Source organism: Streptomyces sp. NPDC037054, assembly GCF_055606745.1.
Genome location: NZ_JBVJSJ010000017.1, coordinates 1 through 56,959, shown reverse-complemented (window position 1 = coordinate 56,959; position 56,959 = coordinate 1). Strand labels below are relative to the sequence as shown.

The following is a 56,959-nucleotide window of genomic DNA, read 5'->3' as shown; positions in this document are numbered from 1 at the left end:
CGGGGACGTCTTCTCGAAGGCCGGCAGCGCGTCGCGCACCTCGTCTGGACCGCTGAAGGCCGCCGGGAGGTCGAGGCAGTTCACGGCTGCGTTGGCGAACATCAGGTTGCTGTAGCCGCCGTCGGCGTCGCGCTCGTAGTAGCTGTCGGACAGGACGAGCAGGCCCGCGCCGTCGTTCTCCTTCATCGCCGCCGTCAGCGACTCGCGCAGTTGCTCCCAGGCACTCTCGTCGTACATCGCGGCGATCACGCCGGTCGTCGCGAGGGACTCGGTGAGGCGGCGGCCGTCGGCGTCGCCGGCCGGGACGGGGCGCTTGTCGAGCCGTTCGAAGAACGCCTTCAGGTTCTTGCCGAGCTGGGCCGGTGTGGTGTTCCGGTCGCCCAGGGGGCAGTCGGGCCGGCGTACGCAGTCCTTCGCGAACGACTGGAACGCCGTCTCGAAGCCCGCCGTCTGTTCGAGGTTCAGCCGCCGCGCGGGCAGCGACGGGTCCATCGCCCCGTCCAGCACCAGCCGCCCCGAGCGGTCGGGGAACAGCCCGGCGTACGTCGCCCCGAGGAACGTCCCGTACGACGCCCCAACGAAGTTCAGCTTCCGGTCGCCCAGCACGGCCCGCAGGATGTCCATGTCCCGCGCCGCCTCGACCGTGGACACGTGCCGCAGCAGCCCCGGCGCGTCGGCGCCGCAGCCCTCCGCGAACGTCCGGTACGCGCCGACGAGGGCGTCGGTCTCCTTCTCGTCGTCCGGCGTCACGTCCGTCTGCGTGTACGTGTCCATCTCCCGCCCGTCGAGACACTCAACGGGCTCGCTGCGGGCCACGCCCCGCGGGTCGACCGCCACCATGTCGTACCGGGCGCGGACGTCGGGCGGGTAGCCGACACCGGCGTACGCCTGGAGGTAGTCGACGGCGGAGCCGCCCGGCCCGCCCGGGTTCACCAGCAGCGAGCCGAGCCGCTCGCCCGGTCCGGTGGCCTTCTTGCGGGCGACGGCGAGCCGGACGTCACCGGCCGACGGCTTCGCGTAGTCGAGCGGCGCCCGGAGCGTGGCGCACTGGAAGCCGGGGGCGCCGCAGCCCCGCCACTTCAGCTTCTGCCCGTAGTACGGCGAGAGGGCCGCCGGGGTGGCCCTCGGCAGAGCGGCCAGCGCCGCCGCCCCTTGGGCCGCCGAACTGGCCGTTCCCGACGCGCCGGGCGAACAGGCCGGGACCAGCAGGCCTACGGCGGCGAGGAGGCCGATGCCGATCCTGGCGGTGCGGGATCTGCGGTGAGTGCGCCTTGTGTGCATCCAGCGAGCGTAACTCTGCGCTACGACCCGTACGCGTTGTGTGCGGGACGTGCCTCTTACGAGTTATCCCGTCAACCCTGACGGACACCCCCGTGCGTGCCGGCCCGTCTCGTCAGCCCGCTCTGAGGGCCATCGTCATCGCCTCCACCGCGAGCAGCGGTGCCACATTGCGGTCGAGGGCGTCGCGGCAGGCGGCGATCGCCTCAATGCGGCGCAGCGTGGCCTCGGGGGTGCTGCCGCGGGCGATCCGGTCCAGGGCGTCCTCGGCGTCGACGTTGGCGATCGCGATGCGGGAGCCGAGCTGGAGGGCGAGGACGTCGCGGTAGAACGCGGTGAGGTCGCTCAGGGCGAGGTCGAGGCTGTCGCGCTGCGTGCGCGTCCTGCGGCGCTTCTGGTTGTCCTCCAGGTCCTTGATCACGCCCGCCGTGCCGCGCGGCAGCCGGCCGCCCTGTGCCGCGCCGAGCGCCGCCTTCATCTCCTCGGTCTCCTTGGCGTCCGTCTCGTCGGCGAGCACCTTGGCGTCCGCCGACGCGGCGTCCACGAGTTCCTGGGCGGCCCGGAGACAGCCGCCGATGTCCTCGACGCGCAACGGCAGCTTGAGCACGGCGGCTCTGCGCTCGCGGGCGGCCGGGTCGGTGGCCAGCCGGCGCGCCCGCTCCACGTGCCCCTGGGTGGCGCGGGCGGCGGCCATCGCGACGTCCGGCTCAACGCCCTCGCGCCGTACGAGCATGTCGGCGACGGCGTCCACCGAGGGCGTGCTGAGGGTCAGGAGCCGGCAGCGGGAGCGGATCGTCGGCAGCACGTCCTCCACCGATGGCGCGCACAGCAGCCAGACCGTGCGGGACGCGGGCTCCTCGACGGCCTTGAGGACGGCGTTGGCCGACTTCTCGTTCAGACGCTCGGCGTCCTCCACGAGGATGACCTGCCAGCGGCCGTTCGCCGGCGCGGTGAACGACTTGCGGACCGTGTCCCTCATTTCCTCGGCCCGGATCTGCGCGCCGACCGCCGTGACCGTGCTGACGTCGGCGTGCGTGCCGATCAGGGCCGTGTGGCAGCCGTCGCAGAAGCCGCAGCCGGGGGCTCCGCCGAGGGCGCGGTCGGGGCTCACGCACTGCAGGGCGGCGGCGAAGGCCCGCGCCGCCTGGACGTACCCGGCGCCGGGCGGGCCCGTGAACAGCCAGGCGTGCGTCATCTTCGACGCCTCGGGCGGGGGCGCGTCGGTCGCCGCCGCGGTCACGAGGGCGTCGGCGTCACGCGCTGCGGCGGCGAGCTGGTCGCTCACCCGCTCCTGCCCCACGAGGTCGTCCCACACGGTCATGGGTCACGCCGCCCTTCCACCACGTCAGCCTTGCGGGATCCATTGTGCGGGCGGGCACTGACAATCCCGTTCCACACCGGACACTCCGGCCGCCCCGACCCCGGACGCCCCGACCCCGGATGTCCGACCTCGAACGGCCCGGCTCCGGACGCCCGACCTCGAACGGCCCGGCCGCGGCCACCCCCGCCCGGCGCGGGACACTCCGGCCCCGTCCGTGCGCGCCGGGATGCTCCGGCTCCGGCTCCGGCCGCCCCTCCGGGCGGCCGGGCCCCGACGCGCGACCCGCAGGTCAGCGCCGACGTCCCCGGCCCCGGCCGCCGTCCTCGTCGTACTCGTCGTCGCGCGGGCCCAGCAGTTCGTCCGCCAGCGTCGGCAGGTCGTCCAGCGGGGTCTCCTCGGCCCAGTCGGAGCGCTGCCGGCGGCGGGGCACCTCGTCGGCGTCCACCTGCGGCAGCTCGCGCGTGCGGTCCTCGGTGCCGTCCGGGCGGGGGGCGGCAGGCTGTTCGTCGCGGAAGTAGCCCGGCGGCACCCGGTCGGCGGGTTCGTCCCCGCGCGCGTCCCCGCGCACCGGCGGCAGTACGGCCGTGTCGTCACCGGCGCCCGGGACCTGCGGAAGGACCGCCGTCTCGTCGGCGGTGCCCGGCGCCGGCTTCGGCAGCTCCGCGGTCACCTCGGCCTCGGAGACCCGCCCCGAACCGCGCCCCTGCTCACGCTCGTCGAACCGCTGCTCACGCTCGTCGCGGACCGGCCGCAGCACCGCGGTGTCCTCACCCGGGCGGACGACCGGCGTCGGCACGGTCGCCGCGTCCTGCCCGGCCGCCGGCCGGGGCGTCCGCGCCGCCTCGGGGGCGGTGGGCCTCGGTCCCGCCGCTGCCGCAGCCGCCGCCTGTTCCGCCTGGCGGCGGGCCTCCTCGGCGCGCAGCAGTGCCTCCTCGGCCTTCCGCTGCTTCTCCAGTCGCTGCGCCTCGGCCTCGGCGCGCAGCCGCGCCTCCTCCTCGGCCTGCTTGCGGCGCCGCTCCTCCTCGGCCCTGCGGCGGGCCTCCTCCTCGGCGCGCGCCTTCTCCTCGGCGAGGAGCCGGGCCCGCTCCTCCTCCGCCTTGCGGCGCGCCTCCTCGGCCCGTAGCCGGGCCTCCTCCGCCTGCCGCTCGGCCTCGCGGCGCTGCGCCTCCTCCAGCTCGCGCCGCTTGCGCTCCTCCTCCTCGGCGCGCAGCCGGGCGAGCTGCTCCTGGCGCTCGCGCTCCAGGCGCTCCTCCTCGGCCTTGCGGCGGGCTTCTTCCTCCGCCTTGCGCCTGGCCTCCTCCTCCGCCTTCCGGCGCGCCTCCTCGCGAGCCTGGATCTCGGCCTCGGACAGCGGCAGCACCTGGTCGAGCCGGTGCCGGACGACGGCGGTGACGGCCTCGGGCTCCTGCCCGGCGTCCACCACCAGGTAGCGCCCGGGGTCGGCCGCGGCCAGCGTGAGGAAACCGGACCGCACGCGCGCGTGGAACTCGGCGGGCTCGGACTCCAGCCGGTCCGGCGCCTCGGTGAACCGCTCGCGCGCGGTCTCCGGGGCGACGTCCAGCAGCACCGTCAGGTTCGGGACGAGCCCGTTGGTCGCCCAGCGGTTGATGCGGGCGATCTCGGTCGGCGACAGGTCGCGGCCGGCGCCCTGGTAGGCGACCGAGGAGTCGATGTAGCGGTCGGAGATCACCACCGCGCCGCGCTCCAGGGCGGGCCGTACGACGGTGTCCACGTGCTCCGCGCGGTCGGCCGCGTACAGCAGGGCCTCCGCGCGGTGCGAGAGTCCGGCGCTGGAGACGTCGAGCAGGATGGACCGCAGCCGCTTGCCGACCGGCGTCGCGCCCGGCTCGCGGGTGAGCACGACCTCGTGGCCCTTGGACCTGATCCACTCGGCGAGCGCCTCGGCCTGCGTGGACTTCCCGGCGCCGTCGCCGCCCTCCAGGGCGATGAAGAAGCCGGACGCGGCCGCCGCGGGCTCCGGGTCGTCGCCGCCGAGGACCGCGTCCCGCAGGTCGTGCCGCAGCGGCACGCCGGAGCGGTCGTCGACCTTGGCCAGCACCAGCGCCGCCACCGGCAGCAGCAGCGCGCCGACCAGCATCAGCGTGAACGCGGCGCCGCCGTGCGCGAACACGAACTTGCCGCTCTCCAGCCGGTGCGGGCCGATGCCCGCGGCCACGACCGGGGCGACCACCGCGCCGAGCGCCACGAAGACCCGCACGACCGCGTGCAGGTGCCCGGTGATCCGCGCGCGCCGCAGCGCCTCGGTCTCCTGGTCGAGCAGGGTGTGCCCGGTGTTGGCGGCCACGCCCGCGCCGACGCCGGCCAGGGCGAGGATCACCAGGACGCTGGTGACGTCCGGGACGAGGCCCGCCACCAGCAGGTCGACGCCCGTGAAGGCGATGGCGAGCGCGAGGAGCCGCCGCCGGGACAGCGTGGGCAGCACGCCGGGCGCCGTACGGATGCCGACGACGACGCCGCCGGTCAGGGCGAGCACCAGCAGGCCGAACAGAACGGGCCCGCCGCCGAGGTCCTTGGCGTGCAGCACGGTGACGCCGACAGCGGCGGCCACCGCGCCCGCGACGGCCGCGCAGGCCAGGACCAGCAGCGGTATCGCACCCGTGCGGCCCTTCTCGACGCCGCCGCGGCCCTTGTCGCCACCGCCGGCCGACTTCGGGCGGCGCAGCCCTTCCAGCGGCGACCGCGCGCGCGGCGTGCGCGTGCCGGGCAGTTCGAGGAACGTCAGCACGGACAGGGACGCGGCGAACAGTCCCGCCGCGACGTACGAGGCGAGGGCCGCCTGGTGCTGGGCGAACCAGGCGATGCCGGCACCCAGCACGTTGTTCACCAGACCGGCGACGACCAGCGCGGCGCCCGCGAGCGGTATCGCGACGAAGCCCGTGCGCAGCGACAGGCGGCGCAGCGCGTCCATGTGGTCCGGCAGCGGCCGTACCGTCGCGCCCTCCGGGGGCGGGGCCGGCAGCAGGGCGGGCGCCGCGCTCTCGCGGCAGACCCCCCAGAACCGCTCGGCGACGGCCGCCACGAAGGCGGTGACGAGGAGGGCGGCGAGGGCGTCGTCCGGCATCCAGTCGATCCACAGCGGCGCGACGATCAGCAGCGCGGCGCGCACGCCGTCGGCGCCGACCATCGTCCAGCGGCGGTCGAGCGGACCGTCGGGCGAGGTCAGTGACGTGAGCGGGCCGAGGAGGACCGCTCCGAAGAGCAGCGTCGCGAGGATCCGCACACCGAAAACGGTCGCCACTGCGAACGCCACGCCGCGATAGCCGCCCCCGAAGGAGCCCTCGGCGATCGCCGTCTGGAGGACGAGGACGACCAGGACGAGGAGGGCGAGGATGTCGCCGACACCACCCACGAGCTGTGCGCTCCACAACCGCTTCAACTGCGGTCGGCGCAGCAGTGCGCGGACGGCGCGCTCGCGGGAGTCCGCGACCAGTGCGTCGTCGGGGGCCGGGTGAGGGGCCGTTGACTGCTCGGCTGGCTGCTCGGCTCGCGTCATGCGTTCAGCCTATCGGGCCGCACCGACAGCCCGGGGCGCCTGTCCGAACGTACGGCCGCCCCGGCACCGATGAGGCGCCGGGGCGTTCGTTTCGCGAACTCCGCGTGGTTTCTGAGAGCCGCTCAGTCCTCGGTCGACTTGGCCGCGGTGGTCTTCTTCGCGGCCGTCTTCTTCGCCGTGGTCTTCTTGGCGGCCGTCGTCTTCTTCGCGGCGGCCGTCTTCTTGGCGGGTGCCTTCTTCGCGGCGGCCTTCTTGGTGGTGGCCTTCTTCGCCGTCTTCTTGGCGGGGCCCTTGGCGCGCTTCTCGGCGAGCAGTTCGAAGCCGCGCTCGGGGGTGATCGTCTCGACGCTGTCGCCGGAGCGCAGGGTCGCGTTGGTCTCCCCGTCGGTGACGTACGGGCCGAAGCGGCCGTCCTTGACCACGACCGGCTTGTTGCTGACCGGGTCCTCGCCGAGTTCCTTCAGCGGCGGCTTGGCCGCGGCGCGACCGCGCTGCTTGGGCTGGGCGTAGATCGCCAGCGCCTCTTCCAGCGTGATCGTGAAGAGCTGCTCCTCGGTCTGCAGTGACCGCGAGTCCGTGCCCTTCTTCAGGTACGGGCCGTAGCGGCCGTTCTGCGCGGTGATCTCCTGGCCCTCGGCGTCGGTGCCGACGACGCGCGGCAGCGACATCAGCTTCAGCGCGTCCTCGAGCGTCACGGTGTCCAGGGACATCGTCTTGAAGAGGGAGGCCGTGCGCGGCTTGACGGCGTTCTTGCCCGTCTTCGGGGTCCCTTCGGGGAGGACCTCGGTGACGTACGGGCCGTAGCGGCCGTCCTTGGCGACGATGGTGTGGCCGGTCTTCGGGTCGGTGCCCAGTTCGTAGTCGCCGCTCGGCTTGGCGAGGAGTTCCTCGGCCAGGTCGACGGTCAGCTCGTCCGGCGCGAGGTCGTCGGGGATGTCCGCGCGCTGGTGCTGCTCGGTGTCCTTCTCGCCGCGCTCGATGTACGGGCCGTAGCGGCCGACGCGGAGCACGATGTCGTTGCCCACGGGGAACGACGACACCTCGCGGGCGTCGATCGCGCCCAGGTCGGTCACGAGTTCCTTGAGGCCGCCGAGGTGGTCCCCGTCGCCGTTGCCGGCGTCGGCCGCGCCGCCGCCGTGGTCCGGGCCCTCGCCGAAGTAGAAGCGCTTCAGCCACGGCACGGCCTGGGCCTCGCCGCGGGCGATGCGGTCGAGGTCGTCCTCCATGCGGGCGGTGAAGTCGTAGTCGACGAGCCGTCCGAAGTGCTTCTCCAGGAGGTTGACCACGGCGAAGGACAGGAAGGACGGCACGAGGGCCGTGCCCTTCTTGAACACGTAGCCGCGGTCGAGGATCGTGCCGATGATCGACGCGTACGTCGACGGGCGGCCGATCTCGCGCTCTTCGAGTTCCTTGACGAGGCTGGCCTCGGTGTAGCGGGCCGGGGGCTTGGTGGCGTGGCCGTCGACCGTGATCTCCTCGGCCGTCAGCGCGTCGCCCTCGGTGACCTGCGGCAGGCGGCGCTCGCGGTCGTCCAGCTCGGCGTTCGGGTCGTCGGCGCCTTCGACGTAGGCCTTCAGGAAGCCGTGGAAGGTGATCGTCTTGCCGGACGCGCTGAACTCGACGTCCCGGCCGTCGGCGGCGGTGCCACCGATCTTCACGGTGACGCTGTTGCCGGTCGCGTCCTTCATCTGGGAGGCGACGGTCCGCTTCCAGATCAGTTCGTACAGCTTGAACTGGTCACCGGTCAGGCCCGTCTCGGCGGGCGTGCGGAAGCGGTCGCCGGAGGGGCGGATCGCCTCGTGCGCCTCCTGCGCGTTCTTGACCTTGCCGGCGTACGTACGGGGCTGCGGCGGCAGGTAGTCGGCGCCGTACAGCTGGGTGACCTGGGCGCGGGCGGCGGCGATCGCCGTCTCGCTCAGGGTCGTGGAGTCCGTACGCATGTAGGTGATGTAGCCGTTCTCGTACAGCTTCTGCGCGATCTGCATCGTGGCCTTCGCGCCGAAGCCGAGCTTGCGGCTGGCTTCCTGCTGCAGCGTCGTCGTACGGAACGGGGCGTACGGCGAGCGGCGGTACGGCTTCGACTCGACGGAGCGGACCGCGAACCGCGTGTTCTCCAGGGCGGCGGCCAGGGCGCGGGCGTTCGCCTCGTCGAGGTGGAGGGTGTTCGCGCTCTTGAGTTGTCCCAGGGAGTCGAAGTCGCGGCCCTGGGCGACTCGCCTGCCGTCGACGGTCTGCAGGCGGGCGACCAGCGACGACGGGTCCGACGAGTCACCGGCGCGGCCGGTCGCGAAGGTGCCCGTCAGGTCCCAGTACTCAGCGGAACGAAACGCCATGCGCTCGCGTTCCCGCTCGACCACGAGCCGGGTCGCGACGGACTGGACACGGCCGGCCGACAGGCGCGGCATGACCTTCTTCCACAGGACCGGCGAGACCTCGTAGCCGTAGAGGCGGTCGAGGATGCGGCGGGTCTCCTGGGCGTCGACGAGCTTCTGGTTGAGCTGGCGCGGGTTGGCCACGGCCTCCCGGATCGCGTCCTTGGTGATCTCGTGGAACACCATGCGCTTCACGGGGATCTTCGGCTTGAGGACTTCCTGCAGGTGCCAGGCGATGGCCTCGCCCTCGCGGTCCTCATCGGTGGCGAGGAAGAGCTCGTCGGATTCCTTCAGCAGGTCCTTGAGCTTCTTGACCTGCGCCCTCTTGTCGGCGTTGACCACATAGATCGGCTGGAAGTCGTGTTCGACGTCCACACCGAGGCGGCGGACCTCACCGGTGTACTTGTCCGGCACCTCGGCGGCGCCGTTGGGGAGGTCGCGAATGTGCCCGACGCTCGCCTCGACGATGTATCCAGGGCCGAGATAGCCCTTGATCGTCTTCGCCTTGGCAGGCGACTCGACGATGACGAGTCGGCGGCCGCCGTTCGCGGTCTCGCTGGTCGGGGACAACTTCGCTCTTCTCTCCGGTCGACGCTGGGTCTCCCCAGGGCCTTGATTCCCGGGGGCGGGTCGTGCTGACGCTGCGGAGTGTGACGGTACATCCCGCCCCCGTGTCAAACGGTAAAAGCCCGCAACGGCCACTCGAACGGTAACCCGACTACCACCATTCCTGCCGCCCGGAGTGCCGACCAGCCTGTTCGACACTATCCGGAGTTCCGCCTCCCATTTATCGGAGCGGCACTCCGGCGGCGGCCCCTTCGAAGATCCGCCCCCCTTTTCGAGCGCGGGCGCCGGGGCCGCTCAGACGCGGGTGAAGCACCACGTTCCGAGAGCGAGCGCGAGCAGTGCCGCGACGCTCGCGAGGGTCGCCGATGCGACGGGGTTCACACCGTGGGCGACAGGGCGGCGGTGCCGGACGCGGGTCGCGGTCCACACCGCCAGACCGGCTCCGAACAGGGCGAACACGATTCCTGAGAAGATCGCCGGCCCGCTCTCCATGGCGTCAGCGCCCCTTTTCTCCCGTCCGCGAGTGCCCAGCGACGCGAGACTGACACGCACGGGCGGCAGACAGGCGAACCCGAGGTGAACGGCGACGGGCGTGTCGCCCGGAGCGCCCGCCCTCGCTCGTCTCGCTCCGACCGGCCGGCGCGGGACGATCTTGCCGGGCACGAGACACCGGTCACTGTCCTCACGGCTCCCGTCCGGCTCCCGTCCTGCTCCGGTGTCGCGGGTATCACTCCCGCCACGCGTCCAGGACGGCGTGAATGGGCCGCCGCGCGCTCCGCGGCAGCCTGTTCGCCCGGATCAGGGGGCTGGGGCGGTGGCCCTCTGGATCACCGCACCGGTTCCAGGAACCCCTGCTCCACCAGCAGCCTGATCTGCGCCGGCGTGCGGTCCCGCAGCAACACGGGGTCCTCGCCGAGCAGTTGCGCGATGGCGTCCAGGATGCGGCCGGCGCTCATCGAGCCGTCGCAGACGCCCGCGAAGCCCGCGCCGACCGTGTCGACCTTGGTGGCCCGGCGCATGCCGCGGTTCTGCCGCAGCACGACGTGCTCCGGGTCCTCGGCACCGGGCAGTCCCACCTGTTCCTGCACGACCTCGTCGGCGAGCCTGAAGTGCTGTTCGAGCAGCGCCGCGTCGTCGTGCGAGCGCAGGTAGTCGAGCCGGGAGAAGTGCGCCCGGACCGCCTCGCCGAGCGGCTGCTCGACCGGGTGCGGCCACTCCTCGGCGGTGACCGACGGCACGGCGGAGCCGGTCCTGCGCAGCGTGATCCAGCCGAAGCCCACCGCCTTCACCTTGCGCGCCTCGAACTCGTCCAGCCACGCGTCGTACCGCGCCTGGTAGTCGGCCGGGTCGGCCCGGTGGTCACCGGCGTCCCTGAGCCACAGCTCGGCGTACTGCGTGACGTCCTGCACCTCGCGCTGCACGATCCACGCGTCGCAGCCGCGCGGCACCCACGACCTGAGTCTGTCCTGCCAGTCCTCCCCCTCGACGTGCTGCCAGTTGGCGAGGAACTGCGCGAACCCGCCCTCGTTCAGCCGCTCCCCCGCCTGTTGAACGAGCGTGCGGCACAGATCGTCCCCGCCCATCCCGCCGTCGCGGTAGGTGAGCCGGGCACCGGGCGAGATCACGAACGGCGGGTTCGACACGATCAGGTCGTACGTCTCCCCCTCCCGGACCGGCTCGAACAGCGAGCCCTCGCGCAGTTCGGCGGCCGGGGCTCCGGACAGCGCCAGGGTGAGCGCGGTGATGTGCAGGGCGCGCGGGTTCACGTCGGTCGCCGTCACGCGCGTGGCGTGCCGGGAGGCGTGCAGCGCCTGGATGCCGGACCCGGTGCCGAGGTCGAGCGCGGCGGCGACGGGCGTACGGACCGTGATGCCGGCCAGCGTCGTGGACGCGCCGCCGACGCCCAGGACGACGCCCTCGTCGTGGCTGCCGATGCCGCCCGCGCCGCCGACGGCGCAGCCCAGGTCGGACACGATGAACCAGTCCTCGCCGCCGGGCCCTCCGTACGGCCGTACGTCGACGGTCGCTGCGATCTCGTCGCCGCCCGCGCCCACCAGCCAGCCGGCGTCCAGGCAGGCGTCGACGGGCAGGACGTCGGCCACGCGCGCGTGCGGCACCGGCTTCTGGAGGAGGAACAGCCGGACGAGTGTCTCCAGCGGCGTGTCCCCGCGGGTCGCGCGGAGCGCGGGCACGGTCTCGCTGCGCGCCAGCGCCGCGTACGCGGGGGCGCCGAGCAGGTCGAGCAGTCCGTCGGCGGTGAAGGAGGCCGCGAGCAGCGCGTCGCGGAGCCGGGCGGCGGTCTCGGGACGGTCGGCGGAGGGCAGCGGGGACAGGGTGGTGTTACTCACGCCCCCATTGTGTCCGCTCGCGCCGGCATCGCGCGCATGCGCGACGACTCCCCGGCACACGCGCGTGCCGGGGAGTCGAGGGGTGCCGACGGGTTCTTGCGGAGGCCGGTTCCTGGTAGCGGTCTGTTCTTGGCTGCGGTCGGTTCCTGGTGGCGGTCAGTTCTTGGTGGCGGACGCCGACGCGCTCGCCGACTTGCAGCTGGCCTGCTTGCCCATGGCCTGGCCGACCTCGCCCTCCTCCAGCGTCTTCAGGGCGTTGTTGCCGCTCTTGCTGAGCTTGTCGAGTTCGGTGGCGACGTCCTTGAGGCCGTCGGCGAACTTCGCCTGGTCCTTGGTGTCGAGGGCGTCGACCTGCTTCTTCAGGGAGGCGTAGGCGGTGGAGATGCTGTTGAGCTCCTTCACCGCGTCCTTCTGCTTCTTCTCGCCGTTCTCGACGTCCGGCGCACCGGCCCGGTCGACGGCTGAGCCGATCGCCTTGTAGGCGTCGGACATGTCCTGGAAGGCCTTGGAGTCGGTCTTCTGGACCTCTTCCGGCGTGCTGTTGTCCGAGGTCTCCTTCTGGATCGCGGCGTTGGCCGACGCGATCTTCTCGGCCTGCGGCTGCACCGCGTCGCAGACCTGCTTGGCCCAGGAGTCCAGCTTTTCGTTGTCGTCGCTGCCGCAACCCGTCAGCGCCAGTACCAGTACCGCACCGCCGGACAGTGCGGCCGCGAGCTTCTTGTTCACCGGTTTGGTCCCTTCCATGGCTCTCGGCCCCGGAACATACACGCCAGATGGGCGACAAACGCATGCCGGGCATCCGTTATGACCCTATTGAAGCCATTTGCACCAAGCGAGAGAAGGCTCACGACCAGGGTGTGAACACACAAGTGCGGGCGGACGGCACGTCAACGCGCGCCGACCGCCCACACCTTGAGCTGGGACCTTGCCCCCTCCTCGGCCCGGCCGCTACGAAACCACCGCCGGGTCCGCCGACTTGGGCTCCGAACCCGCGTTGTCCTCGTCACCCATCGCGATCCCGCGCCGCTTGGAGACGTAGACCGCGCCGACGATCACGCCGAGCGCGAGGACCGCGATCGCGATCCTGACGCCGAGGCTCTCGTCGGCGCCGTAGGAGAACTTGATGACCGCCGGCGCGATCAGCAGCGACACCAGGTTCATCACCTTCAGCAGCGGGTTGATCGCGGGACCGGCGGTGTCCTTGAACGGGTCGCCGACCGTGTCGCCGATGACCGTCGCCGCGTGGGCCTCGCTGCCCTTGCCGCCGTGGTGGCCGTCCTCCACCAGTTTCTTGGCGTTGTCCCAGGCGCCACCGGAGTTGGCGAGGAACACCGCCATCAGCGTGCCCGCGCCGATCGCGCCCGCCAGGAACGCGCCGAGCGCGCCGACGCCCAGCGTGAACCCGATGAAGATGGGCGCCAGTACGGCCAGCAGCCCGGGCGTGGCGAGCTCCCGCAGGGCGTCCCTGGTGCAGATGTCGACGACCTTGCCGTACTCCGGTTTCTCCGTGTAGTCCATGATCCCGGGCCGCTCCCGGAACTGCCGGCGGACCTCGAAGACCACGGAACCCGCCGACCGCGAAACGGCGTTGATCGCCAGCCCCGAGAAGAGGAAGACGACCGCCGCGCCCGCGATCAGACCGACCAGGTTGTTCGGCTGCGAGATGTCCATCATCAGCGTCATGGGCGCGCCGTCGCCGGTGAGTTTCTCGCCCACGTCCCGCGCGCCGGTCGTGATCGCGTCACGGTACGAGCCGAACAGCGCCGCCGCCGCGAGCACCGCCGTGGCGATCGCGATGCCCTTGGTGATGGCCTTGGTGGTGTTGCCGACGGCGTCCAGGTCGGTGAGCACCTGCGCGCCCGCGCCCTCGACGTCGCCGGACATCTCGGCGATGCCCTGCGCGTTGTCGGAGACCGGCCCGAAGGTGTCCATCGCGACGATCACCCCGACCGTGGTGAGCAGCCCGGTGCCCGCGAGCGCCACGGCGAACAGCGCCAGCATGATCGACGTACCGCCCAGCAGGAACGCCCCGTAGACGCCGAGGCCGATCAACAGGGCGGTGTACACGGCCGATTCGAGACCGACCGAGATACCGGCGAGGACGACGGTCGCGGGCCCGGTGAGCGAGGACCTGCCGATGTCCCTGACGGGCCGCCGGGTCGTCTCGGTGAAGTAGCCGGTCAGCTGCTGGATGACCGCGGCCAGCAGGATGCCGATCGCCACCGCGACGAGCGCGAGGATCCGCGGGTCGCCGCTCTTGGCCTGGATCGCGGCGTCGGTGACGCCGTCCAGCTCCGCGTACGTGCCGGGCAGGTAGACGAAGACGGCCACCGCCACCAGCACGAGCGAGATCACGGCGGAGATGAAGAATCCGCGGTTGATCGCGCTCATGCCGCTGCGGTCGGCCCGCCGCGGCGCCACCGCGAAGATGCCGATCATCGCCGTGAGCACCCCGATCGCCGGCACGAGCAGCGGGAACGCCAGCCCGGAGTCGCCGAAGGCCACCTTGCCGAGAATCAGCGCGGCGACCAGCGTCACGGCGTACGACTCGAAGAGGTCGGCCGCCATGCCCGCGCAGTCGCCGACGTTGTCGCCCACGTTGTCGGCGATGGTCGCGGCGTTGCGCGGGTCGTCCTCCGGGATGCCCTTCTCGACCTTGCCGACGAGGTCGGCGCCGACGTCCGCGGCCTTGGTGAAGATGCCGCCGCCGACCCTCATGAACATCGCGATCAGCGCCGCGCCGAGCCCGAAGCCCTCGAGCACCTTCGGCGCGTCGGCCGCGTACACCAGCACCACGCAGGAGGCGCCCAGCAGGCCGAGCCCCACCGTGAACATGCCGACGACGCCGCCCGTGCGAAATGCGATCTTCATGGCTTTGTGCGAAACGAGGGTGAGATCCTTTTCCGGCTCACCCTCCGCCGGTGTCGCTTCCCGTGCCGCCGCGGCGACCCGCACATTGCTGCGCACGGCGAGCCACATGCCGATATAGCCGGTGGCCGCCGAGAACGCCGCGCCGATCAGGAAGAACACCGATCGTCCGGCACGCTGATTCCAGTCGTCCGCGGGCAGCAGCATGAGCAGGAAGAACACGATCACGGCGAATACGCCGAGCGTGCGCAACTGACGGGCCAGATACGCGTTCGCGCCTTCCTGGACCGCCGCCGCGATCTTCTTCATGCTTTCGGTGCCCTCGCCGGCCGCGAGTACCTGGCGCACCAGGACGCCCGCGACCACGAGTGCCGCCAGGGCGACCAGGGCGATCACCGCGACGAGCACGCGGTTCTCGTCCGTCAGCACCGCGGCGGCGAAGGTGGTGGGTCGGTCCAACTGATGGGGGAGAGAAAGCTCCGCCATTCGTCCTCCTTGACGCTTGGGCTGAGCTCAAGATGTGGACGGATTGTAGGTAGCCGGACCTGATCAAAACAGTGTGCGGTAAGCGGAATCAGCCGTCACATGCCTTTTGGCAAATGATCGACCCAGGCTCCCGAACCCGAAAGCGGTAATGCCTTTGGGGCATTCTCGCGTGATCGAATTGTCGCGCGTCGGATCGTGAATGGGTTCACGAAAAGAATCGCTCGGGATCACTGTAGGCGCGGGCCCCGGGGGCCGCCACGCAAAAAGGGCCCTACGGAGTAGGGCCCTTCGGGTTACGGCGTCCGACGCGGAAGTCCACGTCAGGAGTCGGCGTCGAGAGTCGGCGCCAGGAGTCGGCGTCAGGCGAGCACGGCGGTCGGCGGCGTGGTCGGCCACGTCATGCGGATCAGCCCGCCGTGTTCTCCGGCGGAGACCTCCACGTCGTCCACGAGGCCGCTGATGACCGCGAGGCCCATCTCGTCCTCCTCGGTCTCCGCGTCCGGGTCGCCCGGCCCGGCGGCCCGGTCACCGGGAACGGCGTGCGGCGCCTCGTCGCCGACCTCGATGGAGAACTGCTTCTCCTCCTCGATCAGCAGCACCTGCACCGGCGCGGTGATCCCACCCGTCTGGTGCAGTCCGACGGCGCGGGTGCAGGCCTCGCCGACGGCGAGGCGGACCTCGTCGAGGACCGCCTCGTCCACCCCGGCCCTGCGCGCCACCGCTGCCGCCACGAGCCGGGCGGTCCTGACGTGCTCGGGCAGCGCGCTGAAGCGGAGTTCGACGGTGGCCATGCATCCCCCTCGCGACTAACGGGCGTGCGGTCGGGAGGACAGGGCCGTCGACGGCCCGCCCCCCTTGGTACGAATCAGGCGCCCCGGGCGCGTGGCCCGGGGCGGAGTGGTCAGTCGGTGGCCGCCACCGCTTCCTCGACCGAGGTGTGGATCGGGAACACCTTGGTGAGGCCGGTAATGCGGAAGATCTTGAGAATGCGCTCCTGGTTGCAGACCAGGCGCAGCGAGCCCTCGTGGGCACGCACACGCTTGAGACCGCCGACCAGAACGCCGAGCCCGGTGGAGTCGAGGAAGTCCACGCCCTCCATGTCGACGACGAGGTGGAAACTCCCGTCGTTCACCAGCTCGACCAGCTGCTCGCGCAGCTTGGGCGCGGTATATACGTCGATTTCGCCACCGACCTCGACGACCGTACGATCGCCGACGGTACGGGTCGACAGGGACAGGTCCACGGATCCTCCAGCACCTTGCTATCGAGCGGTCGCCCCTCGGGCACCTCGGCTTGAAGCCCCCGGGACGGTTCGCCAGCCGCGATGGCATTCAATCACTTACCGGCAGGCGTGCACGACGCCTTGACTCCATTGTCCGTCACGCCAGTGACACACTCGGAGCCGATGGCCAAGAATCACCGATCCGATCGACCCACGACGGACCCCGTCTCCCGCCTGCATCCGGGCACGGTCCTGGACCGGCTCGCCGCCGGGCGGAGCCGGGCTTCGCGCATCACTCATACGGAGCACTTGCCCCCGCGTGAGGGCCGCCATGCCGTCTGGCCGGACCGGATCCGGACCGAGGTCGTCGCCGCCGTGCAGGCAGCGGGCATCGAACACCCGTGGGAGCACCAGGCCCGCGCGGCCGAGCACGCCCTGGACGGCGAGTCGGTGGTCGTCGCCACCGGCACCGCCTCCGGCAAGTCCCTGGCCTACCTGGCGCCGGTGCTCTCCACCCTTCTGGACGGCTCCGAGGCGCCGAACGGCCGAGGCGCGACCGCCCTCTACCTCGCCCCGACCAAGGCACTTGCGGCGGACCAGTGCCGATCGGTGAAGGAACTTTCACACCCCCTCGGCAATTCCGTGCGGACCGCCGTCTACGACGGCGACACGCCGGTCGAGGAACGCGAGTGGATCCGCCAGTACGCCAACTACGTCCTCACCAACCCCGACATGCTGCACCGCGGCATACTGCCGTCACATCCCCGCTGGGCCTCCTTCCTGAAGGCGCTCAAGTACGTCGTCGTCGACGAGTGCCACACCTACCGCGGCGTCTTCGGCTCGCACGTCGCCCAGGTGCTGCGCCGCCTGCGCCGGCTCTGCGCCCGCTACGGCGCCTCCCCCGTGTTTCTGCTGGCCTCCGCGACGGCCGCCGAACCGTCCGTCGCCGCCCGTCGCCTGACCGGCCTGCCCGTGGTCGAGGTCGCCGACGACGCCTCACCTCGCGGCGAACTGGTGTTCGCCCTGTGGGAGCCCCCGCTCACCGAACTGCACGGCGAGAAGGGCGCCCCCGTCCGCCGCACCGCCACCGCCGAGGCCGCCGACCTGCTGACCGACCTCACCGTGCAGGGCGTCCGCTCGGTCACCTTCGTCCGCTCCCGGCGCGGCGCCGAGCTGATCTCCGTCATCGCCCAGGAACGCCTCGGCGAGATCGACCGCTCCCTCGCCCGGCGTGTCGCGGCCTACCGCGGCGGCTACCTCCCCGAGGAGCGCCGCGCCCTGGAACGCGCCATCCACTCCGGCGAACTCCTCGGCCTGGCCGCGACCAACGCCCTGGAACTCGGTGTCGACATCTCCGGCCTGGACGCCGTCGTCATCGCCGGCTACCCGGGCACCCGCGCCTCCCTGTGGCAGCAGGCCGGCCGTGCCGGACGCTCCGGGCAGGGCGCCCTCGCCGTCCTGGTCGCCCGCGACGACCCCCTGGACACGTTCCTCGTGCACCACCCCGAGGCCCTGTTCCGCCAACCCGTGGAATCCACCGTCCTCGACCCCGACAACCCGTACGTGCTCGCCCCCCACCTGTGCGCGGCCGCCGCGGAACTGCCGCTGACCGACGACGACCTGAAACTGTTCGGCCCCGCCTGCGACGAGCTGCTCCCCCAGCTGGAGGCAGCGAAGCTGCTGCGCCGCCGTACCAAGGCCTGGCACTGGACGCGCCGCGAACGGGCCGCCGACCTCACCGACATCCGCGGTGAGGGCGGCCGGCCGGTCCAGGTCGTCGAGGCCGGCACGGGCCGCCTGCTCGGCACGGTGGACGAGGGCGCCGCGCACTCGACCGTTCACGAGGGCGCGGTCCACCTCCACCAGGGCCGCACCTACCTGGTGCGCTCACTCGACCTGGAGGACTCCGTCGCCCTCGTCGAGCAGGCCGCGCCGCCCTATTCGACGGTCGCCCGCGACACGACGGCGATCTCCGTCCTGGAGACCGACATCGAGGCCCCCTGGGGCGACGGCCGCCTGTGCTACGGCTCCGTCGAGGTCACCAACCAAGTGGTCTCCTTCCTGCGCCGACGCCTGATCACCGGCGAAGTCCTCGGCGAGACGAAACTCGACCTCCCTCCTCGTACGCTGCGCACCCGCGCCGTGTGGTGGACAGTCACCGAGGACCAGTTGGACGCCGCCCGGATCAACCCGGAGATCCTCGGCGGCGCCCTGCACGCCGCCGAGCACGCCTCGATCGGCATGCTGCCCCTCTTCGCGACCTGCGACCGCTGGGACATCGGTGGCGTCTCGGTACCGCTCCACCCCGACACCCTGCTGCCGACGGTCTTCGTCTACGACGGCCACCCCGGCGGCGCGGGCTTCGCCGAGCGCGCCTTCCACACCGCCCGCGAGTGGCTCACCGCCACCCGGCAGGCCATCGCCTCCTGCGAGTGCGACGCCGGCTGCCCGTCCTGCATCCAGTCCCCCAAGTGCGGCAACGGCAACGATCCGCTGCACAAGCGGGGCGCGGTGCGGCTGCTCACGGTGCTGCTGCGGGGGGCGGCGGGAGCGGAGGGCTCGGCGGAGGCTGGGGGCCGGGCTGGGGCTGGGGCCGGGGCGACGGAGGCGGAGGCGGAGGCGCCGGAGAACGTAGCGGGGAAGCCCGAGCGCTCACCGCAGTAGGCGCCGCGCTTGCCAGCCGCCTCCGGTGCGCCTGCGGGTGAGCCGCCGACGGCACTTGGGCTTCTTCGGCGGGCCGCGGTCCTGTACCGGGGCCGACTTCCGCGGGCCGCGGTCCTGTGCGGGCCTGAGGGCGCGTCGCGGCGGGCGGAGGCCCCGCTGCTAGTCCAGCAGGCTCTCCGGGTCCCACGAAGCTCACAGAGCCCGCAGGGCCCGTACCGGCGCCCGTCGGCTCCACGCGCCCCGCAAGGCTCACCTCGGCACCCACAGCAGGATCCACGGACCCCGCCGGTCCCACAGACCCCGCCGGTCCCGCAGGTCCCGCTCTGGCGCGCGCCTCGGCAGTGAAGGGTCCCAGCCCCGCCGTAGCCGTCACGTCCGAGATTTCGCCGGTCACCGTGCACCGCGCGAGCCTCGTGCCCTGGGCCTGGGCCACCCGGTCCGCCCGGGCGCAGGCCGCCGCCGCGCCCTCCGTCCAGTGGTCCGCCGCCGCGAGCGCCGCGAGATCGGCGCCGCCGGCCGCCCGGTGCCGGACCACGACGACCTGCCCCAGCGCGAGCACGACACCGAACACCACGCACAGGACGCCGATCGCGCCCACGCTCCAGACGGTGGCCGAGCCCCGGTCGGAGAATCGCGCTCTCACGTCGCTGCCCTCGTCCTCGGTGCCCCCGCCTCCGCTGTCGCCGCCTGGCCCTCCGCCTCTCGGCCTGTCGCCTCTCGGCCCGTCGCCTCCTCCGCGTCCGCCACCGCCTCCGCCCGCAGTTCGAACGGCAGCGGCGTCTTCGCCACGACCACCACCCGGACCTGGCTGTCCTCCCGGGTGACCGTGACCGCCGCACCGCGCGGCGCGATGCCGCGCGCGACCTCCTCGACCTGGTCCGCGGGATCCTGACGGGCCGCCGCCCGCGCCCCCGCCCGTGCCGCGTCCACGCACTGGATCTGCAGGAGCATCGCGACCAGCCCGCTCACCAGCAGCGCCGTGACCGTCACCAGCACGGGCAGTGCCAGGGCCGCCTCCGCCGTCACGAACCCGCCGTCTGCGCGCCGTCGCCTCTCACATCCGCGCATTGAGCGCCCGCTTCACGATGTCCTGCAGTTCCGTCGTGATGGCCCCGCTGGTCACCACCTTGTAGAGCACCATCGCGAACCCCACGGCAGCGACGATCCCCATCGCGTACTCGGAGGTGACCATGCCGCCGTCCCGCCACGCGCCGCGTCGCGCCGCCCGCATTCCGCACACCAGGGCACGCAGCCGTGCCCGCATCGCCAGATACATCACAACCCCCGTGGATTGATCAACGTGTTGGTTTTCTCGTGCCGTTGCCTGTCTTCGCCTTCGTCTTCGTCCTCCGCCTTCTCCGGGCCGGCGCCCGCGCTCGCCATGCCGGGTGGCACGCGCGCGCTCCGTACCCCGGCATCACCCCCCGCCCCCGCCCAGCACCCCGTCGGCGAGTCCGATGACGACGGGCAGGATGCCCACCGTGACGAACGCCGGGAGGAAGCAGAGCCCCACGGGTGCGGTGACCATGACAGCCGCCCGCCGGGCGCGCGTCGTCGCCGTGCGCGCCCATTCGGCGCGGGCCTCCGCCGCCAGCCGCGCGACCGGGGCGGCGGCCGGGAGACCGGAGACATCGGCCCGTTCCAGCAGGCGCGCCAGTGGTCCGGCGCCCGGTACGGCCGCCAACCTCCGCCACGCGTCGCCCGGTTCGCCGCCGAGCCGCACCTCAGCCGCCCCGCGTGCCAGCCCATGCCCGACGGGTCCGCCGAGTGCCTCTCCGACGGCCTGGGCGGCGATCACGGGCCCGGCGCCGGCCGCGATGCAGGCCGCCAGCAGATCCGCGGCGAGCGGCAGTTGACGGGCCGCCTCGGTCGTATCGCGTTCTCTCGCCGCCGTACCGGCCGCTTCCTGCCGCAGCCGCCATCGCCACAGACCACCCGCGACGACCGAGCCCACGACGACACCCACGACCCCGCCGATCAGCAGCGATCCCGCACACACCGCCCCCACGAGGGGCAGCCCGCGCCGCGCGACGTCCCGGACCGGAAACCGCCGCTCGGTGCGGCTCCCGCCGAGGACGGCCAGCACCGTCAGACGCCGCCGCAACCGCCTCTCGCTCCGCACCACCGCCAGCCGACGCACAGTCCAGGCGAGGACCAGCGCCGTCCCCACGGCCACCCCCAGCCTGTGGACAACTTCCGCGCTCACGCCGCCTCCGCTCCCCGGACGATCCGCATCGCCCACCACAGGCCCAGTCCCTCCAGCACGCCGCCGACGACCAGGCAGCCGAGGCCCACGCCCGTGTGCAGCAGGACGTGCAGCGGATCGGTCCCGAGCGCGGTGCCGAGCAGCAGCCCCAGAGCGGGCAGCCCGGCGAGCATCACGGCGGTGGCCCGGGCACCGGCCAACTGGGCCCTCAGGTCGGCGCGTTGATCCCGTTCGGCGCGCAGTGCCGCCTCCAGCCGGTCGAGTCCGGCGGCCAGGCCCGCGCCCTGGTCCACGGCCACCCGCCAGCACGCGGCCAGCCCCAGCAGCCCGTCGGCACCGGGTTGCCGCGCCGCCGCCGTGAGCGCTCCCGGCACATCCCCGCCGAACCGCGCCGCCGCCAGCACCGTGGCCTGCGCCTCCCAGAGCCCACCGGATTCACGGGCGGCACGCAGCAGGGCCTCACCCGGCTGCCGCCCGGCCCGCACCTCACCTGCGAACGCACCGCACAACGCGATCACCGCGTCGCCCCTCCGCTCCCGCCCCCGCCGGGCCCGCGCCGCCAGCCGCAGCCGCCGCACCAGAGGCACCCCGGCCGCCCCCGCGACGACCGGCAGCACCGACGAACCCAGCAGCCCCAGCACCAGTCCGGCCGCCACCACGCACCACTCGGCACGCAGCCGCCCCCGCAGCCCGCGCACCCCGTCGGCCAACTCCCGCCACCCCGGCGGCCCCGCGTCCACCACGCCGCCCCCGGCCAGCACCAGCCGAGCCCGCCGTGCGCCCGGGTGCCATCCGCCCATGAGCCACATCGCGGCCGCCGCGCACGCCATCGCCATGCCCGTCGTCGCCCCGGCAGTCCCCGTAGTCACTCGCGTCCCCTCTCGCAACCGTCGTTCCGCAGCAGCCCGCTGAGCCGCTCCCAGCCCCGCTCGTACGCGAAGGCCTCCGTGCCCCACCGCAGCGCCGGTACCGTCCTCACGAGTCCCGACGGGTCCCGCTCCAGCACGTGCACCTCGGCGATCCGCCGCCGACCGGCCCGGTCACGCACCAGGTGCAGTACGACCGACAAGGCCGCCGCCAACTGGCTGTGCAGGGCGGCCCGGTCGAGCCCCGCGGCCGTCCCGAGGGCCTCAAGCCGGGCGGGCACGTCCGCGGCGGCGTTGGCGTGGACCGTGCCGCAGCCGCCCTCATGTCCCGTGTTCAGGGCGGCCAGGAGGTGGACGACCTCGGGGCCGCGCACCTCGCCCACCACGAGTCGGTCCGGCCGCATCCGCAGCGCCTGCCGCACCAGGTCTTCGAGCGTGACCAGCCCGGCGCCCTCCTGGTTGGCGGGTCTGGTCTCCAGCCGGACGACGTGCGGATGGTCGGGCCGCAGCTCTGCCGAGTCCTCGGCGAGCACGATCCGCTCACCCGGCCCGACCAGTCCCAGCAGCGCGCTGAGCAGCGTCGTCTTGCCGCTGCCGGTGCCGCCGCTGATGAGGAACGACAGCCGGGCGTCCAGCAGCGCCCGCAGCACGCGGTCACCACCGGGCGGCACCGTGCCCGCCGCGACGAGTTCGCCGAGGGTGAAGGCACGCGGCCGTACGACGCGCAGCGACAGGCACGTGCATCCGACGGCCACCGGGGGCAGCACGGCGTGCAGCCGGGTTCCGTCCGGCAGCCTGGCGTCGACCCAGGGCCGCGCGTCGTCCAGGCGCCGTCCCGCCACGGCGGCCAGGCGCTGCGCTAGCCGGCGTACGGCCGCCGCGTCCGGGAAGGCGACGGAGGTCAGCTCCAGGCCGCCGCCCCGGTCCACCCACACCCGGTCGGGTGCCGACACCAGCACGTCGGTGACGCGCGGGTCGGTGAGCAAGGGCTCCAGCGGCCCGCTGCCGACCAACTCGGACCTCAACTGCTCAGCCGCCCCGAGCACTTCGGCGTCCCCGAGCACCCGCCCCTGCTCCCGCAGGGCTTGGGCCACCCGCGCGGGCGTGGGCTCGGCCCCGCTCTCCGCGAGCCGCCGCCGAACACCGTCGAGCAGCCCGCCGGGAATCCCGGTGCCGACGCTCCCGGCCATCCCGCCGGAGCCCCCTGAACTGCCGCCCGCCACAGGCCGGTCGGGCCCGGTAGAGCCACTCGCCCAACTGGGCCTGATCAGCGCAACGGAGCCCCCTGAACTGTCACCCGCCGCAAGCCGGTCGGGCCCGGTAGAGCCACTCGCCCAACTGGGCCCGGTCAGCGCATCAACCGCCCCCGTCCCCGCCACAGCCACGTCAGAACCACGGGTCCCACTGCGCCCCGGCCTCACCCCGACCACTCCGTCCCCGACCCTCACGCCGCCCCCGCCTCGATCAGCGCCCGCTCCCAGAACTGGCCGCAGAACCGCGCGAGCGGACCCCGTGCCGCCGCTCCCGGTGGGCGTCGGCTGCCCTGTGGGCGCAGCAGTCCCGGCTCGACCGGCACCTCACCCGCCAGCGGCAGCCCGAGCAGCCGGGCCACCTCTCGGTCGTCGAGCCCGGGCGCGTACGGCCCTCGCACCACCACGCGCAGATCGCGCAGGACCATGCCGACGGCGGACGCCACCCGCCCGGCCGCCGCGACGGCGCGCAGTTCGGCGGGGACCACGAGGAGTCCGACGTCGAGCTGGGCGAGGACCTCGGCGACCCCGTCGTCCACACGGCGGGGCAGGTCGACCACGACCGTGCCGCCCCTGCGCCGGGCCGCCGCCAGCACCGCCCGCACGGCCTGCGGCGGGACGGCCACGCAGTCGCCGCGGTCCCAGCTGAGCACGCGCAGCGAGTGCAGTTCCGGCAGCGACTCCTCCAGGGCGCCGCCGCCGACCCGCCCGCGGGACGCGGCGAACGCCGGCCAACGCAGCCCTTCGGCCGTCTCCCCGCCGAGCAGGACGTCGAGGCCGCCGCCGAGCGGATCGGCGTCCACCAGCAGGGTGCGCAGCCCTTCACGCGCGGAGGTCACGGCGAGGGCACACGCGAGCGTGGAGGCCCCGGCCCCGCCCCGGCCGCCGATCACGCCGACGGTGACGGCGGGCCGGCCGACGCCTTCGGCCACGTCGGCGATGCGGTCGACCAGCCACTGCTCTCCGTCGGGCAGCATCAGGACGTGGTCGGCGCCGATCTCGACGGCGCGGCGCCAGACATCTGGGTCGTCCTGGTCGCGGCCGACCAGCACCACACCTCGCCTGCGGGCGGCACCACGCACGCGCCGGGCGGCGTCGTCGCCGACCAGGACGAGCGGCGCGGCTTCCCAGCCACCGCCGCGCTCGGGCACCCCGTGGTGGACCTCGGGTGTGGCACCTGCCGCCGCGCACAGGCGCAGCAGGTCGTCGAGGAGCGCGGTGTCCTCGGTGATGATCAGTGGTCCTCCGCCTTGTCGCCCTCCGGCGGCCGGCGGATCGTGTGTGACGGCTCCGGGCATGAACGAGCTCCCCCTGTCGCTGCATTTCGCGCTGTCGTCGCATCTCGCGCTGTCGCTGTGTCTCGCGCTTCTCGCCGGGGCCCTTCGGCCCCGCGTTTCCCCCTCACACGGAGAACCGGCATCCGGTCCTCCATATGAGCGGCCGACGGAAACCGGCCAAACGCGACCCGACAAACAGAACCGGCCAAGAACTCGCCGCGAGCGGGCCGCGTGGGAATCACAGTGCAGCGATCCCGGAAATCGTGTGGATCTTGGTCGATAACTGTGGACAACTCGACGCCTGTGAATATCGCCATCACCCATACCGGTGACCGCTGGAGCGCCCCGTCGGCGTCATCCACAGAGCAGCACGACAGCTACCCAGCGTGACGGATCATGGAGGTGCCGGAAATCGGGGCCAAACGCCCCGGCCGCGACTCGGTCACCGCGAGGGAACCGGAAAAACCCATCCGGACATGCGACGACCCCCGCCGGGGGGGAGAGCGGGGGTCGTCTCCACGGCCGACTCGGGGGGGGGGAGGAGTCGGACCGGGTTAGCACGGTCGCGAACGATCCGTGACTTCCATGGTGTACCCGAGAGGCCTCTCAGGCAAACCCACGCGCCCACCTTACGCCGAATGGGCTGCGCCTATGCTCGGGGTCGTGGAAAACCACTCCTTGCCCCGCACAGCGGCCTTCTTTGACCTGGACAAGACGGTCATTGCGAAGTCGAGCACGCTCACCTTCAGCAAGTCGTTCTACCAAGGCGGCCTCATCAGCCGCCGGGCCGCCTTGCGTACCGCATATGCCCAGTTCGTCTTCCTCGCCGGCGGCGCCGACCACGACCAGATGGAGCGGATGCGCGAGTACCTGTCCGCGATGTGCCGCGGCTGGAACGTCCAGCAGGTCAAGGAGCTCGTCGCCGAGACCCTCCACGACCTGATCGACCCGATCATCTACGACGAGGCCGCCTCCCTCATCGAGCGGCACCACGCGGCCGGGCGCGACGTCGTGATCGTGTCCACGTCGGGCGCCGAGGTGGTCGAACCGATCGGTGAACTGCTCGGCGCGGACCGGGTGGTGGCGACGCGCATGGTGGTCGGCGACGACGGCTGCTTCACCGGCGAGGTGGAGTACTACGCGTACGGCCCCACGAAGGCCGAGGCCGTCCGGGAGCTGGCCGTGTCCGAGGGCTACGACCTGGAGCGCTGCTACGCCTACAGCGACTCGGCGACGGACCTGCCGATGCTGCAGGCCGTGGGGCACCCGCACGCCGTGAACCCGGACCGGGCGCTGCGCCGCGAGGCAGTCGCGCGCGGCTGGCCGATTCTCGACTTCCACCGGCCGGTGCGGCTCAAGCAGCGGCTTCCCACGTTCTCCGTGCCGCCCCGCCCCGCGCTCGTCGCGGCGGCGGCCATAGGAGCGGCGGCGGCCACGGCAGGCCTCGTCTGGTACGCGAGCCGACGACGCTCGTCGGTGGCCTGACCCCCACCCCGACCGCTTCCCGAGCCCGGCCCCACTTCCCGAGCCCGCCCGATTAAGGGCTGTTTGAACCCAAAAGTAAAGAAGTGGGGCGATGGGTTCCGCTTCCCCTGAATTCGCGGTACAAAGGAGTCAACGGCCCGCGAGACCAAGGACATCCGAGAGGATCACCTTCACTACGCAACTGGCCCACGGACCGAGCATGAACATCGGGCACCCACGCGACGTCGACCCGTCGATTACGGGCCAGCCGCACCAGGCCACGGGCAAAGCTCCCGGCCTGATGGGCACATATCGAGGACGCTTGGTAACCCGGTGCTCATGCCAGCGGCGGTACGAGAACTCGTACCGCCGCATCTCTGTCCGGACCTCGCGCGCGCGGAAGCCGGGAAACCACCACGCGCGGGAGCCGCTATGCCGCTCCGCGCTGCAGCGCCTCGCACACTGCCGTCGACTCGCGCGCCCCGAGCTGAACCGCCTTGCCGCAGTGGGCGATCCAGGCGGCCATACCCTCCGGAGTGCCGGAGACATAGCCGTCCAGCGCTTCCAGGTAGGCGTCGCGGCCCAGTTCGGCGTACCCCACCTCGGCCGGGCACACCGACTTCGGGTCGAGGCCGCTGCCGACCAGGACGACACGCTCCGCGGCACGCGCCACCAGGCCGTTGTGGGAGACGAAGGGCCGCAGCGCGAGGAGTTCGCCGTGCACCACGGCGGCCGTCACGAGCGCCGGCGCGGAACCGCCCGCAATGATCAGCTCAGCGAGCCCCTCCAGACGCCCGGAGACCTCCGCGGCGCCCGGCAGCGGCAGCGCGACGAGGGGCTCGTCCACCGGCTCGCCCTCCAGGCGGGGCCGCCCGACCTCGTCGGCGTTGTCCGCCGCCGCCACGAGGTGCAACCGGGCCAGGACCCGCAGCGGCGACTGGCGCCAGATGGACAGCAGTTGGCCCGCCTCGGCGGTCAGCCGCAGCGCCGCGCCCATCACGCGCGCCTCGTCGTCACCACTGAAGTCGGTGCGCCGGCGCACCTCTTCGAGGGCCCAGTCCGCGCCGGACAGCGCGGCGGTACCGCGCGCGCCGCGCAGCGCGGCCTCTGAGGTGATCTCGTTGCTGCGACGCCGCATGATCCGGTGCCCGTAGACCCGGTCAACGGCCTTGCGCACGGACTCCACGGAATCGGCCACTCCGGGCAGCGAGCCCAGGGCCGCGAGCGGATCGGCGTTCGCGCCTGTCGTACTCATGAGTACGACCCTACGCACCCGGCGCCCACACCCCACGAAGGAGTGGTCTTCTTCACGTCCGTGTGCCACATACAGCCATCGACTGACTACGCTTGGTGAACATGAAAATTGCTTTCGTCGGGAAGGGCGGCAGCGGCAAGACGACCCTGTCCTCCCTGTTCATCCGGCATCTCGCGGCCTCCGGAGCGCCGGTCGTCGCGATCGATGCCGACATCAACCAGCACCTGGGCGCCGCGCTCGGCCTCGACGAGGCGGAGGCGGCCGGGCTGCCCGCGATGGGCGAGCACCTGCCGCTGATCAAGGACTACCTGCGGGGTTCCAACCCGCGCATCGCCTCGGCCGCCACGATGATCAAGACGACGCCGCCCGGTGAGGGCTCGCGGCTGCTGCGGGTCCGCGAGGACAACCCGGTCTACGACACCTGCGCCCGGCCGGTGGAACTCGACGGCGGCGCGGTCCGTTTGATGGTCACGGGCCCCTTCACGGACGCCGACCTGGGGGTCGCCTGCTACCACTCCAAGACGGGAGCGGTGGAGCTGTGCCTGAACCACCTGGTGGACGGCCCCGACGAGTACGTCGTGGTCGACATGACGGCGGGCTCGGACTCCTTCGCCTCCGGCATGTTCACCCGCTTCGACATGACGTTCCTCGTCGCCGAGCCGACCCGGAAGGGGGTCTCCGTCTACCGCCAGTACAAGGAGTACGCCCGTGACTTCGGCGTCGCCCTGAAGGTCGTCGGCAACAAGGTGCAGGGCCCGGACGACCTCGACTTCCTGCGCGAGGAGGTCGGCGAGGACCTGCTCGTGACCGTCGGCCACTCGGACTGGGTGCGCGCCATGGAGAAGGGCAGGCCGCCCCGGTTCGAGTTCCTGGAGGACGTCAACCACCAGGCGCTGAGCGCGCTGCGGACGGCCGCCGACGCGACGTACGAGCTGCGGGACTGGGAGCGCTACATGCGGCAGATGGTGCACTTCCATCTGAAGAACGCCCGGTCGTGGGGCAACGAGCGCACCGGGGCCGACCTGGCTGCGCAGGTCGACCCCGGGTTCGTGCTCAGCGAGCGGGTCGCGGCGACGGCCTGACGGTCACTGCCTCGCCGCCGGCGCCCCGGGTACACCCTTGGGCGCTGGGGCGGGTCCGCCCGCCATGAAGGCCGGCCAGCCCTCCTTCGGTGCCTCGCCGACGGTCAGCGAGCGCAGCTTGTCCAGCGTGCCGGGGTCCTGGGCGTCCAGCCAGTCCGCGAGCTGCCGGAAGGACACACAGCGCACCTCGGCCTTGGTGCAGACGTGCTCGATGACCTCCTGGACGGCCCGCATGTAGGTGCCGCCGTTCCAGGACTCGAAGTGGTTGCCGATGATGAGGGGGGCGCGGTTGCCGTCGTAGGCCCGGTAGAAGCCCTTGAGGAGGCTGTCGCGCATCTGGTCGCCCCAGAGGCGGTGCTTGGCGGGGTCGCCCTGGGTGGTCGTGCCCGACTGGTTGACCATGTAGTTGTAGTCCATGGTCAGCTGCTCGAAGGAGTGTCCGGGGAACGGCACGAGCTGCATCGACAGGTCCCACAGGCCCTGCTTCTTCTTGGGCCACAGCTGATTGTTGACCCCGCTGGTGTCGTAGCGGAAGCCCAGCTCACGGGCAGCCTGCATGAAGTTCTTCTGGCCCTCCAGGCAGGGGGTGCGGGCGCCGATGAGCTCCTTGTCGTAGTCGAAGGGCAGCGGGGCCGCCTTCGTCATGCCGGTGTTGCTCTTCCAGGTCTTCACGAACTGCTTGGCCTGGGAGATCTCGTCCTTCCAGTCCTGCACCGACCACTCGCCGACGCCGCCGCCACGGCCGCAGAAGTGACCGTTGAAGTGGGTGCCGATCTCGTTGCCCTCGAGCCACGCGAGACGCAGCTGCTTGACGGTGTCGGCGATGCCGCGCGCGTCGTTGAAGCCGATGTCGGAGCGGCCCGGCGCGTGCTGTGGCGGCCGGTACTGGCTGCGCTTGTCCTCCGGCAGCAGGTACACGCCGCTCAGGAAGTACGTCATGGTGGCGTTGTTGGCCTTGGCGACCTCGCGGAAGTGGGAGAACAGCCGCTGGCTGTCCTCGCCCGCGCCGTCCCAGGAGAACACCACGAACTGCGGCGGCTTCTGGCCCGGTTCGAGGCGCTCCGGCCGCGGCAGATGGGGCTGCGCCCCGGTGAACGCGGTGGATCCGTCGCCGATCAGCCGGACGACGCTCTTGGGCGCCGGAGCCGCCGGCTTCGCTTTCTGCGGGGCCGACGTGCCCTGCTGGGAGTCGTCGGTGCCGATCCCGCAACCGGCGAGCGACGCGGCGCAGACCGCGGCGACCACGGCGCCCGCGGCAATCCTGTGGGTGGCGGCCAATCCGCCCACCTTCTTCCTTCTCTCGGGCCAACGCTGGGGAGGGCGATGTCTGGTGCTGCGCCGAGGGGGCCGACAGCGCCGTCAACGTCGCACGGAGAAAGAAAAAGGATTAGTAAGACAAGCCGACCAAAAAACTACTTCACTCTCTGGAGTGGCTCATTAGCCCATTTGCCTGGAAATTCCATGCTCGGCCTTTACTCTCCATTACGATCCGTTTACCGAGCGTTGATCCATCCCGCCGCTGCACGCCGTGACCCACGGCCGCGACCGATCCCCGCCACCCCGCGGGGACCACCAGTTCTGCGACCGCGACGCCCCGGAGGAGACGGGAAACATGTCCGCCTGCGTCCCCGCCCGCGCCGACTCGACGCCGACGAAGCGCGACCACCGCCCCCACAGCCCGCCGCCGGCCCCGCACCGCCGCTTCCGCATCGCGGGCGCCGACGTGTCCGCCTCGATCGCGGTCTTCCTGATCGCACTGCCCCTGTCCCTGGGCATCGCCCTCGCCACCGGCGCGCCCCTCCAGGCCGGCCTCGTCGCCGCCGCCGTCGGCGGCATCGTCGCCGGACGAATCGGCGGCTCGCCCCTCCAGGTCAGCGGCCCCGCCGCCGGACTCACCGTGGTCACCGCCGACCTCATCCAGCGCTACGGCTGGCGGACGACGTGCGCGATCACCGTCCTCGCCGGCCTCTGCCAACTCGCCCTCGGCTGCCTGCGGGTGGCACGCGGCGCGCTCGCCGTCAGCCCCGCCGTCGTGCACGGCATGCTCGCCGGCATCGGCGTCACCATCGCCGCCGCCCAGCTGCACATCGTCCTCGGCGGCACCCCGCAGAGCGCCGTGCTGGACAACTTGCGCGCTCTTCCCGCCCAGTTGGGCAACGTGCGGCCCGCCGCGCTCGCCGTGAGCGTGCTGACCCTGGCGCTGCTCCTGCTGTGGCCGCGCCTGCCCGGCCGGGTGGGACGCCTGATGCGCGCCGTGCCCGCCGCGCTCGTCGCCGTGACCGGGGCCACCGCCGCCGCCGCACTCGCCGGCCTGGGCCTGCCCGAGGCGGAGCTGCCGTCCTGGCACAGCCACGCACTCGCCGGGCTCCCCGAGGGCCCCGCGCTCGGCCTCGTCGCCGCCGTCCTGACCATCACGCTGGTGTGCAGCGTGCAGTCGCTGCTCGGCGCGGTGGCCGTGGACAAGCTGGTGGCCGCCCGGTCCGGTCCGTCCGCCCACGTCCACGTCCCCCGCTCGGACCTGGACCGCGAACTGCTCGGGCAGGGCGCCGCCAACATCGTCTCCGGCACCCTCGGCGGACTGCCCGTCGCGGGCGTCGCCGTGCGCAGCACGGCGAATGTGAACGCGGGTGCCGTGAGCCGGAACTCCACGATGCTGCACGGCGTTCTCGTAGTAGCCGCCGCACTGTTGATGGTCCCCGTCCTGGAGCTCATCCCGCTCGCCTCACTCGCCGCCCTGGTGATGGCCGTCGGCATCCAGATGGTGTCCCTGAACCACATCCGTACGGTGACCCGCCACCGCGAGATGCTCGTGTACGCCGTGACCACTCTCGGCGTGGTGTTCCTCGGCGTCCTCCAGGGCGTCGCGCTCGGAATCGCCGTCGCCGTCACCGTCGCCCTGCACCGCCTCACCCGCACCCGCATCACGCACGACGAGCAGAGAGGAGTCCATCACGTCCATGTACGCGGCCAGTTGACGTTCCTCGCGGTGCCGCGGCTCAGCCGCGCCCTGCATCACGTACCCCAAGGCGCCGACGTCGTCGTGGAACTGGACGGCTCGTTCATGGACCACGCGGCGTACGAGACCTTGCAGGACTGGCAGAAGACGCACACCGCGCGGGGCGGCACGGTCGAGATCACCGGCCGCCGCGCCGGAGTACGGATCGCCGAACCCGCCACCCTCGCGGCCCTCGCCGCCGAGGACGGGACCGACGAGCCGCAGGACTCCCCGGCCGACGGCGCACCGGTCGCGTCGGCCGACGCCGGCTGCCGCTGCCGCCCCTGGACCGCCTGGCGCAACCATCAGTGCGCAAGCCCGCGCCCCGCCCCGCCCGAACTCCCGGAGACCGGTCACCCGGCGGGCGGTCACCCGGCGGGAACCGACCGGCTCCCGCCGAGCGGGCACGAACTGGCGCGTGGCATCAGCGCGTTCCAGCGCCACACCGCTCCGTTGGTGCGCGGCGAGCTGGCCAGGCTCGCCCGCGAGGGCCAGCGGCCGTCCCAGCTCTTCCTGACCTGCGCCGACTCACGACTGGTCACGTCGATGATCACCTCCAGTGGTCCGGGCGACCTGTTCGTGGTGCGCAACGTCGGCAACCTCGTGCCGCCACCCGGCGAGGAGAGCGGGGACGACTCGGTGGCGGCCGCGATCGAGTACGCCGTGGACGTGCTGCGGGTGCGGTCCATCACGGTGTGCGGCCACTCCGGGTGCGGAGCCATGCAGGCGCTGCTCAGTTCCGAGCCCGGCGGGGCCCGGACACCGCTGAAGCGGTGGCTGCGGCACGGCCGGCCCAGCATGGAGCGCCTCACCGGCGACCCCGGGGAGCGACCTCGGCTGGCTGGGCGGGAGTCCGCCGACGCGGTGGAGCGGCTGTGCCTGGCCAACGTGGTCCAGCAGTTGGAGCACCTGCGCGCCCACGAGTCGGTGGCGCGTGCCCTGCGGGCCGGCGTGCTGGAGCTGCACGGGATGTACTTCCACGTGGGTGAGGCCCAGGCGTACCTGCTCACGGGGGCCGACGGGAGCGAGGTGTTCGACCTGGTGCGGGCGGCGGAGCTGTCCGTGTGACGCCGGCCGTCCTGCGGTGACGGTCCGGATGTGAGAGGGATAACAGGGGTGAACCGGTCCGTCGTACCGGCCGTGGGAACCGGTGAGCCCACAGCCGCCCAGCCGATGCCCGGACCCTCCGGAAACGACCCTCCGCACAGGTCTAAACCATTTTCCCGTCGACCCTTGTCATCGGCCCCTCGGGTCTGATGAGCTGTGGCCTGGGACACAACGGACACCCTTCGAAAGGGAGATGTCGTGAGCAACGAAAGCCTGGCCAACCTGCTCAAGGAAGAACGCAGGTTCGCGCCGCCCGCCGACCTGGCCGCCAACGCCAACGTCACGGCAGAGGCGTACGAACAGGCCAAGGCTGACAGGCTCGGCTTCTGGGCCGAGCAGGCCCGCCGGCTGACCTGGGCCAAGGAGCCGACCGAGACCCTGGACTGGTCGAACCCGCCGTTCGCCAAGTGGTTCAAGGACGGCACGCTCAACGTCGCGTACAACTGCGTCGACCGGCATGTGGAGGCCGGGCACGGCGACCGGGTCGCCATCCACTTCGAGGGGGAGCCAGGCGACAGCCGCGCCCTCACCTACGCCGAGCTGAAGGACGAGGTCTCCAAGGCGGCCAACGCGCTGCTGGAGCTGGGCGTACAGAAGGGCGACCGGGTCGCGATCTACATGCCGATGATCCCCGAGACGGCCGTCGCGATGCTGGCCTGCGCCCGTATCGGCGCCGCGCACTCGGTGGTCTTCGGCGGTTTCTCCGCGGACGCGCTCGCGACGCGCATCCAGGACGCCGACGCCAAGGTCGTCATCACCTCCGACGGCGGCTGGCGGCGCGGCAAGCCGTCCGCCCTGAAGCCCGCCGTGGACGAGGCGGTCGAACGCGCCGGCAACGTCGAGCACGTGGTCGTCGTCCGCCGCACCGGCCAGGACGTCGCCTGGAACGACGCGCGGGACAAGTGGTGGCACGAGCTCGTGGCGGGCCAGTCCGCCGAGCACACGCCGGAGGCGTTCGACGCCGAGCACCCGCTGTTCATCCTCTACACCTCGGGCACCACGGGTAAGCCGAAGGGCATCCTGCACACCTCCGGCGGCTACCTCACGCAGGCGGCGTACACGCACTGGGCGGTCTTCGACCTCAAGCCCGAGACCGACGTGTACTGGTGCACCGCCGACGTCGGCTGGGTGACGGGCCACTCGTACATCGTGTACGGGCCGCTGGCCAACGGCGCGACGCAGGTCATGTACGAGGGCACGCCGGACACCCCGCACCAGGGCCGCTTCTGGGAGATCGTCCAGAAGTACAAGGTCACGATCCTCTACACGGCGCCGACGGCGATCCGGACGTTCATGAAGTGGGGCGACGACATCCCCGCGAAGTTCGACCTGAGCAGCCTGCGCGTGCTGGGCTCGGTCGGCGAGCCGATCAACCCCGAGGCGTGGATCTGGTACCGCAAGCACATCGGCGCCGACCGGACGCCGATCGTGGACACGTGGTGGCAGACGGAGACCGGCGCGATGATGATCTCGCCGCTGCCGGGCGTGACGGAGGCCAAGCCCGGCTCCGCCCAGCGTCCGCTGCCCGGCATCGCCGCGACCGTCGTGGACGACGAGGCGAACGAGGTGCCCAACGGCGGCGGTGGCTACCTCGTGCTCACCGAGCCGTGGCCGTCGATGCTGCGCACCATCTGGGGCGACGACCAGCGGTTCCTGGACACGTACTGGTCGCGTTTCGAGGGCAAGTACTTCGCCGGTGACGGGGCGAAGAAGGACGAGGACGGCGACATCTGGCTGCTCGGCCGGGTCGACGACGTGATGCTCGTCTCCGGGCACAACATCTCGACGACCGAGGTGGAGTCGGCGCTGGTCTCGCACCCGTCGGTCGCCGAGGCGGCCGTGGTGGGCGCGGCGGACGAGACGACCGGTCAGGCGATCGTCGCCTTCGTGATCCTTCGGGGCACGGCGGCGGAGACGGAGGACCTCGTCGCCGACCTGCGCAATCACGTCGGTGCCACGCTCGGCCCGATCGCCAAGCCCAAGCGGATCCTGCCGGTGGCGGAGCTGCCGAAGACCCGCTCCGGCAAGATCATGCGCCGTCTGCTCCGGGACGTCGCCGAGAACCGCCAGCTCGGTGACGTCACGACGCTCACGGACTCCACGGTCATGGACCTCATCCAGGCGAAGCTCCCGGCGGCGCCGAGCGAGGACTGAGACAGGGCAACACCACGACTGAACCACGACTGAACCAGGACTGAATCCCTGGTCACCGGGGCACCCGACGTCTGACGCGCCGGGTGCCCCGGTCCTGTTTACGGTGAGACGGACGGATCGCCCGGCGGCACGTTAGGTAAACTAAGCAAAAGTCGTCATCAAAGGTGCGCCGGGAAGTCTGGTCGGCATGCGTTCCATGCTGCCCACCGACCGGAGGTTTCCCTTGCCCGCGCCGAGCACCACCAACACCCGCAAGGCATTCGGACGTCTTTCGCTGCCCGAGCGGACGTTCGTGACGGACGCGCTGCGCGCCGAGACGGTCGGCGGCGTCCTGCTCCTCCTCGCGGCGATCGCCGCCCTGGTCTGGGCGAACGTACCGGCCCTGCGCGACAGCTACGAGACCGTCAGCCACTACCACATCGGCCCCGCCTCCCTCGGCCTCGACCTGTCGGTCGCGCACTGGGCCGCCGACGGGCTGCTGGCGATCTTCTTCTTCGTCGCGGGCATCGAGCTCAAGCGCGAGCTCGTCGCCGGCGACCTCAGGGACCCGAAGGCGGCCGTGCTGCCGGTCGTGGCGGCACTGTGCGGCATGGCCGTACCGGCGCTGGTCTACGTCCTGACCAGCGGCACCGGCGGCGGGTCCATGGCGGGCTGGGCCGTGCCCACTGCCACGGACATCGCCTTCGCGCTGGCCGTCCTCGCCGTGATCGGCACGTCGCTGCCGAGCGCGCTGCGGGCGTTCCTGCTCACGCTCGCGGTCGTGGACGACCTGTTCGCGATCCTGATCATCGCGATCTTCTTCACCGACACCATCAACTTCGCCGCGCTCGGCGGCGCCGTCGTCGCCCTCGGCGTGTTCTGGCTGCTGCTGCGCAAGGGCGTGCGCGGCTGGTACGTGTACGTGCCGCTCGCGCTGGTCGTCTGGGCGCTGATGTACAACAGCGGCGTGCACGCCACGATCGCCGGTGTCGCCATGGGCCTGATGCTGCGCTGCCACCGGCGCGAGGGCGAGAAGCACTCCCCCGGCGAGCACATCGAGCACCAGGTGCGCCCCCTGTCGGCGGGCCTGGCGGTGCCGCTGTTCGCGCTGTTCAGCGCCGGTGTGTCGGTGTCCGGGGAAGCGCTCGGTCACGTGTTCACCCAGCCGGAGACCCTGGGCGTCGTGCTCGGCCTGGTCGTCGGCAAGACGATCGGCATCTTCGGCGGCACCTGGCTGACGGCACGTTTCACCAGGGCCTCGCTCAGCGACGACCTGGAGTGGGCCGACATCCTCGCGGTGGCGTCGCTCGCCGGCATCGGCTTCACCGTCTCGCTGCTGATCGGGGAGCTCGCCTTCGCGGGCGACGCGGTGCTCAGGGACGAGGTCAAGGCGGCGGTGCTGGCCGGCTCGCTGATCGCGGCCGTACTGGCGTCGGTGCTGCTGAAGGTGCGCAACGCGAAGTACCGCAGGCTGTGCGACGCCGAGGAGCGCGACGACGACCTCGACGGCATTCCGGACATCTACGAGGAGGACGAGCCGGAGTACCACCTCCGGATGGCCGTCATCCTCGAGAACAGGGCCGCGGAGCACCGCCGGATCGCCGGCGAGAAGGCCGAGGAGCGCCGCAGGCTTGCCGAAGTGTCGGGCGGGGCAGGCGTGGACGGGAACGGTCCGGCATGATCTGACGAGACGGTACAAAAGACGGAACCGTGAAGTCGGACGAACGCGGCCGGGCCCACGGTCCGTCAGACCCGCACCGTCGGACCGCAGACGGAACCGCACGCACATGAGGGAGACCGCGATGAGCGCACCCGACGGCAGCCCGGTCGGCGCCGAACGCAGCATCGGCCAGCTGTTCGCCTCGGCGACGACCGAATTGTCGGCGCTGGTGCACGACGAGATCGCGCTGGCCAAGGCCCAGCTCAAGCAGGACGTCAAGCGGGGCGTGACGAGCGGCGGCGCGTTCAGCGCGGCCGGCGTGCTCCTGCTGTTCTCCCTGCCGATGCTGAACTTCGCCCTGGCCTACGGCATCCGGACCTGGACCGACTGGAACCTGGCGATCTGCTTCCTGCTGTCCTTCGCGGCGAACGTCCTCGTCGCGGTCGTCCTCGCGCTGATCGGCGTCGTGTTCGCGAAGAAGGCGAAGAAGGGCCGCGGGCCGCAGAAGGTCGCCGCGTCGATGAAGGAATCGGCCGGCGTCCTGCAGAACGCCAAGCCGCATCCGCGCCCCGCCGTCGAGGACCGCGCTCCCCAGGCCATCGAGGCTGTGGCACGCTCGACCTCATGACGGACCCCGGCACTCCTTCGGCGCAGCCCGCCTCACTCGTACGGCTCGACGTGCCCGGTGGTCACCAGGTGACCCACCGGGACGTCGCCGCCAACGGCGCGCGCTTCCACATCGCGGAGGTGGGCGACGGTCCCCTCGTGCTGCTCGTGCACGGCTTCCCGCAGTTCTGGTGGACCTGGCGGCACCAGCTGACCGCCCTGGCCGACGCCGGTTACCGCGCCGTCGCCATGGACCTCAGGGGTGTCGGCGGCAGCGACCGCACCCCGCGCGGCTACGACCCCGCCAACCTCGCGCTCGACATCACCGGCGTGATCCGCTCCCTCGGCGAGCCGGACGCCGCGCTCGTCGGCCACGACCTGGGCGGCTACCTGGCGTGGACGGCGGCCGCGATGCGCCCGAAGCTCGTGCGGCGGCTCGCGGTCACGTCGATGCCGCACCCCCGGCGCTGGCGCTCCTCGATGCTCAGGGACGCCCGGCAGACCGCCGCCGGCTCCTACATCTGGGGTTTCCAGCGGCCCTGGGTCCCGGAGCGGCAGCTCACCGCGGACGACGGCGCGCTGGTCGCCCGGCTGATCCGGGACTGGTCCGGCCCTTGCCCGCTGGACGAGGAGGCGCTGGAGACGTACCGCCGCGCCATGTGCATCCCGTCGACCGCGCACTGTTCGATCGAGCCGTTCCGGTGGATGGTGCGGTCGATGGCCCGCCCGGACGGCATCCAGTTCAACCGCCGCATGAAGCGGCCCGTGCGCGTGCCGACGCTGCATCTGCACGGCTCGCTCGACCCGGTCGTACGGACCCGCAGCGCGGCCGGTTCCGGCGAGTACGTCGAAGCGCCGTACCGCTGGCGGCTGTTCGACGGGCTGGGCCACTTCCCGCACGAGGAGGACCCGGTGGCGTTCTCCACGGAGCTCGTCAACTGGCTGAAGGACCCCGAGCCCGACCGCTGAACCGGCTGAACCGCGCGGACGGGAACCCCTGTCCGACGAACGGCCACTTGCCCGGCGCATAGGCCAATTGGCGGCGCCCGAGGCGGTTATGGACCATGGGGCGGGGGCAGACGTCGGTGTATGGGCTGGACGCACGACTACAGTGACGCAGCACGCAACCGCCGCTCGGGCAGTGCCCTGAGCTTTCCCCAACGAGGTACCCCGCAGGTGGCGGGCACCGACCTCCGGGTGGGGATCCCGCGCATCCTGCGCCGCCGGGCCCGCTGGGTCTCGGTACGCCTGCGCCATCCCCGCGGCTGACCCCAGCTGACTCCGCGGCCGGGGTCTACAGGGCGCAGCTGTCGCTGTCGACCTGCTGGTTCGCGGCACGGCCCTTGGCGATGTCGTCCCGGATCTCGTCCGTCGTGAGGGCGTAGCCGGTCTCGGCGTCGTCCAGGGACTTCGCGAAGACGACGCCGTAGACCTTGCCGTCGGGCGTGAGCAGCGGGCCGCCGGAGTTGCCCTGGCGGACCGTCGCGTACAGCGAGTACACGTCGCGGCGGACGGTGCCGCGGTGGTAGATGTCCGGGCCGTTGGCCGTGATGCGGCCTCGCACGCGCGCGGAACGCACGTCGTACGCGCCGTTCTCCGGGAAGCCGGCGACGATCGCGCTGTCGCCGCTCCCGGCGTCCTCGCCGGTGAACCGCAGCGCGGGCGCCTTCAGTCCGGGCACGTCGAGTACGGCGATGTCGCGCCGCCAGTCGTAGAGGACGACCGTCGCGTCGTACTTGCGGCCCTCGCCGCCTATCTGGACGACGGGTTCGTCGACGCCGCCCACCACATGCGCGTTCGTCATGATGCGGCGCTCGGCGAAGACGAAGCCGGTGCCCTCCAGGACCTTGCCGCAGCTCTGCGCGGTGCCCGTGACCTTGACGATGGAGCGCTGGGCGCGGGTGGCGACCGCGCTGTTCGCGAGGGCCGGGTCGGGGGGCTGCACCTCGTTGATCGGCTCGTTGGAGAACGGGCTGAAGACCTGCGGGAAGCCGTTCTGCGCGAGGACCGAGGAGAAGTCCGCGAACCAGGTGTCGGCCTGCTCGGGCAGCGCCCGCGACACGCCCAGCAGCACCTTGGAGTTGCGGACCTCCTTGCCCAGCGTGGGCAGCGTCGTGCCCGCGAGGGCCGAGCCGATCAGCCAGGCCACCAGGAGCATCGCGACGACGTTCACCAGCGCGCCGCCGGTCGCGTCGAGGGCGCGGGCCGGGGACCACGTGATGTACCGGCGCAGCTTGTTGCCCAGATGGGTCGTCAGGGCCTGACCGACCGAGGCGCACACGATGACGACGACGACCGCGACGACGGCGGCGGTCGTACTCACCTCGGCGTTGTCCGTCAGCGCGTCCCAGATGACGGGCAGGGTGTAGACGGCGACGAGGCCGCCGCCCAGGAACCCGATCACCGACAGGATGCCGACGACGAAGCCCTGGCGATAGCCGACGATCGCGAACCACACGGCGGCGACCAGCAACAGGATGTCCAGCACGTTCACGAAGGCCACCCTGTCATGACCGCCAGTCGAGCGGGACCTGCTTCTCCCGGTCCCAGGGCCGCTCCCAGCCCGCGAAGTGCAGCAGTCTGTCGATGATCCCGGCCGTGAAGCCCCACACGAGGGCCGATTCGACCAGGAATGCCGGACCTTTGTGGCCCCTGGGATGTACGGCCGTCGCGCGGTTGGCCGGATCCGTGAGATCCGCCACGGGGACCGTGAAGACCCTGGCGGTCTCGTTGGGATCGACCACGCCGACCGGGCTCGGCTCGCGCCACCAGCCCAGCACCGACGTGACGACGAAGCCGCTCACCGGGATGTAGAGCCGGGGCAGGACGCCGAAGGGCTGGACGCCGGCCGGATCGAGGCCGGTCTCCTCCTCGGCCTCGCGCAGCGCGGCCCGCAGCGGACCGTCGCCCTGCGGGTCGCCGTCCTCGGGGTCGAGGGCGCCGCCGGGGAACGACGGCTGGCCCGCGTGGGAGCGCAGCGAGCTCGCGCGCTCCATCAGCAGCAGCTCCGGGCCGCGCGCGCCCTCGCCGAAGAGGATCAGCACGGCGGACTGCCGACCGCCGCCGTCCTCGGGCGGCAGGAAGCGGCTGAGCTGGCCGGGCTGCACCGTCTCCACGGCCCGCACCACCGGGTCAAGCCAGCCCGGCAGGCCCTCCTTGCTGAGCGTCACAGGGCCGCCTCGCGTGTGGCTCGCGCGCGTCATCGCCACCCCCCTCGTCCTGCTCTGCCCAACGCCCGGCCGGTCGCGGATCGTTCCTGGCCGCCTGTGTGTCGTCCGCGGGCCGCTGTCATCCGGCCCCCAGCGGCGGCGCCGGGCGGCCGCCGGCGTCCAGGTAGGCCTGCGGGGGCTTCAGGCGCTGGCCCGGCTGGCCGCCCTTCTCGTACTTCAGCAGCTTCTTCGCCTTCTCGGGGTCGGTCTCGCCCTCGCCGTACGCCGGGCAGAGCGGGGCGATCGGGCAGGCGCCGCAGGCCGGCTTGCGGGCGTGGCAGATGCGGCGGCCGTGCCAGATGACGTGGTGCGAGAGGTCGGTCCAGTCGCTCTTGGGGAACAGCCCGCCGACCGCGGCCTCGATCTTGTCCGGGTCGGTCTCCGCGGTCCACTGCCAGCGGCGCACGAGGCGCTGGAAGTGCGTGTCGACGGTGATGCCGGGGCGGCCGAAGGCGTTGCCCAGCACGACGAACGCCGTCTTGCGGCCTACGCCGGGCAGCTTCACGAGGTCCTCCAGGCGGCCGGGGACCTCGCCGCCGAAGTCCTCGACGAGCGCCTTGGACAGGCCCATCACCGAGCGGGTCTTGGCGCGGAAGAAGCCGCACGGGCGCAGGATCTCCTCGACCTCCTCGGGGTTGGCGGCGGCCAGTTCCTCGGGGGTCGGGTACTTGGCGAACAGCGTGGGCGTCGTCTGGTTGACCCTCAGGTCGGTGGTCTGGGCCGACAGGACCGTGGCGACCACCAGTTGGAAGGGGTTGTCGAAGTCCAGCTCGGGGTGGGCGTACGGATACACCTCGGCGAGCTCGCGGTTGATGCGGCGGGCGCGGCGGACGAGGGCCGTGCGCGACTCGTCCCGCGGCGGCCGGGCGGCGACGGACTTCGCGGCCGGGACGCCCTTGACGGCGGCGGTGGCCTTCTTGGGAGCGACGACGGCCTTCTTCGCGGCGGTGGCCTTCTTGACCGTGGCCTTCTTGACCGCGGCCTTCTTCGCGGGCGCCTTCTTCGCTGCTGTCTTTTTTGTCGCTTTCGCCGTTTCCCTACCGCCATCAGGGCCCTGTTCGCCCACAGCGGAATCGCGACGTACAACCACCCGAGCAGCCCCCTCGGCCTGTGCTCTCACCGGCTATTTGGACACCCGGCCAGCCTAAGCCCCGGCACCGACATCCGCCCCGGACCCGGAAGATCGGCCCCCAATTGGACCCCTGCCGCTTACCCGGGCACACCAGTGCGGCATCCTTGTGACAGATCACACTGTTTGCACGGTCCGGCAAAATGGGGAGCACGGTCCCCTGTGTACGCAGGGGAGCAAGATCCCCTGAGCAGGTCGACAAGGAGAGAACTCGTGGACGACGTTCTGCGGCGCAATCCGCTCTTCGCGGCGCTCGACGACGAGCAGGCCGCGGAGCTCCGCGCCTCCATGAGTGAGGTGACCCTCGCGCGCGGTGACTCCCTGTTCCACGAGGGCGACCCCGGTGACCGGCTCTACGTCGTCACCGAGGGCAAGGTGAAGCTGCACCGCACGTCCCCGGACGGCCGCGAGAACATGCTGGCCGTCGTCGGCCCCGGCGAGCTGATCGGCGAGCTGTCGCTGTTCGACCCGGGCCCGCGCACGGCGACCGCCACCGCGCTGACCGAGGTCAAGCTGCTCGGCCTCGGCCACGGCGACCTCCAGCCCTGGCTGAACGTCCGGCCCGAGGTCGCCACCGCTCTGCTGCGCGCCGTCGCGCGCCGGCTGCGCAAGACCAACGACGCGATGTCCGACCTGGTCTTCTCGGACGTCCCGGGCCGTGTGGCCCGCGCCCTGCTGGACCTGTCGCGCCGCTTCGGCGTGCAGTCCGAGGAGGGCATCCACGTGGTGCACGACCTCACGCAGGAGGAGCTGGCCCAGCTGGTCGGCGCGTCCCGCGAGACGGTCAACAAGGCTCTGGCGGACTTCGCCCAGCGCGGCTGGCTGCGCCTGGAGGCGCGCGCCGTGATCCTGCTGGACGTCGAGCGCCTGGCGAAGCGCTCGCGCTGACGGCGCGGCGTACGAGAACTGTGAGAGGCGCCGAGAGGCGTTGCCGGGGCGGGGCGGTTCAGGGGCAGGGCGGTTAGGGGCGGGGCGTGCGTCAGATGAGCCCGTGCTCCCGCAGGTACTCCAGCTGCGCCCGCACCGACAGTTCCGCCGCCGGCCACAGGGAGCGGTCGACGTCCGCGTAGACGTGGGCGACGACCTCGGCGGCCGTGCGGTAGCCGTCCTCGACGGCCGTCTCGACCTGGGCGAGCCGGCTCGCGCGGTGGGCCAGGTAGTACTCGACGGCGCCCTGGGCGTCCTCCAGCACCGGCCCGTGCCCCGGCAGGACCGTGTGCACGCCGTCGTCCACCGTGAGCGACCTGAGCCTGCGCAGGGAGTCCAGGTAGTCGCCCAGACGGCCGTCGGGGTGCGCCACCATGGTCGTGCCGCGCCCGAGGATCGTGTCGCCCGTCAGGACGGCCCGGTCGGCCGGGAGGTGGAAGCACAGCGAGTCGGCGGTGTGCCCCGGCGTCGGCACCACCCTCAGCTCCAGTCCGCCGACCTTCACGACGTCCCCGGCGGCGAGGCCCTCGTCGCCGAGCCGCAGCGCCGGGTCGAGGGCACGCACGCGCGTGCCGGTCAGTTCGGCGAAGCGGGCGGCGCCCTCGGCGTGGTCGGGGTGACCGTGCGTCAGCAGGGTCAGGGCGACCCGCTTGCCGGCCCGCTCGGCCGTGTCGACGACGTTCCGCAGGTGCCCCTCGTCCATCGGGCCCGGGTCGACGACGACGGCGAGGCCGGAGTCCGGCTCGGACAGCAGCCAGGTGTTGGTGCCGTCCAGGGTCATCGCGGAGGCGTTGGGCGCCAGGACGTTGACGGCGCGTGCGGTGGCCGGGCCCGACAGGACCCCGCCCCGCGGCTGGCCGGGCAGGGCGCTCGCGTCGGTCATTCGGGTGCTCCACCGGTCGGGATGTGCTTGGTGAACTCGTCGTGTCCCGGCCAGGACAGCACGATCTCGCCGTCCTCCAGCCGGGCCGTGGCCAGCACGGGCGTGAGGTCCCGGCCGGGGGCGGCGGCGAGCGCCTCGGCGGCGGTGCCGTACGGCTCCAGCTGACGCAGCGTCGCGATCGTCGGCGGCATCATCAGCAGCTCGCCCTTGTCGTACGAGGCGGCGGCCTCGCGCGGGGCGATCCACACCGTGCGGTCGGCCTCCGTGGAGGCGTTGCGGGTGCGCTGCCCCTCGGGCAGGGCGGCGACGAAGAACCAGGTGTCGTAGCGGCGGGGCTCGAACTCGGGCGTGATCCAGCGGGTCCAGGCGCCCAGCAGGTCCGAGCGCAGCACCAGGTCGCGGCGATCGAGGAAGTCCGCGAACGACAGCTCGCGGGCGACGAGGGCGGCGCGGTCCGCCTCCCAGTCGTCACCGGTGGTGTCGCCGACGACCGAGTCGGGGGCGGGGCCGGCGAGCAGGACGCCCGCCTCCTCGTACGTCTCCCGGACGGCCGCGCAGACGATGGCCTGGGCGTCGGACTCGGACACGCCGAGGCGGTCGGCCCACCACGCGCGCGTGGGGCCCGCCCAGCGGACGGTGTGGTCGTCGTCGCGGGGGTCGACGCCGCCACCGGGGTAGGCGTACGCGCCGGCGGCGAAGGCCATGGAGGCGCGGCGGCGCAGCATGTGCACGGCGGGGCCGCCGCCGGTGTCCCGCAGGAGCATCACGGTGGCCGCGCGTTTCGGGGCCACCGGGGTGAGGGTGCCGTCCGCGAGCGCGCGGATGCGGTCCGGCCACTCCGGGGGGTACCACTGCCCATTCGCCATGGCCGGAGGCTATCTGGTGACGGGCTGATGTTCGAGAGGGGCCGGGACGCGCACACCCGGCGTCGCGGGCGCGGTCGCGGCGCCACCGGATGCCGGGGGCCCCGCTCACCGCGGCCCCCGGTCCGTCACGCTTCGGTCAGCTCGACCTGGATCTCGACCTCGACGGGAGCGTCCAGCGGCAGCACCGCGACGCCGACGGCGCTGCGGGCGTGCACACCCCTGTTGCCGAGGGCCTCGGCGAGGAGTTCGCTGGCGCCGTTCAGGACGGCGGGCTGGCCGGTGAAGTCCGAGGCGGAGGCGACGAAGCCGACGACCTTCACCACGCGCGCGATGCGGTCCAGGTCACCGGCGACCGACTTGACGGCGGCCAGCGCGTTCAGCGCACACGTGCGTGCCAGCTCCTTGGCCTCCTCCGGCGTGACCTCCGCGCCGACCTTGCCGGTGACGGGCAGCTTGCCCTCCACCATGGGGAGCTGCCCGGCGGTGTAGACGTACGGGCCGGTCTGCACGGCGGGCTGGTACGCGGCGAGCGGCGGCACGACCTCCGGAAGCGTCAGGCCCAGCTCGGCCAGGCGCGCCTCGACGGCACTCATGCCTGCTTCTCCCGCTTCAGGTAGGCGACGAGCTGCTCGGGGTTGGGCCCGGGCACGACCTGGACGAGCTCCCAGCCGTCCTCGCCCCAGGTGTCCAGAATCTGCTTCGTGGCGTGGACGAGCAGAGGCACGGTTGCGTATTCCCACTTGGTCATGCGGCCGACTCTAGCCGCTGCCCCGGCGCCTCCCTCCGCCGCCCGGGGCCGCGTTGTCCACAGCCGTCGGCCTCCCGCCGGGCCACGTTGTCCACAGCCTCCCGCGTAGTCCCGACTCGGACTGGTTAGGCTCGAATACGTGAGCAGGCTCCAGGTCGTCAGCGGCAAGGGCGGTACCGGCAAGACCACGGTCGCCGCGGCCCTAGCGCTGGCCCTGGCCACGAAGGGGAAGCGGACGCTCCTCGTCGAGGTCGAGGGCCGGCAGGGCATCGCGCAGCTCTTCGAGACAGAGGCGCTGCCCTACGAGGAGAGGAAGATCGCTGTGGCCCCCGGTGGCGGGGAGGTGTACGCCCTCGCCATCGACCCGGAACTGGCCCTTCTGGACTACCTCCAGATGTTCTACAAGCTGGGCGGCGCCGGCCGGGCCCTGAAGAAGATCGGCGCGATCGACTTCGCCACCACCATCGCGCCGGGCCTGCGGGACGTGCTCCTGACCGGCAAGGCGTGCGAGGCGGTGCGCCGGAAGCAGAAGAACGGCCGGTTCGTGTACGACTACGTCGTCATGGACGCGCCCCCGACGGGCCGCATCACCCGCTTCCTCAACGTCAACGACGAGGTGGCCGGGCTGGCGAAGATCGGCCCCATACACAATCAGGCGCAGGCCGTGATGCGGGTCCTGAAGTCCCCGGAGACGGCCGTGCACCTGGTGACGCTGCTGGAGGAGATGCCGGTCCAGGAGACCGCGGACGGCATCGCCGAGCTGCGCGCGGCAGGCCTGCCGGTGGGCCGGATCGTCGTGAACATGGTCCGCCCGGAGGTGTTGGACGCGGCCGGTCTGGAACTCGTGCGGACCGTGCCGCGTTCTTCGATCGCGAGGTCGCTGTCCGCCGCAGGGCTCGGCGGCGCGCGGCGCGGCGGGCACGCCGAGCGGCTGGTCGACCCCCTGCTGGAGCAGGCGGAGGAGTACGCCGAGCGGTACGCGCTGGAGCACGAGCAGCGCGCGGCCCTCGCCGACCTCGGCCTGCCGCGGCACGAACTGCCGCTGCGGGCGGAGGGCATGGACCTGGCGGGGCTGTACGAACTGGCCGCCGAGCTGCGTGAGCAGGGCGTGTCATGAGGTCCGCGCGAGGCGTGCGGCACACCAGACGTCGGAAGCAGGGGATGTCATGAGTCCGGACCCGGTCCACGCGCACGACTCCGCCGCCCGCCCGCTCTCCCCCGCGCGCGTGCTCGACATCGACCCTCTGCTGGACGACCCGGAGACGCGCATCGTGGTGTGCTGCGGCTCGGGCGGCGTCGGCAAGACGACCACCGCGGCGGCACTCGGGCTGCGCGCGGCGGAGCGGGGCCGCAAGGTCGTCGTGCTGACCATCGACCCGGCGCGCAGGCTCGCCCAGTCGATGGGCATCGACTCGCTGGACAACACCCCGCGCCGTGTGAAGGGCGTCGAGGGGGACGGCGAACTGCACGCGATGATGCTCGACATGAAGCGCACCTTCGACGAGATCGTCGAGGCGCACGCGGACCGGGAGCGGGCGGCCGCCATCCTGGGCAACCCCTTCTACCAGTCGCTGTCCGCGGGCTTCGCCGGCACGCAGGAGTACATGGCGATGGAGAAGCTGGGCCAGCTGCGGTCGAAGGACGAGTGGGACCTCATCGTCGTGGACACGCCGCCGTCCCGGTCGGCGCTGGACTTCCTGGACGCGCCCAAGCGGCTCGGCTCGTTCCTCGACGGCAAGCTGATCCGGCTGCTGCTGGCCCCGGCGAAGGTCGGCGGCCGGGCGGGGATGAAGTTCCTGAACGTGGGGATGTCGATGATGACGGGCGCCCTCGGCAAGGTGCTCGGGGGTCAACTGCTGAAGGACGTCCAGACGTTCGTCGCCGCGATGGACTCGACGTTCGGCGGCTTCCGCACGCGCGCGGACGCGACGTACAAGCTGCTCCAGGCGCCGGGCACGGCGTTCCTGGTGGTCGCGGCCCCGGAGCGGGACGCGCTGCGCGAGGCCGCGTACTTCGTGGAGCGGCTCGCCGCGGAGAAGATGCCGCTGGCGGGTCTGGTGCTCAACCGGGTGCACGGCAGCGGAGCCGGCCGGCTGTCGGCCGAGCGGGCGCTCGCCGCCGCGGAAAATCTTGAGGAGCGCCGCATTGTGGATCAGGACGGCGGGAAAGAAGGACTTCGTAACTCCCCCGACCCGTCCGACAGTTCAGACTCTCCCGCGCCCGTGACACCAGCAGTGGACCCGGCTCCCGAGGAAGGCTCCCCCGCCGCCGAGGAGACCGCCGACCAGGGTTCCGACGCCGACGAGGAACCATCGGTCGACCAGCTCACCGCAGGCCTGCTGCGGCTCCACGCCGACCGCATGCAGCTGCTCTCGCGTGAGCAGCGCACACGTGACCGCTTCGCCTCGCTGCACCCCGAGGTGGCTGTCGTCGAGGTGGCCGCGCTGCCCGGTGACGTGCACGACCTCACGGGGCTGCGGGACATCGGCAACCGCCTCGCGGCACACCGGCACGAACTGCCGTAGACCGTCGGTCATCGGCTGCGTAGACCGTCGGTCGTCGGCTGCCGTACGCCGCGGTCGTCGGCTGCCGCGGTCCGGCGGTCAGCTCACCGCCGCGTAGTTCTCGTAGACCTCGTCGTCGTCGAGGGGCACGACTCCCGTGCCCCGCTCGTACTCCGTGCGCGCCGTCTCCAGCAGCCGGCGCCAAGAGGTCACGGTCGGCCGCCTGCGCAGCAGTGCGCGGCGCTCCCGCTCCGTCATTCCTCCCCACACGCCGAATTCGACGCGGTTGTCCAGCGCGTCGGCCAGGCACTCGGTCCGCACCGGGCATCCGGTGCACACCGCCTTGGCCCTGTTCTGCGCTGCTCCCTGAACGAACAGTTCATCCGGATCGGTAGTGCGGCAGGCCGCCTGCGCACTCCAGTCGGTTACCCAGCCCATACCGGCGCCGTCCTCTCCCGAATCGAGGCTCCCCCACGGCGGCAGCGGCATATTCACCGCCGCCAGTTGAGGACGTTACGGAAGGTGGACACAGCGCAACACCCCCTTCGGGCCCAATCTTGAATGGCCCGAACGGACTATGGGTTAGCGGCAGATCACCCAGGGGAGTGAGCTGGCGACATGCGCGACAATCCCGGCATATCGGGATGGTTCAGTTGCGTCACGGAGGACACCGGGCGACACACAAGGCGAATTCGGACACGGGCCCAACACGTCCGACGGAGAAAGTCGGTGGGTTCCGGAACGATCCGGGGCCCCGGGACGTATTGATTACGTGGCCGCCCTGCTGTGACAGTTGAGAGCAGCTTAGGCCAACGCCTATACGCGTGTCCGGCGAATGGCAACGTCCGTACCCGACTTTGCCGCGCCGTCGCGCGCCGCCGCGTCACCGTCGGCCGACACCGGCGTCACACGCGGCGGACCGGGCACCGTCGGAACGGACACAAGTACGGATTAGGCTGCCCTCATGCCAAAGAAGCGCTCGGGCGGTGGTCTGTCGCCAACGCAGCAGGCCGCCAAGTTCCTCGGAGTCAGTGTGCTCGCGGGAGCCGTCATGGCCGGCATCGCGCTGCCCGCCGTCGGCGCGCTCGGGCTTGCCGCCAAGGGGACGGTGGAGAGCTTCGACGAGCTCCCCGCCAACATGAAGACCCCACCGCTGAGCCAGCGCACCACGATCCTGGACGCCGAGGGCGGCCAGATCGCCACGGTGTACTCGCGCGACCGCACGGTGGTCGACCTCAAGGACATCTCGCCGTACATGCAGAAGGCGATCGTCGCGATCGAGGACTCGCGCTTCTACCAGCACGGCGCGATCGACCTGAAGGGCGTCCTGCGCGCCCTGAACAAGAACGCGCAGACCGGTGGCGTCGCCGAGGGCGCGTCCACGCTCACGCAGCAGTACGTGAAGAACGTCTTCGTCGAGGAGGCCGGCGACGACCCGACGAAGGTCGCGCAGGCCACGCAGCAGACCATCGGCCGCAAGATCCGCGAGCTCAAGTACGCGATCCAGGTCGAGGAGGAGCTGGGCAAGAAGAAGATCCTCGAGAACTACCTGAACATCACGTTCTTCGGCCAGCAGGCCTACGGCATCGAGGCCGCCGCCCAGCGCTACTTCTCCAAGTCCGCCAAGGACCTGAACATCCCGGAGTCCGCGCTCCTCGCCGGCATCGTCCAGTCGCCCAGCCGGTACGACCCGGTGAACGACGAGACGGAGGCCGTCAAGCGGCGCAACGTCGTCCTCCAGCGGATGGCCGAGGTCGGAGACATCTCCGAGGCGGAGGCCGCCGAGGCGAAGAAGGCCCCGCTCGGCCTGAAGGTCAGCAAGCCCAAGAACGGCTGCATCACGGCCGTCTCGGGCGCGGGCTTCTTCTGCGACTACGTGCGCCAGGTGTTCCTGAACGACCCGGTCTTCGGCAGGACCAAGGAGGACCGGGCGAGGGTCTGGAACCAGGGCGGCCTGACGATCCGGACGACGCTGGATCCGCAGGCCCAGAGTTCCGTCCAGCAGTCGCTGAAGGACCACGTCGCCAAGAGCGACAAGGTCGCCGCCGCGTCCACCCTCGTCGAACCCGGCACCGGCAAGATCGTGGCGATGGGGCAGTCGAAGCCGTACGGCACCGACGCCAAGCGGCACGAGACCGTGCTCAACTACTCGGTCGGCAGCGACAGGGGCGGCTCGAACTACGGCTTCCCGACCGGCTCGACGTTCAAGCCCTTCGTCGCGGCGGCCGCGCTCGAGGAAGGACGACCGCCCACCCAGGAGTACCCGTCCCCGTACGAGATGCCCTATCCGGACCCGGTCTCGACGTGCAGCGGCAAGCCCTGGCTGAACCAGGGCGGCGAGACCGTGCCCAACGAGGACAAGTCCGAGGTCGGCCCGTACCGGCTGAAGGAGGCCATGGCCAAGTCGGTCAACACCTACTTCGTGCAGATGGTCGCCGACATCGGCCTGTGCCCCGTGATGAAGATGACGGACGCCCTGAAGGTCGTGCAGGGCAGCGGCGAGCGGCTGCCGGAGGTGCCCGCCATCTCCCTCGGCTCCAAGGGCGTCTCCCCGCTGACGATGGCGAGCGCGTACGCCGCCTTCGCCTCCCGCGGCATGTACTGCACGCCGATCGCCATCGAGTCGATCACCCAGAGCGTCGGCGACCGGCAGAACTCGCTCCAGGTACCGAAGTCGACGTGCTCGCGGGCGATGAGCGAGAAGACCGCGGACACGGTGAACACCCTGCTCCAGGGCGTGGTCGATTCCGGCACGGGCCAGAAGGCGGGCCTCACGGACCGCGACAACGCCGGCAAGACGGGCACGACGGACGAGCGCAGGAACGCCTGGTTCGTCGGCTACACGCCGAACCTGTCCGGGGCGGTGTGGGTCGGCAGCGCCACCCAGCAGGTCAAGATGATCAACATCAGCATCGGCGGGTCGTGGCACGCCAAGGTGTACGGCGGCTCGGTCCCGGGCCCGATCTGGCGCGACGCGATGACCGGCGCCCTGGCGGGCAGGGACGCGGGCTCCTTCAACCTCATCGACATCCCGGACCTCGACAAGGACAAGGACAAGGACGACAAGGACCGGGACCGCGGCCGGGGCAACGACGACAACGGCAACGGCGACAACGACGGCTTCATCGGCGGCCTGACCGGCGGCGGAGACGGCGGCGCCGAGCCGGACCCGACGTTCTCCATCCCGGAGGGCTTCATCGAGGGACAGGGCAACGGGGGGAACGGCAACGGGGGGAACGGCAACGGCGGAGGGCGTGGCTGAGGGTGTCGGCGCCTGACGGTGCCGGTGCTTGAGGGTGCTGGTGCCTGAAGGTGCTGGTGCCTGAAGGTCGCGCGCGGCGCTGACCGTTGAGCCTTGGGCATTGGGCCTTGTGCGTTGGGCCTTGGGCCATGGGCACTGAGGCATGCGGACGGCGGCCCCTGTTTCCCGTACGGGATGTGTACGAGAGACAGGGGCCGCCGATTGCTGTTCCACCGTGCTTCTGTGCGCGGCGCTGGTGGCCGGCTCAGCCGGCGAGCAGCTTCTTGACCGCGGCGGCGACGCGGCCGCCCTCGGCCTGGCCGGCGACCTTCGGGTTCACGATCTTCATGACGGCGCCCATGGCACGCGGGCCCTCGGCACCAGCCGCCTTGGCCTCCTCGACGGCCTGCGCGACGATCGCGTTCAGCTCCTCGTCGGACAGCTGCTTCGGCAGGTACGCGGCGAGCACCTCGCCCTCCGCCTTCTCCCGCTCGGCCTGCTCGGCGCGGCCGCCCTGGGCGAACGCGTCGGCGGCCTCGCGCCGCTTCTTCGCCTCGCGGGTGATCACCTTCTGGACCTCGTCGTCGGAGAGCTCGCGCTTCTCCTTGCCCGCGACCTCCTCCTTGGTGATCGCGGCGAGCGTCAGCCGGAGCGTCGAGGAGCGGAGCTCGTCGCGCTCCTTGATCGCGGCGTTGAGGTCTTCCTGCAGCTTCGACTTGAGCGTGGTCATGGGGCCGATTGTCGCAGGTGCGCCGGCAACGCCGCCCATTGATTTACCGAGCGGGGGTTCGCGGGGCGGGAGGGCTGCGGGGCGGGGGGTCTGCGGGGAACGGGAGTTGGCGGGGTCTGACACGATGGTCGTATGCGCGCTCGATACGGAGTACCTCTGTCCCTCGCGGCGGCCGGCGCCGCCGGTCTGGTGTACGCGGCGGGTTTCGAGGCCCGCTCCTTCCGGCTGCGACGGGTGACGATCCCGGCGCTGCCGTCCGGGATGCGCCCGCTGCGCGTGCTCCAGGTCTCCGACATCCACATGGTCGGCGGGCAGCGCAAGAAGCAGCGCTGGCTGCGTTCGCTGGCCGGCCTGCGCCCCGACTTCGTGATCAACACGGGTGACAACCTGTCCGACCCGGAGGGCGTCCCGGAGGTCCTGGACGCGCTGGGCCCGCTGATGGAGTTCCCGGGGGCGTACGTCTTCGGCTCCAACGACTACTACGGCCCGAAGCTGCGCAACCCCGCCCGTTACCTGCTGGAGAAGGTCCAGGGCCGCCACGGCCTGAACGGCAACCCGCCGGCCGTCGGCGTGATCCACAACCCGTGGGAGGACCTGCGGGACGGCTTCGACGCCGCGGGCTGGCTGAACCTGACGAACACGCGCGGCACGCTGAAGGTCGACGGCGTGTCGATCGAGTTCACGGGCCTGGACGATCCCCACATCAAGCGGGACAGGTACGCGGAGGTGGCGGGCGGCCCGTCGTCCGCCGCGGACTTCTCGATGGGCGTGGTGCACGCGCCGTACCTGCGGGTGCTGGACGCGTACACGGCGGACGGTTACCCGCTGGTCCTGGCGGGCCACACCCACGGCGGCCAGCTGTGCATCCCCTTCTACGGCGCGCTGGTCACCAACTGCGACCTGGACACGGACCGCGTGAAGGGCCTGTCGACGCACACGGCGGAGGGCCGTACGTCGTACCTCCACGTGTCGGCGGGCTGCGGGACGAACAGGTACACCCCGGTGAGGTTCGCGTGCCCGCCGGAGGCGACGTTGCTGACGTTGGTGGGGCGGGACGGGTAACCCGCACACCCCACCCACATCGCCCGTAACGTCCCTTGTATCTACGTTCGGGGGTATGACCGCCCCGATACCCAGGGACATCCCGGACCTCCCCGCGGTCCCGGGCATGCCCGTACCGCTGCCCTCGTACGTCCCGGCGACGGCCGTCGTACCTCCCGTGCGGCGCCCACTGGCGGCGGCCGTCCGCCTGCTGATCGCGTTGGCGGCCCTCGCGGCGGTGACGATCGAGCTGCTGCACGGCAGGCCGACGACGGTGCTGAGCTACTTCACGATCCAGAGCGGCGTCCTGCTGGCGCTGGTGATGTTCGCCTCGGCCGGCCGCGCCTGGACGGCCCGCCACCCGGTGCCGGGGGCGCTCACGGGGGCGGCCCTGCTCTACGTGATCATCGCGGGCGCGGTCCACCATGCGCTGCTCACGACGGCGGGGGCGACGCCGGCGCCGGCGGGACAGGGGACATCGCAGGTGGCGTCGCAAGTGGCATCGCAAGTGGCGTCTCAGACGGCAGCGCAGGCGGCAGCGGAGACGGCAACGCAGACCGCAGCGCAGACGGCAACACAGACGCCATGGCAGACCGTGGCGAACCACACCCTGCACACGGTGATCCCGCTGGCGGCGCTCCTGGACTGGCTCCTGCTCTCTCCCCCGGCCCGCCTGCACCTGCGCCAGGCGGCGACGTGGATGCTGTACCCCCTGGCCTACCTGGCGTTCTCCCTGGCCAGGGGTGCCTTCCTGGACCCGGGAGCCCCGGCCCGCTACCTCTACCCGTTCCTGGACGTCGACCAGCACGGCTACAAGGGCGTCCTGGGCAACGCGCTCCTCCTGGGCCTCGGCTGTTACGCCCTGGCGGTCCTGCTGGTGGCCCTCGACCACGCCCGCCCCAACCCGTTCCGCCACCGCGGCAAAACCGGATTTCGTCCACAGCCACCTGTGGGCTAAAGTAAACGACGTCGCCGCGACGAGCAGCGACATCGGGGTGTAGCGCAGCTTGGCAGCGCGCTTCGTTCGGGACGAAGAGGTCGTGGGTTCAAATCCCGCCACCCCGACAGTGAAGTACCAGGTCAGAGGCCACATACCAACTTCGGTATGTGGCCTCTGGTCATTTGTGTGTCCGACTGCGTGACCAGCGCTTCCGGTCCCGTTTTCGGGATGCCATCCATGACCACTGCGCCGTTCTGGATCACAGGGCCGGTCGGAGCTCCCGAGGGGTCCGCTCGTGTGCACAGGTCCTTAGCCGTCAGTCCGTGTTGCCGACGGACGGTCGGCAGTTCGCTGGAGACGGAGTTGTCCGATTTCCGCAGCGTTCTTCATCAGTTCGGCGTTCACCCAGGCGACCATGTGCGCGAGGGTGTGCTGGGGATCGTTGTGCCACGGGAACGGGGCAGGTGAGTCGAGGTCTGCACTGGTAAGCCGATCCAGTGCCTCCAGCCAGTCCGCACGTAGACCGCGCAGCCATTCGACAGTCGGCTCGCCCGCACCCGGCCACGTGATGTCGCCCCGCTCACGAGGTGCTCTGCCCTGAACGTGGTCGATGGCCACGCTCCACCACCAGCCGACGTGCCAGCTCAGCCAGCCGATGGTCGGTACGGGAACGGGGTCGGGCTCGCTCTCGGCCCAATCCGGCACCCACGTTCCCCCGTTGGACGGGTGTACCGTCCAGCAGTTCACGGCGGGTTCCCACAGGAAGTCGTCGGGTTCGAGCCTCTGCAGGTGGTACTCGAAAAGCGACCAAGTCAAGTCGAACTGCCAGCGCAGTAGGTCGAGGGTGTACTGCGGTGCGAGTTCGTTTCGAGAGGCAGGCACCGGCCGACCCTCGCACAACATCGATGCGTCGGGAATCGAGTTTCCCTCTCACGGGCTGGTGGCCGAGGGCCGGCGTCCGTTTCAGCGAGCCCCGCCCGCACTGTCCGCCGGGAATTCCTCCACCCCGATCACCCGCAGCAGTTCCATGCGTTCGCGGGTCTCCGGGTTCGCCGGGGTGAGGACCAGGAGTTGTTGGCGCTGGTCTGGGGTGACCAGGGTTTCGCAGTCCAGGAGGAGTCGGCCGACTCGGGGGTGCAGGAGGGTCTTGCGGTCGGCGCGGCGGATCGCCACCTCGTGGTCGGTCCAGATGCGGCGGAAGTCGGGGCTCTCCGACCGCAGCCGGTCGACGAGCCGGGTGACCTCGGAGTCGCCGGGGCGGCGGCCCGCGGCCGCGCGGAGGTCGGCCACGAGCTGGCGGGCGTGGCGGTCCTGTTCCTCGGGCGGGGTGACGGCTCGGGCGCCGGGGTCGGTGAACCAGCGGTACGCGATGTAGCGGCGGTCGCCGGAGTGGCCCGTGTGGTCGCCCATGAGGAGGACGGCGGCCCGGTTCTGGGCGAGGGCCTCGCCCAGGTCGGACAGGACCACGGCCGGGGTGTCGCCGAGCAGGTCGAGCATGCGGATCAGGCCGGCGCGGGCCAGGCGGGCCACTCCGTCGGCGGGCGGCGGCCGGTGCCCGGCCAGGTGGAACAGGTGGTCCCGCTCGTCGTCGGAGAGGCGCAGCGCCCGGGCCAGCGCGCCGAGCAGCTGGGCCGAGGGCCGGCTGCTGCGGCCCTGTTCGAGGCGGACGACGTAGTCCACCGACATGCCGGCGAGCGCGGCCACCTCCTCCCGGCGCAGGCCGGAGGTGCGGCGGCGGGGGCCGTCGGCGATGCCCACCTCGGCCGGGCGCGTCGCCTCCCGGCGGCGGCGCAGGAAGTCGGCGAGCTGGTCGCGTTGCATCGTCCCCGTGCTCCTCATGGTCCTCGTCCCCCTGCTCCTCATCGTCCTCGCCGTCGTCGGGCCGATCCAGGGAGCGGCTCTCCCAGGATGAACGCTCCGCTCCCGCTCGTCGCGGCGCGGGCACAGGGTGGTGGCGGAACAGATCACCGCATGTGGACGCACAGATCACTGACAGAGGAGAACGCGATGCGCACACCGACCCTGGGTACCGCCGGCCCCGCCGTTTCCGCGCTGGGCCTGGGCGCGATGGGCATGTCCGGCGCGTACGGCGAGGCCGACCGCGCGGAGAGCGTCGCCACCGTCCACGCCGCGCTGGACGCCGGCGTCACGCTGATCGACACCGGGGACTTCTACGCCATGGGCCACAACGAGCTGCTGCTCGCCGAGGCCCTGCGCGGCCGGGACCGGGACAGCTACGTGCTGAGCGTCAAGTTCGGCATGCTGCGGGGGCCCGGGCCCCAGTTCGGCGGGATGGACGGCCGGCCCGAGGCGGTGAAGAACTTCCTGGGCCACTCGCTGACCCGCCTGGGCACCGACCACATCGACATCTACCGGCCCGCCCGGCTGGACCCGGCTGTACCGATCGAGGAGACGGTGGGCGCGGTCAAGGAGATGATCGACGCCGGGTACGTCCGCCACCTCGGCCTCTCGGAGGTCGACGCGGCGACGGTCCGCCGCGCGCACGCCGTGCATCCGGTCGCCGACCTGCAGATCGAGTACTCGCTGATCTCCCGCGCGGTGGAGGCCGAGGTGCTGCCCACCCTGCGGGAACTCGGCATCGGCCTGACCGCGTACGGAGTGCTCGGCCGCGGTCTCATTTCCGGGCACTGGACCGCCGGCCGCACCGCCGGTCCCGGCGACAGCCGCGGCTTCAGCCCGCGTTTCGCCGACGGGAACGTGGAGCACAACCTCGCCCTCGTCGAGGCGCTGCGCCGGGTCGCCGAGGCGAAGGGGTGCACGGTCGCCCAGCTGGCCATCGCCTGGGTGGCGGCGCAGGGCGACGACATCGTGCCGCTGGTCGGCGCCCGCACCCGCGAGCGGCTGGCCGAGGCGCTGCCCGCGACGGAGCTGGTGCTCGGCGCGGACGATCTCGCCGCGATCGAGGAGGCGGTGCCGCCGGGCGCGGCGCGCGGCGACCGCTACCCGACGGCGTTCATGGCCGGCCTCGGCGTCGGCAACTGAGTTCCTCAACACCACGACCCGGGCGGGCCTTTAGGGATCCGGTCGGGACCGCCCGGGGCCAAGTCGCCTTTCCCGGTGGCCACTAGAGTGGCCGGGACGCCGTCGTGAGGGTATGGGTGCGGGCGGTTCCGGGAGTTGAGGGGGCTGGTGGTGGGGCGAGGCAGGCTTCGGGGAAACGACATCGTCCGGCTGGTCCTCCGCGGGCTGCTGGCCGGGATCGTCGGGGGCGTCGTCGGTGTCGCCGCCTATTCGATCAGCCAGACCGGCGGGCAGCGGCTGTCGATCGTCGTCGGCTGTCTCATCGGGGTGGCTGTGGCGCTCGGACTTGAGCTGTACCGCCGCTCGGCCCTGTTGACCGAGGTCAAGCTCACCGTGCTCGGCAACGAGATGGTGTTCACCGCAAAGACCGACAGCGGCAGGCCGCTCAGCGCATGTTCTTCCAGGCCGCGACCCGCGTCGCCACCCGCCCCCTCGACGACGGCAGCGGGAATCTGCGCGAGGCCCTGACCTCGCTCAAGACCCTGTTCGAACTGTACCGCGAGCCGCTGGAGGCGGAAGGAACCCCGCCGCCTCCCGCCAAGGGCGGCGCCTCCGTGTACGAACTCGCCCTCGACATCCTCAACTTCGAACTCGCACCGTTCCTCGCCAAGTGGCATCCACGGCTGAGGGAGTTCGAGGAGCGGCATCCCGATCAGGACGAGTCGGCGTGGCCCGAGAACGCCGCGTTCCGTGCGGAGCTCCGGCAGCTCCAGCAGCGGCTACGGCCCTACATCATCGGGCTCGGCGAGATCGCCGGCATCCGCGATCCCGAGAAGCACCTCCGGCCCTCCGGGCGTTCGAGCCGCTCCTCATCCGCATCCGCATCCACCGCCTCCGGCCCCGGCCCCGGCCCGGTCGTGCCTGGTCAACACGGTTCCGGCCGGACCGTCGACGGCTGATGCCGCCCGGCTTGACGCATGATGGCCTCGTGATGATCCGCCGTACTGCCCCCCGGGTGTCCCGCACTCCCCGGGTGTCCTGCACCCCCCGGGTGTCCTGCACCCCCCAGGTGTCCTGTACCCCCCAGGTGTCCCGCGGGCCCCGTGCCCGAGCAATCTGGGCACCCCCGTTATGTTCTTCGCGGTCCTGCAATGGGGCTGCTGGCCTCCGGGCCCGGTATGACTGTGTCCCCTCTGTCGAAGGCATGACCTGGGGGGT

At 71.9% G+C, this 56,959-nt stretch carries 47 protein-coding genes, 1 tRNA gene and 1 pseudogene (1 of these 49 cut by a window edge); 19 read left to right on the top strand and 30 right to left on the bottom strand.

Features of this window, described 5'->3' with window-relative positions:
* The 10 genes from ACZ7D7_RS31190 to bldG form a co-directional block, all read right to left on the bottom strand.
* On the bottom strand, positions 1-1,281 hold the 5' portion of the coding sequence (locus ACZ7D7_RS31190) for an alpha/beta hydrolase (protein WP_470828692.1). Its footprint begins 309 nt before the window's first position; 1,281 of the gene's 1,590 nt are visible here — the first part of the coding sequence; its start codon is at positions 1,279-1,281; its stop codon lies beyond the left edge, outside the window.
* Between the two features lie 112 nt (positions 1,282-1,393).
* Positions 1,394-2,599: a DNA polymerase III subunit delta' gene (locus ACZ7D7_RS31185; RefSeq protein WP_470828690.1), complete on the bottom strand. Its 1,206-nt coding sequence runs from the start codon at positions 2,597-2,599 to the stop codon at positions 1,394-1,396.
* Positions 2,600-2,888: 289 nt separating this feature from the next.
* On the bottom strand, positions 2,889-6,113 hold the full coding sequence (tmk, locus tag ACZ7D7_RS31180) for a dTMP kinase (RefSeq protein WP_470828689.1): 3,225 nt from the start codon (positions 6,111-6,113) through the stop codon (positions 2,889-2,891).
* Positions 6,114-6,235: 122 nt separating this feature from the next.
* Positions 6,236-9,055, bottom strand: a complete 2,820-nt coding sequence (topA, locus tag ACZ7D7_RS31175) for a type I DNA topoisomerase (RefSeq protein WP_470828687.1) — start codon at positions 9,053-9,055, stop codon at positions 6,236-6,238.
* A 291-nt stretch (positions 9,056-9,346) separates the two neighbouring features.
* Positions 9,347-9,544: a hypothetical protein gene (locus ACZ7D7_RS31170; protein ID WP_470828685.1), complete on the bottom strand. Its 198-nt coding sequence runs from the start codon at positions 9,542-9,544 to the stop codon at positions 9,347-9,349.
* A gap of 335 nt (positions 9,545-9,879) precedes the next feature.
* Positions 9,880-11,400: a DUF7059 domain-containing protein gene (locus tag ACZ7D7_RS31165; protein ID WP_470828684.1), complete on the bottom strand. Its 1,521-nt coding sequence runs from the start codon at positions 11,398-11,400 to the stop codon at positions 9,880-9,882.
* 156 nt (positions 11,401-11,556) lie between these two features.
* Complete coding sequence (locus tag ACZ7D7_RS31160; protein ID WP_470828682.1) at positions 11,557-12,144, bottom strand: small secreted protein; 588 nt, start codon at positions 12,142-12,144, stop codon at positions 11,557-11,559.
* Between the two features lie 204 nt (positions 12,145-12,348).
* A complete protein-coding gene (locus tag ACZ7D7_RS31155) occupies positions 12,349-14,754 on the bottom strand; it encodes a sodium-translocating pyrophosphatase (protein WP_470828680.1) in 2,406 nt (801 codons plus the stop codon).
* A 359-nt stretch (positions 14,755-15,113) separates the two neighbouring features.
* Positions 15,114-15,545, bottom strand: coding sequence for an ATP-binding protein (locus ACZ7D7_RS31150; RefSeq protein ID WP_470828678.1), 432 nt, complete (start codon positions 15,543-15,545; stop codon positions 15,114-15,116).
* 110 nt (positions 15,546-15,655) lie between these two features.
* Positions 15,656-15,997: an anti-sigma factor antagonist BldG gene (gene bldG, locus ACZ7D7_RS31145; RefSeq protein WP_003975386.1), complete on the bottom strand. Its 342-nt coding sequence runs from the start codon at positions 15,995-15,997 to the stop codon at positions 15,656-15,658.
* A gap of 81 nt (positions 15,998-16,078) precedes the next feature.
* Between bldG and ACZ7D7_RS31140 the strand changes: the two genes are divergently transcribed.
* On the top strand, positions 16,079-18,640 hold the full coding sequence (locus ACZ7D7_RS31140; RefSeq protein ID WP_470828677.1) for a DEAD/DEAH box helicase: 2,562 nt from the start codon (positions 16,079-16,081) through the stop codon (positions 18,638-18,640).
* A gap of 325 nt (positions 18,641-18,965) precedes the next feature.
* Here the strand turns inward: ACZ7D7_RS31140 and ACZ7D7_RS31135 are convergent.
* From ACZ7D7_RS31135 to ssd, 7 genes and pseudogenes are all read right to left on the bottom strand, one after another.
* Positions 18,966-19,283, bottom strand: a pseudogene (locus tag ACZ7D7_RS31135) (Rv3654c family TadE-like protein); the annotation flags it as partial.
* Positions 19,280-19,666 (bottom strand): TadE family type IV pilus minor pilin, encoded by a 387-nt coding sequence (locus ACZ7D7_RS31130; protein ID WP_470828676.1) that lies wholly within the window; start codon positions 19,664-19,666, stop codon positions 19,280-19,282. The gene ACZ7D7_RS31130 and the pseudogene ACZ7D7_RS31135, both read right to left, overlap by 4 nt.
* A 28-nt stretch (positions 19,667-19,694) precedes the next feature.
* The gene (locus ACZ7D7_RS31125; RefSeq protein ID WP_470828675.1) at positions 19,695-19,916 is read right to left on the bottom strand and encodes a DUF4244 domain-containing protein; all 222 of its coding nucleotides are present in this window, start codon (positions 19,914-19,916) and stop codon (positions 19,695-19,697) included.
* Positions 19,917-20,057: 141 nt separating this feature from the next.
* On the bottom strand, positions 20,058-20,846 hold the full coding sequence (locus tag ACZ7D7_RS31120) for a type II secretion system F family protein (RefSeq protein ID WP_470828674.1): 789 nt from the start codon (positions 20,844-20,846) through the stop codon (positions 20,058-20,060).
* On the bottom strand, positions 20,843-21,682 hold the full coding sequence (locus tag ACZ7D7_RS31115; RefSeq protein WP_470828806.1) for a type II secretion system F family protein: 840 nt from the start codon (positions 21,680-21,682) through the stop codon (positions 20,843-20,845). The genes ACZ7D7_RS31120 and ACZ7D7_RS31115 overlap by 4 nt, the downstream gene beginning before the upstream one ends.
* Before the next feature lie 29 nt (positions 21,683-21,711).
* Positions 21,712-22,902 (bottom strand): TadA family conjugal transfer-associated ATPase, encoded by a 1,191-nt coding sequence (locus ACZ7D7_RS31110; protein WP_470828672.1) that lies wholly within the window; start codon positions 22,900-22,902, stop codon positions 21,712-21,714.
* 254 nt (positions 22,903-23,156) lie between these two features.
* On the bottom strand, positions 23,157-24,260 hold the full coding sequence (gene ssd, locus ACZ7D7_RS31105; RefSeq protein ID WP_470828671.1) for a septum site-determining protein Ssd: 1,104 nt from the start codon (positions 24,258-24,260) through the stop codon (positions 23,157-23,159).
* Positions 24,261-24,890: 630 nt separating this feature from the next.
* Between ssd and ACZ7D7_RS31100 the strand changes: the two genes are divergently transcribed.
* Positions 24,891-25,724: an HAD family hydrolase gene (locus ACZ7D7_RS31100; RefSeq protein ID WP_470828669.1), complete on the top strand. Its 834-nt coding sequence runs from the start codon at positions 24,891-24,893 to the stop codon at positions 25,722-25,724.
* A 409-nt stretch (positions 25,725-26,133) separates the two neighbouring features.
* Here the strand turns inward: ACZ7D7_RS31100 and ACZ7D7_RS31095 are convergent, their stop codons facing one another.
* Positions 26,134-26,958 carry a Fic family protein gene (locus tag ACZ7D7_RS31095; protein ID WP_470828668.1) on the bottom strand — a complete coding sequence of 275 codons (825 nt, stop codon included), beginning with the start codon at positions 26,956-26,958 and terminating at the stop codon, positions 26,134-26,136.
* Positions 26,959-27,059: 101 nt separating this feature from the next.
* On the opposite strand from ACZ7D7_RS31095, the gene ACZ7D7_RS31090 reads away from it, so the two are divergent.
* Positions 27,060-28,040 carry an ATP-binding protein gene (locus ACZ7D7_RS31090; protein ID WP_470828667.1) on the top strand — a complete coding sequence of 327 codons (981 nt, stop codon included), beginning with the start codon at positions 27,060-27,062 and terminating at the stop codon, positions 28,038-28,040.
* A gap of 3 nt (positions 28,041-28,043) precedes the next feature.
* Here ACZ7D7_RS31090 and ACZ7D7_RS31085 read toward each other — a convergent pair whose 3' ends face one another.
* Positions 28,044-29,318 carry a polysaccharide deacetylase family protein gene (locus ACZ7D7_RS31085; RefSeq protein WP_470828666.1) on the bottom strand — a complete coding sequence of 425 codons (1,275 nt, stop codon included), beginning with the start codon at positions 29,316-29,318 and terminating at the stop codon, positions 28,044-28,046.
* A 334-nt stretch (positions 29,319-29,652) separates the two neighbouring features.
* Here ACZ7D7_RS31085 and ACZ7D7_RS31080 point away from each other — a divergent pair, with 334 nt between their 5' ends.
* The 6 genes from ACZ7D7_RS31080 (at position 29,653) to ACZ7D7_RS31055 (ending at position 37,810) form a co-directional block, all read left to right on the top strand.
* Positions 29,653-32,103 carry a bifunctional SulP family inorganic anion transporter/carbonic anhydrase gene (locus ACZ7D7_RS31080; RefSeq protein ID WP_470828664.1) on the top strand — a complete coding sequence of 817 codons (2,451 nt, stop codon included), beginning with the start codon at positions 29,653-29,655 and terminating at the stop codon, positions 32,101-32,103.
* Between the two features lie 237 nt (positions 32,104-32,340).
* Entirely contained in the window at positions 32,341-34,296 is a 1,956-nt protein-coding gene (acs, locus tag ACZ7D7_RS31075; protein WP_470828663.1) for an acetate--CoA ligase, read from the top strand.
* Positions 34,297-34,519: 223 nt separating this feature from the next.
* Positions 34,520-35,956, top strand: coding sequence for a Na+/H+ antiporter NhaA (gene nhaA, locus ACZ7D7_RS31070; protein ID WP_470828805.1), 1,437 nt, complete (start codon positions 34,520-34,522; stop codon positions 35,954-35,956).
* 121 nt (positions 35,957-36,077) lie between these two features.
* Positions 36,078-36,563 (top strand): phage holin family protein, encoded by a 486-nt coding sequence (locus ACZ7D7_RS31065; RefSeq protein WP_470828662.1) that lies wholly within the window; start codon positions 36,078-36,080, stop codon positions 36,561-36,563.
* The gene (locus tag ACZ7D7_RS31060; RefSeq protein WP_470828661.1) at positions 36,560-37,510 is read left to right on the top strand and encodes an alpha/beta fold hydrolase; all 951 of its coding nucleotides are present in this window, start codon (positions 36,560-36,562) and stop codon (positions 37,508-37,510) included. The genes ACZ7D7_RS31065 and ACZ7D7_RS31060 overlap by 4 nt, the downstream gene beginning before the upstream one ends.
* Before the next feature lie 120 nt (positions 37,511-37,630).
* On the top strand, positions 37,631-37,810 hold the full coding sequence (locus tag ACZ7D7_RS31055) for a hypothetical protein (protein ID WP_470828659.1): 180 nt from the start codon (positions 37,631-37,633) through the stop codon (positions 37,808-37,810).
* A 25-nt stretch (positions 37,811-37,835) separates the two neighbouring features.
* On the opposite strand, the gene ACZ7D7_RS31050 is transcribed toward ACZ7D7_RS31055, so the two are convergent.
* The 3 genes from ACZ7D7_RS31050 to nth all read right to left on the bottom strand — a co-directional run bounded on the left by ACZ7D7_RS31050 (position 37,836) and on the right by nth (position 40,816).
* Positions 37,836-39,035: a MarP family serine protease gene (locus ACZ7D7_RS31050; RefSeq protein WP_470828657.1), complete on the bottom strand. Its 1,200-nt coding sequence runs from the start codon at positions 39,033-39,035 to the stop codon at positions 37,836-37,838.
* Between the two features lie 13 nt (positions 39,036-39,048).
* Positions 39,049-39,744 carry an NUDIX hydrolase gene (locus tag ACZ7D7_RS31045; protein ID WP_470828656.1) on the bottom strand — a complete coding sequence of 232 codons (696 nt, stop codon included), beginning with the start codon at positions 39,742-39,744 and terminating at the stop codon, positions 39,049-39,051.
* A gap of 85 nt (positions 39,745-39,829) precedes the next feature.
* Positions 39,830-40,816: an endonuclease III gene (gene nth / locus ACZ7D7_RS31040; RefSeq protein WP_470828655.1), complete on the bottom strand. Its 987-nt coding sequence runs from the start codon at positions 40,814-40,816 to the stop codon at positions 39,830-39,832.
* Positions 40,817-41,092: 276 nt separating this feature from the next.
* Between nth and ACZ7D7_RS31035 the strand changes: the two genes are divergently transcribed.
* Positions 41,093-41,767, top strand: coding sequence for a Crp/Fnr family transcriptional regulator (locus ACZ7D7_RS31035; RefSeq protein ID WP_189421912.1), 675 nt, complete (start codon positions 41,093-41,095; stop codon positions 41,765-41,767).
* A 91-nt stretch (positions 41,768-41,858) separates the two neighbouring features.
* Here the strand turns inward: ACZ7D7_RS31035 and ACZ7D7_RS31030 are convergent, their stop codons facing one another.
* From ACZ7D7_RS31030 to ACZ7D7_RS31015, 4 genes are all read right to left on the bottom strand, one after another.
* Complete coding sequence (locus tag ACZ7D7_RS31030; protein ID WP_470828654.1) at positions 41,859-42,689, bottom strand: MBL fold metallo-hydrolase; 831 nt, start codon at positions 42,687-42,689, stop codon at positions 41,859-41,861.
* Positions 42,686-43,555 carry an NUDIX hydrolase gene (locus ACZ7D7_RS31025; RefSeq protein ID WP_470828652.1) on the bottom strand — a complete coding sequence of 290 codons (870 nt, stop codon included), beginning with the start codon at positions 43,553-43,555 and terminating at the stop codon, positions 42,686-42,688. Before ACZ7D7_RS31025 ends, ACZ7D7_RS31030 begins: the two co-directional genes overlap by 4 nt.
* 125 nt (positions 43,556-43,680) lie before the next feature.
* Positions 43,681-44,148: a RidA family protein gene (locus ACZ7D7_RS31020; RefSeq protein ID WP_470828651.1), complete on the bottom strand. Its 468-nt coding sequence runs from the start codon at positions 44,146-44,148 to the stop codon at positions 43,681-43,683.
* Entirely contained in the window at positions 44,145-44,303 is a 159-nt protein-coding gene (locus ACZ7D7_RS31015) for a DUF4177 domain-containing protein (RefSeq protein WP_009189813.1), read from the bottom strand. The genes ACZ7D7_RS31020 and ACZ7D7_RS31015 overlap by 4 nt, the downstream gene beginning before the upstream one ends.
* 139 nt (positions 44,304-44,442) lie before the next feature.
* On the opposite strand from ACZ7D7_RS31015, the gene bagA reads away from it, so the two are divergent.
* Both bagA and bagB read left to right on the top strand, forming a co-directional pair.
* A complete protein-coding gene (gene bagA, locus ACZ7D7_RS31010) occupies positions 44,443-45,420 on the top strand; it encodes an ATPase BagA (protein ID WP_470828649.1) in 978 nt (325 codons plus the stop codon).
* A 49-nt stretch (positions 45,421-45,469) separates the two neighbouring features.
* Complete coding sequence (bagB, locus tag ACZ7D7_RS31005; protein WP_470828648.1) at positions 45,470-46,828, top strand: ATPase BagB; 1,359 nt, start codon at positions 45,470-45,472, stop codon at positions 46,826-46,828.
* Between the two features lie 78 nt (positions 46,829-46,906).
* Here the strand turns inward: bagB and wblA are convergent, their stop codons facing one another.
* Positions 46,907-47,245 (bottom strand): transcriptional regulator WblA, encoded by a 339-nt coding sequence (gene wblA, locus ACZ7D7_RS31000; RefSeq protein WP_190052608.1) that lies wholly within the window; start codon positions 47,243-47,245, stop codon positions 46,907-46,909.
* A gap of 526 nt (positions 47,246-47,771) precedes the next feature.
* Here wblA and ACZ7D7_RS30995 point away from each other — a divergent pair.
* Complete coding sequence (locus ACZ7D7_RS30995) at positions 47,772-50,069, top strand: transglycosylase domain-containing protein (protein ID WP_470828647.1); 2,298 nt, start codon at positions 47,772-47,774, stop codon at positions 50,067-50,069.
* A gap of 244 nt (positions 50,070-50,313) precedes the next feature.
* Here the strand turns inward: ACZ7D7_RS30995 and ACZ7D7_RS30990 are convergent, their stop codons facing one another.
* A complete protein-coding gene (locus tag ACZ7D7_RS30990; RefSeq protein ID WP_470828645.1) occupies positions 50,314-50,778 on the bottom strand; it encodes a GatB/YqeY domain-containing protein in 465 nt (154 codons plus the stop codon).
* Between the two features lie 132 nt (positions 50,779-50,910).
* Here ACZ7D7_RS30990 and ACZ7D7_RS30985 point away from each other — a divergent pair, with 132 nt between their 5' ends.
* From ACZ7D7_RS30985 to ACZ7D7_RS30975, 3 genes are all read left to right on the top strand, one after another.
* Positions 50,911-51,840: a metallophosphoesterase gene (locus tag ACZ7D7_RS30985; RefSeq protein ID WP_470828644.1), complete on the top strand. Its 930-nt coding sequence runs from the start codon at positions 50,911-50,913 to the stop codon at positions 51,838-51,840.
* Between the two features lie 55 nt (positions 51,841-51,895).
* Positions 51,896-52,777, top strand: a complete 882-nt coding sequence (locus ACZ7D7_RS30980; protein WP_470828642.1) for a Pr6Pr family membrane protein — start codon at positions 51,896-51,898, stop codon at positions 52,775-52,777.
* Between the two features lie 33 nt (positions 52,778-52,810).
* Positions 52,811-52,884 (top strand) — tRNA-Pro (locus tag ACZ7D7_RS30975).
* A gap of 184 nt (positions 52,885-53,068) precedes the next feature.
* Here ACZ7D7_RS30975 and ACZ7D7_RS30970 read toward each other — a convergent pair.
* Both ACZ7D7_RS30970 and ACZ7D7_RS30965 read right to left on the bottom strand, forming a co-directional pair.
* Positions 53,069-53,662: a DinB family protein gene (locus tag ACZ7D7_RS30970; RefSeq protein ID WP_470828640.1), complete on the bottom strand. Its 594-nt coding sequence runs from the start codon at positions 53,660-53,662 to the stop codon at positions 53,069-53,071.
* Between the two features lie 60 nt (positions 53,663-53,722).
* Positions 53,723-54,580, bottom strand: a complete 858-nt coding sequence (locus ACZ7D7_RS30965; protein WP_470828639.1) for a helix-turn-helix transcriptional regulator — start codon at positions 54,578-54,580, stop codon at positions 53,723-53,725.
* A 186-nt stretch (positions 54,581-54,766) separates the two neighbouring features.
* Here ACZ7D7_RS30965 and ACZ7D7_RS30960 point away from each other — a divergent pair, with 186 nt between their 5' ends.
* The 3 genes from ACZ7D7_RS30960 to ACZ7D7_RS30950 all read left to right on the top strand — a co-directional run bounded on the left by ACZ7D7_RS30960 (position 54,767) and on the right by ACZ7D7_RS30950 (position 56,700).
* Complete coding sequence (locus ACZ7D7_RS30960) at positions 54,767-55,762, top strand: aldo/keto reductase (protein ID WP_470828638.1); 996 nt, start codon at positions 54,767-54,769, stop codon at positions 55,760-55,762.
* 150 nt (positions 55,763-55,912) lie between these two features.
* Positions 55,913-56,269, top strand: a complete 357-nt coding sequence (locus tag ACZ7D7_RS30955; protein ID WP_470828637.1) for a hypothetical protein — start codon at positions 55,913-55,915, stop codon at positions 56,267-56,269.
* A complete protein-coding gene (locus ACZ7D7_RS30950; RefSeq protein WP_470828635.1) occupies positions 56,194-56,700 on the top strand; it encodes a hypothetical protein in 507 nt (168 codons plus the stop codon). The genes ACZ7D7_RS30955 and ACZ7D7_RS30950 overlap by 76 nt, the downstream gene beginning before the upstream one ends.
* Positions 56,701-56,959 lie beyond the last annotated feature (259 nt).

Bases quoted from the DNA above. Each gene is read 5' to 3' on its own strand.
- ACZ7D7_RS31185 (WP_470828690.1), bottom strand. From the start codon at position 2,599: ATGACCGTGTGGGACGACCTCGTGGGGCAGGAGCGGGTGAGCGACCAG.
- tmk (WP_470828689.1), bottom strand. From the start codon at position 6,113: ATGACGCGAGCCGAGCAGCCAGCCGAGCAGTCAACGGCCCCTCACCCG.
- ACZ7D7_RS31170 (WP_470828685.1), bottom strand. From the start codon at position 9,544: ATGGAGAGCGGGCCGGCGATCTTCTCAGGAATCGTGTTCGCCCTGTTC.
- ACZ7D7_RS31160 (WP_470828682.1), bottom strand. From the start codon at position 12,144: ATGGAAGGGACCAAACCGGTGAACAAGAAGCTCGCGGCCGCACTGTCC.
- ACZ7D7_RS31155 (WP_470828680.1), bottom strand. From the start codon at position 14,754: ATGGCGGAGCTTTCTCTCCCCCATCAGTTGGACCGACCCACCACCTTC.
- ACZ7D7_RS31150 (WP_470828678.1), bottom strand. From the start codon at position 15,545: ATGGCCACCGTCGAACTCCGCTTCAGCGCGCTGCCCGAGCACGTCAGG.
- ACZ7D7_RS31140 (WP_470828677.1), top strand. From the start codon at position 16,079: ATGGCATTCAATCACTTACCGGCAGGCGTGCACGACGCCTTGACTCCA.
- ACZ7D7_RS31125 (WP_470828675.1), bottom strand. From the start codon at position 19,916: ATGTATCTGGCGATGCGGGCACGGCTGCGTGCCCTGGTGTGCGGAATG.
- ACZ7D7_RS31115 (WP_470828806.1), bottom strand. From the start codon at position 21,682: ATGGCGATGGCGTGCGCGGCGGCCGCGATGTGGCTCATGGGCGGATGG.
- ACZ7D7_RS31110 (WP_470828672.1), bottom strand. From the start codon at position 22,902: ATGGCCGGGAGCGTCGGCACCGGGATTCCCGGCGGGCTGCTCGACGGT.
- ssd (WP_470828671.1), bottom strand. From the start codon at position 24,260: ATGCCCGGAGCCGTCACACACGATCCGCCGGCCGCCGGAGGGCGACAA.
- ACZ7D7_RS31100 (WP_470828669.1), top strand. From the start codon at position 24,891: ATGCTCGGGGTCGTGGAAAACCACTCCTTGCCCCGCACAGCGGCCTTC.
- ACZ7D7_RS31095 (WP_470828668.1), bottom strand. From the start codon at position 26,958: ATGAGTACGACAGGCGCGAACGCCGATCCGCTCGCGGCCCTGGGCTCG.
- ACZ7D7_RS31090 (WP_470828667.1), top strand. From the start codon at position 27,060: ATGAAAATTGCTTTCGTCGGGAAGGGCGGCAGCGGCAAGACGACCCTG.
- ACZ7D7_RS31080 (WP_470828664.1), top strand. From the start codon at position 29,653: ATGTCCGCCTGCGTCCCCGCCCGCGCCGACTCGACGCCGACGAAGCGC.
- ACZ7D7_RS31065 (WP_470828662.1), top strand. From the start codon at position 36,078: ATGAGCGCACCCGACGGCAGCCCGGTCGGCGCCGAACGCAGCATCGGC.
- ACZ7D7_RS31060 (WP_470828661.1), top strand. From the start codon at position 36,560: ATGACGGACCCCGGCACTCCTTCGGCGCAGCCCGCCTCACTCGTACGG.
- ACZ7D7_RS31055 (WP_470828659.1), top strand. From the start codon at position 37,631: ATGGGCTGGACGCACGACTACAGTGACGCAGCACGCAACCGCCGCTCG.
- ACZ7D7_RS31045 (WP_470828656.1), bottom strand. From the start codon at position 39,744: ATGACGCGCGCGAGCCACACGCGAGGCGGCCCTGTGACGCTCAGCAAG.
- ACZ7D7_RS31030 (WP_470828654.1), bottom strand. From the start codon at position 42,689: ATGACCGACGCGAGCGCCCTGCCCGGCCAGCCGCGGGGCGGGGTCCTG.
- ACZ7D7_RS31025 (WP_470828652.1), bottom strand. From the start codon at position 43,555: ATGGCGAATGGGCAGTGGTACCCCCCGGAGTGGCCGGACCGCATCCGC.
- ACZ7D7_RS31020 (WP_470828651.1), bottom strand. From the start codon at position 44,148: ATGAGTGCCGTCGAGGCGCGCCTGGCCGAGCTGGGCCTGACGCTTCCG.
- ACZ7D7_RS31015 (WP_009189813.1), bottom strand. From the start codon at position 44,303: ATGACCAAGTGGGAATACGCAACCGTGCCTCTGCTCGTCCACGCCACG.
- bagB (WP_470828648.1), top strand. From the start codon at position 45,470: ATGAGTCCGGACCCGGTCCACGCGCACGACTCCGCCGCCCGCCCGCTC.
- wblA (WP_190052608.1), bottom strand. From the start codon at position 47,245: ATGGGCTGGGTAACCGACTGGAGTGCGCAGGCGGCCTGCCGCACTACC.
- ACZ7D7_RS30995 (WP_470828647.1), top strand. From the start codon at position 47,772: ATGCCAAAGAAGCGCTCGGGCGGTGGTCTGTCGCCAACGCAGCAGGCC.
- ACZ7D7_RS30990 (WP_470828645.1), bottom strand. From the start codon at position 50,778: ATGACCACGCTCAAGTCGAAGCTGCAGGAAGACCTCAACGCCGCGATC.
- ACZ7D7_RS30985 (WP_470828644.1), top strand. From the start codon at position 50,911: ATGCGCGCTCGATACGGAGTACCTCTGTCCCTCGCGGCGGCCGGCGCC.
- ACZ7D7_RS30980 (WP_470828642.1), top strand. From the start codon at position 51,896: ATGACCGCCCCGATACCCAGGGACATCCCGGACCTCCCCGCGGTCCCG.
- ACZ7D7_RS30970 (WP_470828640.1), bottom strand. From the start codon at position 53,662: ATGTTGTGCGAGGGTCGGCCGGTGCCTGCCTCTCGAAACGAACTCGCA.
- ACZ7D7_RS30965 (WP_470828639.1), bottom strand. From the start codon at position 54,580: ATGCAACGCGACCAGCTCGCCGACTTCCTGCGCCGCCGCCGGGAGGCG.
- ACZ7D7_RS30960 (WP_470828638.1), top strand. From the start codon at position 54,767: ATGCGCACACCGACCCTGGGTACCGCCGGCCCCGCCGTTTCCGCGCTG.
- ACZ7D7_RS30950 (WP_470828635.1), top strand. From the start codon at position 56,194: ATGTTCTTCCAGGCCGCGACCCGCGTCGCCACCCGCCCCCTCGACGAC.